We start from the raw sequence: 55074 nt of genomic DNA on the forward strand, positions 1-55074 counted from the left end.
GCCAGCGGCAAGGCGTTCGTGAAGGCGGGCGAGGACAACACCGCCGTCTCGCGGCTCCAGCAGGGCTACTACGTCATGAAGACGAAGATGTCCGGTGCCAGCGCGGTCGAGAAGATGATCGCGCCCGCGTCGAAGGTCGGTCAGGTCGAGATCCGGCCGTACACCCAGTTCCACGACATCACCCAGCCGGGCGGCAAGGTGACCCCGGGTGTGTATTCCTTGCTGTCCAAGGCTTCCTGCGCCGATATCAACGGAACGAGCACCTGCGTCCCGGTCGAGGAACTGCGCAAGACGATCGAGACCGCGGATCTGGCGAAGCTGGGCGTCCCGTCGTGGGCCGTCGAGGCCGCCACGAACGCCGAGCACAAGGACCGGCGGCTCGAAGGACTGATCGCCCCGGGCATCTACAACATCAAGCCCGGCTGGACGGCCGAAGAACTGCTCACCTTCGTCGTCAAGACCTCGGCGGAGCGCATCTTGAACGCCGGGCTGAGCGATCAGTCGAAGGGGGAGGGCAAGTCGCCCTACGAGACGCTCGTCATCGCGTCGATCATCGAACGCGAGGCGGTGAAGGCCGACTTCGGGAAGATCTCGCAAGTCATCTACAACCGGCTCGACAAGAAGATGCGGCTCGAGATGGACTCGACGGTCAACTACGTCCTCGACCGGCCGACCCTGCTCACCAAACCCGAAGAACGGGAAAAAGCGGGCGCCTACAACACCTACAAGATGGTCGGCCTGACTCCGACACCGATCGCGGTCGTGAGCGCGGAGGCGATCCAGGCCGCGCTGAAGCCGACGGCCGGAGACTGGCTGTTCTTCGTCAAATGCGAGAAGAACGGGCTCTCCTGCTTCGCGGTGACGTTCGACGACCACAGGAAGAACCGAGATGAGGCGGAGAGGCGAGGTGTCATCTGACCGCAAGGCCGCGGTACTCGGGAAACCGGTCGAACACTCGCTCTCGCCCGTGCTGCACGGCGCCGCCTTCCGCGCGCTGGGGCTGGACGGCTGGACCTACGAGCGGGTCGAGATGGACGGTCCCGGGTTGCCTGCGTTCGTCGACGGCCTCGGCCCGGAGTGGGCCGGCCTTTCGGTGACCATGCCCGGGAAGCGGGCCGCGCTGGAGCACGCCGACGAGGTCACGCCGCGCGCGGCGGCCGTCGGCGCGGCGAACACGCTGGTGCGCCGGGAAACCGGTTGGCTGGCCGACTGCACCGACGTCGACGGGGTCACCGAGGCGCTGCGGATCGCGGGGGAGTACACCCCTGGCGAGAACGACACCGACGATGCCGCCGTCGTTCTCGGCGCGGGCGGGACCGCGGCCGCGGCCGTCGTCGGGCTGGCGTCGCTCGGCGTGCGGACGGTGCGGCTCGTCGTGCGCGATCCCGCGCGGGCGACGGAAACGGTCGAGGTGGCTCAGCGGGCCGGGCTCGACGCCGAGGTCGTCCGCTGGGCGGACGCCGACTTCGGGAAACTCGCGGCCGAGTCGGCGGTGCTGGTGAACACCGTGCCCCCGGACGCCGTCCGGCCGCATCTGGCGGAGCTGGCCCGGATCGCCTGCGTCCTCGACGTCATCTATCACCCTTGGCCGACCGCGCTCGCCGAAGCCGTCGCCGAGCGGGGCGGGCGGCTCGCGACCGGACTGGACATGTTGCTGCATCAGGCTTTCGGGCAGTCCGAGTACTTCACCGGGCAGCCGGCGCCGCGGGCCGAGATGCGGGACGCGCTGCGCGAAGCGACCGGCGGGATCCTTTCTCTGCCGATCGGCTGACCGGACCAAAGGGGCCAGGTCGCACGGCTGGGCGGGTAGTGAAGGAGTCCTTCACGGACCGGTGCCTTCCCTCACGGCTGTGTCCGGAGAGCTCCTTCAGCGGAAAACGCCTGACAAGATCGCTCGGGTTCGATAATCTGGCCGACTGCCTCGAGAGGGGCGTCGCGGCAACCAGGTGACCACCGCGCGCCCCTGGCCGGACGGCCCGCGATCTCGGCGGCAGGGCGCTCTTGACGGGGGACGGGACGTCTTGTTCCTCCTTGCGCCCTGGCGACGTGATCGCGTCGCGCGCAGACTCGCGAGGAGTGCTGAGGAAGGAACAAGGGGTCGATGCCTAAACCCGACCGGGACAACTACACCGAAGAAGACATCAGCAGCGCGTGGGTCGACCAGGCGCCCGTCCTGAATTCCACCGTCACGCTGGCCGAATACGACCCGGAGTGGCCCGAGCTGTTCGACCGGGAAGCGAAGCGCATCAGGGGGATCCTGGGGGAGCGCGCGTTGGTCCTGGAACACGTCGGCTCCACGTCGGTGCCGGGTCTCTGCGCGAAACCGATCATCGACCTCATGCTGATCGTCGCCGATTCGGACGACGAAGACGCCTACGTGCCGCACCTGGAGGCCGAGGGCTACAAGCTCGTCATCCGCGAGCCGGAGTGGGAGAAGCACCGCTGCTTCAAAGGCCCGGACACCAACATCAACCTGCACGTCTACTCACCGGACAACGGCCAGACCGAGCGCTACCGGCTCTTCCGCGAGCGCCTGATCGCACACGAGGACGAACTGAGGCTCTACGAGGCCAAGAAACGTGAACTGGCGTCGCGCACCTGGAAGTACATCCAGCACTACGCCGACGCCAAGACCGAGGTGATCGACGAGATCATCGAACGGGCGCGCGCCGCCCAGTACGACGGTTTCGCCCGGCTCTACGCCGCGCACGCCGAAACCAGCAGCACCAACGCCCACTACGACCGTCCCGCCATCGTGGAGCTGGCCGGGGACGTGGCGGGCAAACGGGTGCTGGACGTCGGCAGCGCGGCGGGTCACCTCAGCGCCCTGCTCGCCGCCAAGGGCGCGGACGTCCTCGGCGTCGACGCCAGCGCAGGCATGGTCGCCGTCGCCAGGGAGAAGTTCGGGGAGGTCGCTCGCTTCGAGGCGGCGGACGTCTCGCGGCCGATGCCGTTCCTCGAGGACGGCTCGATCGACGTCGTCACGGCGTCGCTGGTGCTGCATTACCTGAAGGACTGGGCGCCGGCGCTGGCGGAGTTCCGGCGGGTGCTCAAACCGGGCGGGCTCCTGGTGTTCTCGGTGCACCATCCCGGTGAGGACTGGCGCTGGTTCGACAAGCGGAACTACTTCCAGCTCGAACTGCTGGAGGACGAATTCCCGGCGGGCCAGAAGGTCCGGTTCTACCGGCGGCCGCTGAGCTGGACGTTCGGCGCGGTGCGGGACGCCGGGTTCGCCGTCGACAGGCTGGTCGAGCCGATGCCGCAGGAGACCGCCGCCGAAGCGGACCCGCGGTGGTACGCGAAACTGCGGACCGAGCCGCGGTTCCTGTACTTCCGGACCGTCCGGGAGTCCTGACCGCCCCGCATTCAGTCCTCTGAATGCGGTCGCTTCGTGGGTGTGCGCTCACCCCCACGACCGCCTTGGCGCGGCCCGCACCGCATTCAGAGGACTAAACGCGCGTCAAGCGACGTCGTCCCGCTTCGAGAGATCCCGGATCAGCGAAACGATCTCCCGGCTCACCGGCCGCAGCACCCGCAGCCGCGAGAGCCCCACCAGCCGCGCGATCAGCGGGACCGTCCGTTCCACCAGGATCCGGCTGCGCTTCTGCCCGGAAGACCGGTCGTGAACCCAGAACAGCACGACCCCCATCTGGTACAGCCACAGCAGATCGGGCAGGTCGTCGCGCAGGTCCGGGTCGAGTTTGACGTCGGAGTCGGCGATGACGTCGCGCATCAGGCCGACGGAGGCGTCCCGCGCGGGCGAGGACTCCTCGCTGAACGGGCTCAGCGGTGAGTCCGGGTCGGCGGCGTTGACGAAGAGCTGTTTGCCGAAGCGGTGGTACGGCTCGGCGACGTCGAGCCAGGTGAGCAGGACGGTCTTGAGCCGCGCGCTGAAGTCCCGCTCACCCGCGATCGTCTCGCGCGCCTTCGTCAGGTGCGCGTTGGCGATCTCGTCGTAGAAACCCTGGATCAGCTGATCCTTCGAGGCGAAGTAGTAGTAGGCGTTTCCGACCGACACACCCGCTTCGGCGGCGATGGCCCGCATGGTCGTGCGGTCGTAGCCGTTCTCGGCGAACAACCGCAACGCCGTCGCCACGATCAGTGACTTGGTTTCCTCACTCTTCGCCACCACTGCACGGTATCCGGTCAGGGCGCGGGGTGTGGAGCGGGCGCCGGGTAGCCGGGGTACGGCGGCGGCACCGGCACGGCCCGCTCGGCCGCGTGGTTGAGGTGTTTGCGCCGGATCCCGTTGAACACCAGCACGTTCCCGATGTGCATCACGCCGAGCACGAGCGCCACGGTGCCGACCTTGACCGACAGCATCTCGAAGACGTCGCGCGCGTCGAGGACGGTGGCGTCGCTGGTCAGGAACAGGGTCACGAAACCCAGGCTGACCAGGTAGAACCCGACGACGAGCAGTTGGTTGACCGAATGCGCCAAGGCTTGTTCGTCCTGGAAGACGTCTTCCAGGAACGTCTTGCCGTGTCTGCTCAGCGTGCGGGCGACCAGCACGGTCAGGGGGACGGTGATGGCCAGGTAGAGCGCGTAGGCCACGACTACGGGTTGCATGGGGACCTCCTTTTGAACGTGTTCAAGAAGCACCGTAGCCCAGATTTTGAACGCGTTCAAGAGGTGCTGTTCACCTGAACCTCACCCCAGCGGCCACGACGGGTGCGTAAGGTCGCCTCGACTGTCGCCCTCGAAATGGGAGTTCAAGACCGTGAAACGCATCGCCGCCGTGCTCACATCGGGCGCCTTGCTGGCCGGGACGCTGCTGGCCGCCACACCGGCGGAAGCCACCGTCGGGCAGAACATCCGCTTCGCGACGTACAACGCTTCGCTCAACCGCGGAGCCGCCGGTCAGCTGGTGACCGATCTGTCGCAGCCGGGCAACGCGCAGGCGAACGAGGTCGCCGAGGTGATCCAGCGCAACCGGCCGGACGTGCTGCTGATCAACGAGTTCGACTACGTGCCCGGCAACCGCGCCGCGGACCTGTTCCGCGAGAACTACCTCGCCCGCGGCCAGAACGGCGCGGCGCCGATCGACTACCCGTACGCCTTCACCGCGCCGTCGAACACCGGTGTCGCGACCGGGTTCGACCTCGACCGCAACGGCCAGGTCGGCGGCGGCAACGACGCGCACGGCTTCGGCCTCTTCGAGGGCCAGTACGGCATGCTCGTGCTTTCGAAGTACCCGATCGACACCCAGAACGCGCGGACGTTCCAGAAGTTCCTCTGGAAGGACATGCCGGGCGCGCTGCTCCCGGACGACCCGGCCACCGTGGCGCCGGACGACTGGTACTCGCGGCAGGCGCTCGACGTGCTGCGCCTGTCGTCGAAGTCCCATTGGGACGTTCCGATCCGGGTCGGCCGCTCGACCGTGCACTTCCTGGCCTCGCACCCGACGCCGCCCACCTTCGACGGCCCCGAAGACCGCAACGGCACCCGCAACCACGACGAGATCCGCTTCTGGGCGGACTACGTGACCCCGGGCAAGGGCCGCTACATCCACGACGACAACGGCCGCCGCGCCGGGCTGGGCGCGCGCGAGAAGTTCGTCATCGCCGGCGACCAGAATTCCGACCCGCTCGACGGCGACAGCGTCCCCGGCGCCATCTCGCGACTGCTGAACGCCCCGCGCGTCATCGAAACCCGGCCGGGCAGCGAAGGCGGTGTACGGGCCGCGCAGGACCAGGCCGGCGCCAACATCGGCCAGAAGGGCGACCCGTACTTCGACACCGGTGACTTCAACGACAACGCGCCGGGGAACCTGCGGATCGACTACGTCCTGCCGTCGAAGGGCCTGTTCCCCTGGCGCGCCGAGGTCTTCTGGCCGCTGCCCGAGTCACCGCTGGCCCGGCTCAACGACGCTTCGGACCACCATCTGGTGCGCGTGGACGTGTTCGTCCCGCGCTGGTGACGGTCAGCCGGCGCCGAGCCGGGCGGTGCCCGGGCCGGTGAGCGTGGCGAGGCCGATGCTTCGCCCGCTCACCGACAGGAGCAGGTCGACGAGCGGGCCCCGGACCTCTTCGGTGCCCGCTCCGCCGGACCAATCGGCGTCGGTGGCGACCAGCTTGAGGTCCTTGCAGCGTTTCTTGGCGCCCCAGAACGGGCTGACGAGAAGATGCTCCAGTGCCGCGATCGCCGGCTTCTCCGGCATGGGCCGGTCGATGCCGAGCGGCCGGGCGACGTCCTGGCCGTGGATGAGGACATCGGCGAGCTCGTCGACCGGTTTGGCGCCGAGCGGGCGGCGCGCCGAGCCGGCGTCCTCGCGGATCTGGGCGACGAGTTCGGCCGGGGTGAACCGCGCGGCGTAGGCGACGGCCTGGTCGACGTTCATCCGGTCCCAGTTCCCCTTGGCCTTCACGATGCCGACGAGGGTGTCCTTGAGCCGGTTCCTGGTGGTCTGCGCGAGATGGCCCGCCATCGCGTGGACCGTCCACTCCGTACACAGGGTCTTCACCGGCCAGTCCTGCTCGGCGAGGCTCTCCAGCAGATCCGCGAAGCTCAGCCGTTCGGTCTCGGTCCAGGCCAGGATTTCGCCCTCGTGCATCCCCACTCCTCGTTTCCCGGTCATCGTCGTTCGAGCGCCTTGACCGCCTCTTCGGAGGTCTCGATGGCGATCGTGTGGTAGCTCTCGATCCGCGAGACGATCGCCTCGCGCGGGCCCGTCAGCCACGCCTCGCTGCCATAGAACTCGCGTTCCTGCCGTTCGTGCTCCTCGAGCGAGCCGAACGCGCGGATCAGATACGCCTCTTCGTGTCCGTCCTCGGCGACCAGCGAGCGTCCGAAGTCGACGACCCGCAGCTCCGCGCGCTCCAGCAGGGGGATGGACTCTTCGGTCATCACGCGGAGGAATTCTTCGCTGGTCCCCGGCTTCAGCCGGTAGGTGCGGAACTCCAGGATCACGGTGGCCTCCCCAGGCGTGGCTTCGGCGCCGACTCTAGCCTGGGGAGCATGAAGATCGCGATTCTCGACGACTACCAGGAAGTGGCGCTCGGGTTCGGGGACTGGGATTCCCTCGGCGCCGACATCGAGGTGTTCACGAAACCGTTCGCGGATCCCGCCGACGTGGTCGCGCGCCTCCGTGCTTTCGAGGTCGTGGTCGCGATGCGCGAGCGCACCCGCTTCCCCGCCGAAGTCCTCGACCGGCTGCCCGCGCTCAAGCTGCTGGTGAGCACCGGCCACCGCAACGCCGCGATCGACGTGGCCGCCGCCCGGCGCAACGGCGTGGTCGTCTGCTCCACCGGCTACATCGCGGCCCCGGCGGCCGAGCACACCTGGGCGCTGATCCTCGCCGCCGCGCGGAACGTGCCGGTCGAGGCGCGGAACATGCGTGAGGGCGGCTGGCAGACCACCGTCGGCACGATCCTGTCCGGCAAGACCCTCGGGCTGCTCGGGCTCGGCAGGCTCGGCGCCGGTGCGGCCAAGATCGGCCAGGCGTTCGGCATGGAGACCATCGCCTGGAGCCAGAACCTGACCCAGGAGAAGGCCGATCCCCACGGTGTGACGGCGGTTTCGAAGGACGAACTGTTCGCCCGCGCGGACGTGCTGTCGATCCACCTGGTGCTCAGCCGCCGCAGCCGCGGGCTGGTCGGCGCGCCCGAACTCGCCGCGATGAAACCGACGGCGATGCTCGTCAACACCTCTCGCGGACCGATCGTGGACGAGGCCGCGCTGGTGGACGCCTTGCGTCGCAAGGAGATCGCGGTCGCCGCGCTGGACGTGTACGACGTCGAGCCGCTGCCTTCGGCGCATCCGTTGCGGACGCTGGACAACGTCGTGCTCACGCCGCACATCGGCTACGTCACCCGGGAGACCTACGAGATCTTCTACCGCGACGCGGTCGAGGATATCGCGGCCTTCCAGGCGGGTTCACCGATCCGGGTCATGGAGTGAGTTCGGCCAGTACGGCGTCGGTGTAGGGCGGCCACACCTCGGCCGCCCACGGGCCGAAGGCCCGGTCGGTGAGCGCGACGCAGGCGGCACCGGCGTCGGGATCGACCCAGAGGAACGTGCCGGACTGCCCGAAGTGGCCGAAGGTCCGCGGCGAGCTCGACGATCCGGTCCAATGTGGACTCTTGTGGTCGCGGATCTCGAATCCGAGCCCCCAGTCGTTCGGCTTCTGGTGGCCGAAGCCCGGCAGGACGCCGGAAAGCCCGGGGAAGACCACGGAAGTCGCCTCGCGCACCGTCTCGGCGGCGATGAGCTTCGGTGCCTGCAGTTCGGCGGCGAACGCGACCAGATCGTCCACAGTGGACTCGGCGCCCGAAGCGGGGGAACCGGTCAGCTTGGTCGCCTTCATGCCCAGCGGCTGGAAAAGCGCCTCCGCCTGATAGTCGGCGAAGGGGATGCCCGAATGCTCGGTGAGCGCGTCGGCGAGCTGCTCGAATCCGGCGTTGGAGTACAGGCGCCGGTTGCCCGGCGCGGCCATCGGCTTGTGCTCGTTGAAGGCAAGGCCCGAGGTGTGCGCGAGCAGATGCCGGATCGTGGAGCCCTCCGGCCCGGCGGGGGTGTCCAGTTCGACGACGCCCTCTTCGATGGCGATCAGCGCGGCGTAGGCGGTGAGCGGCTTGGTCACCGACGCCAGCTTGTACACCTTCGTCGTGTCGCCGTGCGTGCCCAGCACGTCACCGGCGGCGGTCACCACGGCCGTGGCGGCGTTGTCCACCGGCCACTGTTCGATCCTGCGCACGCTTTCCATGCCCCACACCCTACGAAGCCCGGGCCGGTCGGGGCGGCCCGGGCTTCGCAGAGGTGGATCGCGGTCGCGGGTTCACCGCGGACGGCAGGGATCGGGATCAGGCGTCGAGGTCGGTCGCCACCAGCTCGGCGATGGCCTCGACGGCCGCCTCGGCCCCCTCACCCTCGGCACTGATGATGACCTCGTCGCCGAAACCGGCGGCGAGCGTCATCAGGTTCAGCACGCTGCCGGCCGCGACCGGGTCACCGCCCGCCTTGGCGATGTGCACCGCGACGGGTTGCGCCGCGGCCGCCTTGGCGACCGTCGCCGCGGGCCTGGCGTGCAGGCCCACCTTGCTGGCCACGGTGACGCGTTTCTCCGGCATGTTCTTTCCCCTTCGTCCCTTCGGTCCTACTGAGCTGAAACTACTTGACGGGCTTCGCCGCGGTGGCTTCGAGATCCGCCTCGATCGCGTCGTCCTCGCGGCCGGGGGTCCGCAGGTTCCACTTCTTGATCACGAAACGGAAGATCACGTAGTAGATGACCGCGTAGGCGAGACCGATCGGGATGAGCAGCCAGACGTTGCCGCTCGCCGCCGGGAGACCGCTGTTGAGCGCGAAGTCGATCGCACCGGCGGAGAAACCGAAGCCGAGGTGGATGTCGAGCGCGTTCACCAGTGCCATCGACGTACCGGTCAGGACCGCGTGGATCAGGTACAGCGGCCACGCGACGAACATGAACGAGAACTCGATCGGCTCGGTGATACCCGTCAGGAACGAGGTCAGCGCGCCGGCGATCATCACGCCACCGACGATCTTCTTCTGGCTGGGCTTCGCGCTCTGCCAGATCGCCAGCGCAGCGGCGGGGATGGCGAACATGAAGATCGGGAAGAACCCGGTCATGAAGGCGCCGCGAGTGGGGTCGCCCTCGAAGAACATGGTGAGGTCACCACCGTCGAAGATGAACCACACCGGCACGTTCAGCAGCTGGTGCAGACCGACCGGGATCAGCAACCGGTTCAGCACACCGTAGATACCGCCACCGACGACCGGTGCGCCGGTGACCGCCTCGCCCGCGGCCTGGATGCCTTCGTTGACCCAGTGGAAGACCAGGCCGAAGGGCACCGCGAGGATCATCAGCGTCAGTGCGGTGATGATCGGCACGAACCGGCGGCCGCCGAAGAAGGCCAGGTACGGCGGCAGCTTGATGCGGTAGAACTTCTGCCACAGCAGGGCGGTGACCAGGCCGACGATCACGCCGGCCAGCACGCTGTAGGACCACTTCATCGGGTTGAGCATCAGGCCGGCGGGCTTCTCGGGGTCCCAGCCCGGCAGCTCGGAGAACGGCGTGAACACCTGGAGGACGCTGGTGAACACGAAGAAGCCGACCACGGCGGCCAGCGCGGTCGCGCCGTCGCTCTTCCGGGCGAAGCCGACGGCGATACCCACCGCGAACAGGAGCGGCAGCCAGTTGAACAGCGAGTTGCCCGCCGCGCCGAGCACTTCGGCGACCTTGTCCCAGCCGAGGCCGTCCTTGCCGAGCAGGTCGGGTTGACCGAACCTGTTCAGGAGCGCGGCGGCGGGCAGAGCGGCGATGGGGAGCATGAGGCTGCGGCCGAAGCGTTGAAGCCCAGCCAGTCCCTTGCCCTTGCCCTTCGCCCCCTCCGCGGTGGTGGAGCTCATCGGGTACCTCCGTAGTGAGGATGATGACCGGAATCCGGGGTGTTCCGGTCCAGCTGCATGGTGACCTGGTAGTGATCGCCCCGGTACCAGGAAGTCATGTCTTCGATCGGTTCCCCGTTGACGCTGGAGACCCGGCGGAAGACAAGAAGCGGACTGCCGGCGCGCATGCCGAGCAGGCGTGCTGTTTCGCGGTCCGCGGATTCGGCCCAGACCGTCTGCCACGCGTGGTCCGGGCGCAGGTCGTACGACTGGGCGAGTTGGACGTACAACGATCGGGTGAGATCGAGGTCGAGCAGACCGGGCATCCGGCCCGCGTGATACCAGCCGCGTTCGACCGCCAGCGGCACCCCGTCGGCTCGGCGGAGCCGGACGATGCGGTGTGCCGGGGTCCCGGCGGCCAGGCCGAGCGCGTGCGCCGAGGGGGCCGGCGGGACCTCGGTGGAGGTCTTGACGACCTCCGTGGTCGGGGTCATCCCGCGACGGCGCATGTCCTCGGTGAAGGACATCAGGTAGAGCTGCAGTTCCATCCGCCTCGCGGCGGTGAACGTCCCCTTGCCGCGCACCCGCGACAAGAGCCCTTCTTCGACCAGCTTGCCGATCGCCGAGCGGACCGTGAGCCTCGACACCTGGTAGGTCTCGGCGAGGTCACGTTCCGAGGGGATCGGTGAGCCGGGGGGTAGCTCACGCTCCACCGTGCGGCGCAGAATCTCCCGCAGCTGGGCGTGCTTGGGCGTCGGTCCGTTGATCACACGGTCGGACGGCGGCAGCTGCGCCGAAGCGCTCATGACGGTCACCGTCCTTTCGGGCCGGTCGGTCGGGGAACCCGTACTCGCATCTGGTCCGGAAGATTGGTACGTTCCGGTCTAGACCAATGATCCGATGGGGCAGGATGCTCCGTCGCACGAGCGGGTGTCAACCACCGTTACGCGTTCGTGGCCAGGGATCACGTGCGAGTCGGCGAACGGCGTAGTACAGCTGGTTCGCATGTGGGAAACCGACAGGGAACAGGGAGACCGCGATGGCGGATGACAGGGCGGAAAAGATCCTCGCGGGGCTCGGCGGTGCCGAGAACGTCATCGAGGTCGAGGGGTGCATCACCCGGCTGCGCTGTGAGCTGGAAGACATGAGCCTGCTCGACGAAGCGGCGCTGAAGGCCGCCGGTGCGATGGGCGTCGTGCGCATGGGTGCCGGTGTCCAGGTGATCGTGGGCCCCGAGGCCGACAACATCGCCAGCGACATCGAGGATCTGTTGTGAGTCTCGAAATCCTCAGCCCGGTGAGCGGCAAGACGACCGCCATGACCGAAGTGCCCGATCCGGTCTTCGCGCAGGCGATGGTCGGCCCCGGCATCGCGGTCCTGCCCTCGGGCGGACGCCAGGACGCGGTCGCCCCGGTGGACGGCACGGTCGTGACCCTGCACCCGCACGCGTTCGTGGTGGCCACCGAAGACGGCCGCGGCGTGCTGGTCCACCTGGGGATCGACACGGTGAAGCAGAAGGGCGAGGGGTTCACCCTCCACGTCGTCAAGGGTGAGGCCGTCCGAGCCGGGCAGCCGGTGGTCGGCTGGGACCCCGACGCGGTCAAAGCCGCGGGCTACTCGCCGATCGTGCCCGTCGTGGCGCTGGACGCGAAGGCGGAAGTCCTTTCCGGACTGCTCACCGGCGGCGACGTCGAGGCCGGCGACCCGATTTTCACCTGGGACAGCTGAAAGCTTGCCGAAAGGGTCCCTTCAGGACGGACTTCCCGTCCTGAAGGGACCCTTTCGTGTGTATCTCTCAGGCCGTGACGACCTGGCCGTTCGTGACCTTGACCGCGATCGAGGGCAGCGGCTGGTCCGCCGGTCCCTTTTTGACCGCGCCGGTCGCGGCGTCGAAGATCGAGTTGTGGCAGGGACATTTCAGCTCCGCGCCCTCGGGCACGACCGCGCACCCCTGATGCGTGCAGATCGCGCTGAACGCGGCCGCCGTGCCTTCGGCGGTCCTGGTGACGATGACGTCCTTGCCGTCCGCGGTCTTGGCGGCCTTCGCCTTGCCGACCTCGATGTCGGAGAGCGCGGTCAGGGTCTCGCCCGGTGCGGCGGCGGGCGGTGCGGCGGTCGAACCGGACGGCGGGTTGCTGTCGCTTCCGCAGGCCGTGAGGGCCACGGCACCGACGGCCGCGCCGGCGACGGCGGCCCCGGTGGTCAGGACGGTGCGGCGGGAGTGGAGTTCGGCAGTCATGCCCCTACACACGGCCCAGGCGGCCATCCGGTTCAATTTCGGCGACCATCGGGTGCCGGATTGAACCAGGAGGCCCGTTTTTCCGTGTTCACAGGCATAGGGGAACCGAACACGCGGAAAGAGATACGGACATGATCCGGTGGTTGTCGCGGGCGATCGTGGCGGCGGGCCTGCTCGGCTCGGCATGGGTGCACTACGTCGTATGGCAGGACTGGGCCTCGGAAACGGCTGTGGTCGGCCCGCTCTTCCTGGTGAACGTGGTGGCGGGCGTGGTCATCGCGGTCGCCGTCCTGGTCTGGCACCACTGGCTGCCCGCGCTCGCGGCGATCGGCTTCGGCTTGGCGACGCTGGGCGCGTACGTGCTCTCGCTGACCACAGGGTTCTTCGGCGTCACGGAGCGCTTCACCACCCAGGCCGAGCTGTGGGGCCTGATCACCGAAGTGGCTTGCGTGGTCTTCGCGCTCCCGCTGCTCCTGAACCGGGAAAGCACGGATCGGTGAAGGAATTCGCGGAGGACCGGCTGATGCGGGCTCTGCACGACGAGCACGCGGCGGCACTCTGGTCCTACGCGCTGCACCTCACCAGCGGCGACCGGGTCCGCGCGGAAGACGTCGTCCAGGAGACGCTGCTGCGGGCCTGGCGCAACGCCAAGGTGCTCGACCAGTCCGAAGGGTCGGCGCGGGGCTGGCTGTTCACCGTGGCGAGACGGATCGCCATCGACGACTGGCGCGCTTCCGAGGCCCACCCCGAGGTGGTGACCGGCCAACCGCCCGAAACGGCGGTCACCGACGGCACCGAACGCGCCGTCCAGGGCTGGCTGGTCGCCGAAGCCCTCGGCGAGCTCTCGCCAAGACATCGGGACGTCCTCGTCCTGTGTTATTTCCAGGGTTACTCCGTCGCCGACGCTGCGAAACGGCTGGGTGTGGCCGAAGGGACGATCAAGTCGCGGACGCACTACGCGTTGCGGGCGCTGCGGCTGATATTGGAGGAAAGAGGGGTGACTCAATGACCGACCCCTTCGCCACCTACGACGCGGCCTACGTGCTCGGGGCGTTGTCCCCGGAAGACCGGTCCGCCTACGAGCAGCACCTTCGCGTCTGTGACCGGTGCGCGGCTTCCGTGCGCGACCTGGCCGGGATTCCCGGGCTGCTCGCCCAAGCCGGTGCCCCTGCGCTGCTGGAGGACCCCTCGCCGGATCTGTTGCCGACCGTGCTCAAACGGGTCCGCCGGGGAAGGCGGATCCAACGGGCCATCACCACGACCGCGGCCGGGGTCGCCGTCGCCGCCGGTGTCGCGCTCGTGGTCGTCCTGACCGGGCCGGTCGCGGCGGTGGGCGACCCGATGACCCCGCTCGGCGACTACCCGGTGACCGCCGAGGTCGCCATGTCCGCCACGGAGACCGGCACGAAGGTCGACATGACCTGCAGCTACGGCGGCAACCGCACCGGGGACTACATCCTGGTCGCCGTCGGCGCCGACGGCGGCACCAGCGAGCTGGCGTCCTGGCGCGCGATGCCCAAGGACACCGCGCATATCGTGGTCGGCACCGCGATGCGCACCGGAGACATCAAGGCGCTGGAGATCCGCACGCCCTCGGGTCTCCCGCTGCTGCGGATGAGCCCCTGATCCCGGTGTCATGACAGGCCTTCGCTACGCCCTTGCCGACCGCTCTGCCCCCTGCCGTCGACGTTGCGAAAGCCACTTTCGCAACCTTCAACGTTGCGAAAGTGGCTTTCGCAACCTGTCATCTTGTCTTGCCTTCAAGAAGGGTGCTGAGCGCCGCTCGCTCCTTCAGCACCGGTCGGCGGGGCTGAAGGACGCTTTCCCCGCATGCCATGCGACGAAAGCTCCCGTCGCCGCATGCCACGCAGTAAAAGGCCCCCTTCAGCCCCGCCCCCGCCTGCCCGCGCATGAATGGTCCATTCACGACTTCCGCACCCACGCCCGACCTGCCGAAAGTGCGTGAAAGTTCCTGTCACGAAAAGAAATCCTTGCCGCACCGAGCGCGACGGGCGCACTCTTGATCTTGTGTTCACGCCGATCGCCTTCGCGGTGGCGGGCGCCGGATCGGCGCTCGCCACGCGCTCCTGCCTGCGCCGGGCCGGAGCGCCGATCACGGCGTGGGCCGCCGCCCTCACGGCGGTGGCGCTCGTCGCGGTCTGCCTCAGGTATCAGTCGGGAGCCTGGCCGTCGTGGTGGCTCGCGGTCCCGGCCGTGCTGACCGTCTTCGCCGTCCCGCTGGCGCTCGCTGACCTGAGGTACCGTCGCCTGCCCGACGTCCTGACCCTGCCCGCGTATCCGGCGCTGGCCGCCGCCCTCGCGCTCGCCGCGCACGGGGGAGGAGCGGCCATCGCGTGGCGGGCCGTGCTCGGCGCGCTGGTCTTCGGCGGGGCGCACGCGCTCGTCCACGCGTGGTCGCCACGCTCGCTCGGTGCCGGGGACGTGAAGCTGGCGGGCAGCCTGGGAGCGGTCCTCGCCGCGACGGGCTGGCCGTCGATCGTGCTCGGCGCCGTCGCCGCCGCGTTGCTGAGCGTGGCGCTCGCGGTGGGCGGGCCCCGGCATCCCACGGTGCCGCACGGGCCCGGTCTCCTGGTCGCGGCGTGGGCGCTCGCCGTCTTCGCCGGACCAGGTCCGGGATAGCCCGGCCTGTACCCGGACAGAGAGGAGGTTGTGACAGGATCTGTCAGGTGTTGCGCTGGATAACCGCAGGGGAATCGCACGGACCCGCCCTCGCCGCCATCCTGGAAGGGATGCCTGCCGGGGTCGAGGTCACCACCGCCGAAGTGGGCGAGCAGCTCGCGCGCCGGAGGCTCGGCTTCGGCCGTAGCCCCCGGATGGGCTTCGAGACCGACCACATCGAGTTCACCGGCGGCGTCCGGCACGGGCTCACCCAGGGCGGTCCCGTCGCGGTCCAGATCGAGAACGCCGAGTGGCCCAAATGGGAGAAGGTCATGTCGGCCGATCCCGTGCCCGCCGAGGAGCTGGAAGGCCTCGCGCGCAACGAGCCGCTGACGCGTCCCCGGCCCGGCCACGCGGATCTGCCGGGGATGCAGAAGTACGGCTTCCCCGAGGCGCGTCCGGTGCTGGAGCGCGCGAGCGCCCGCGAGACGGCGTCCCGCACGGCGCTCGGCACGGTGGCCCGCGCGTACCTCACGCAGCTGCTCGGGGTCGAGATCCTCAGCCACGTCGTGTCCATCGGCGGGGCGTCGGCGCCCGAGGGCCCGTTGCCGGTGCCGTCGGATCTGCCCGCCATCGACGAGAGCCCGGTCCGCGCCTTCGGCCAGGAGGGGACCGACGCGATGGTCGCCGAGGTCGACGCCGTGCGGAAGGCGGGTGACACCGTCGGCGGCGTGATCGAGGTCATCGCCTACGGCCTGCCGCCGGGCCTCGGCTCGCACGTCCACTGGGACCGCAGGCTCGACGCCCGTCTCGCCGGCGCGCTCATGGGCGTCCAGGCGATGAAGGGCGTGGAGGTCGGCGACGGTTTCACCACGGCCAAGCGCTGGGGCAGCCAGGCCCACGACGAGATCGACCGCGGCACCGGCCCGGTCGGGGTGACCCGCCGGTCCAACCGCGCGGGCGGCCTCGAAGGCGGCATCACCAACGGCGAGCCGCTGCGCGTGCGCGTCGCCATGAAGCCGATCTCGACCGTCCCCAAAGCACTGTCCACTGTGGATGTCACCACCGGCGAACCCGCGGTGGCCATCCACCAGCGTTCCGACGTCTGCGCGGTCCCCCGGGCCGGGGTCGTGCTGGAGTCGGTGGTCGCGCTGGTGCTCGCGGACGCCGCGCTGGAGAAGTTCGGCGGCGACTCGCTGGCCGAGGGCAAGCGCAACGCCGAGGCCTACCTGAAGGCGCTCGAGGAGCGCTGGTGACTCCTCGCGCGGTGATCATCGGGCCGCCGGGCTCGGGCAAGAGCACGGTCGGCCCGGCGCTCGCCGCCCGGCTCGGTCTCGCGTTCCGCGACAGCGACGACGACATCGTCGCGAGCGCGGGCAAGCCCATCACCGACATCTTCGCCGAGGAGGGCGAGCCCGTCTTCCGCGCGCTGGAGGAAGAGATGGTCGCGAAGGCGCTGGCCGAGCACGAAGGCGTCCTCTCGCTGGGCGGGGGAGCCCCGATCACGCCGGGCACCCGTGAACGCCTCGCCGGGCACACCGTGATCTTCCTCAACGTCGGGATGGCCGCGGGCGTCCAGCGCGCCGGGCTCTCGACCGCGCGCCCGCTGCTGGCCGGGGTGAACCCCCGCGCCACCTACAAGGCGCTTCTCGACGCGCGCCTGCCGGTGTACCGCGAGGTGGCCACGTTCGAGATCGAGACCGACCGCCTGACCGCCGACGAGGTCGTCGAGGCCGCCCTCATCGGGCTGCACGAGATCAGCAAGGACCGAGCATGAAGCGCACTACCGCCGGCGTACTGCTCGCCGTCGTCGCCTTGACCCTGACCGCGTGCGGCGAGGAGAAGCAGCCCGCGGGAGCCGACGTCGTCCAGGCCGGAGCGGCCACCACCGGCGCGCCCGCGTCGGCCGCTCCGGAAGCGGATGTCGCGGCCGACGTCAAGGTCACCAAATGCGACAGCAACAGCTACACCCCGAAGATCACCATCGAGGTCACCAACAGCACCGCGGAAGACGCGCGGTACGCCGTCACCATCGCGATCAAGGACGCTGACGGCAAGCCCTCCGGTGAGGCACTGTTCGCGAAGAACCGGATGACGCCCGGCCAGACGGTGACCGAAGAGATCCCGGGGGACACCCCGGTCAAGGGCAAGATCACCTGCGAGGTCGCGAGGGCCAAGCGGCTTCCGCCGAAGTGAGGGGAACGATGACCGAGCCGGTCCGCATCACCGTCAACACCGCCAAGCCCTACGACGTCGTCATCGGCCGCGGCCTGCTGAGCGAGCTCACCGAGCAGCTCGCCGACGCCTCCAAGGTCGCGCTGATCCACCCGCCGACGCTGACGACCACCGCGGAGGCCATCCGCGACGAACTGGCCGAGGCCGGGATCGACGCGCACCGGGTCGAGATCCCCGACGCCGAGGACGGCAAGGCGCTCACCGTCGCCAGCTTCTGCTGGGAGGTCCTCGGCCGCATCGGCCTCGACCGCCAGGGCGTGGTCGTCGGGCTCGGCGGCGGCGCCGTGACCGACCTCGCCGGTTTCGTCGCCGCCACCTGGATGCGCGGTGTCCGCCTGGTCAACGTGCCCACCACGCTGCTGGGCATGGTCGACGCCTCCCTCGGCGGGAAGACCGGCATCAACACCGAGGCCGGCAAGAACCTGGTCGGCGTCTTCCACGAGCCGAGCGCGGTCCTCGTCGACCTCGCGACACTGGAAACGTTGCCCCCCAACGAACTCGTCGCCGGAATGGCGGAGGTGGTCAAGGCCGGTTTCATCGCCGACCCCCGCATCGTCGAACTCGTCGAGCAGGATCCCGCCGCGGCGCTGGACACCACCGGCGAGGTCCTCGGCGAGCTGGTCCGCCGCTCGATCCAGGTCAAGGCCGATGTCGTCGCCGCGGATCTGCGCGAGTCGGATCTGCGCGAGATCCTCAACTACGGCCACACGCTCGCCCACGCCATCGAGCGCCGCGAGCGGTACCGGTGGCGCCACGGCGCGGCGGTCAGCGTCGGCCTGGTGTTCGCCGCCGAGCTCGCGCGCCTGGCGGGCCGTCTCGACGACGCCACCGCCGAGCGGCACTCGTCCGTGCTCAAGCTGCTGGGCCTGCCGACCACCTACGACCCGGACGCGCTCCCGCAACTGCTGGAGACGATGAAGGGTGACAAGAAGACCCGGTCCGGTGTGCTGCGTTTCGTCGTCCTCGACGGGCTCGCCAAACCCGGCAGGCTGGAAGGCCCGGACCCGTCGCTGCTCGCCGCCGCGTACTCGGTGGTGGCCGGCGACGCCCCCAAGCCGGGCGGGAGCGTGCTGCTGTGAAGGTGCTCGTCCTCAACGGCCCCAACCTCGGCAGGCTGGGCCTGCGTGAGCCCGGTATCTACGGTTCGGCCACGCACGCGGATCTCGTCTCCACCTGCGTCGAGACCGGCAAGGAACTGGGGATCGACGTCGAGGTCCGGCAGACCGATCACGAGGGCGAGATGGTCGGCTGGCTGCACGAGGCCGCCGACGCGGGATGGCCGGTGGTGCTCAACGCCGCCGCGTGGACGCACTATTCGATCGCGGTCCGCGACGCCGCCGCCCAGCTCAAGGCGCCGCTGATCGAGCTGCACATCTCCAACGTGCACAAGCGTGAGCAGTTCCGGCACCACAGCGTGCTGTCGGATGTCGCCACCGCCGTGATCGCCGGGCTCGGGGTCGACGGGTACCCGCTGGCCCTGCGCTGGATGGCCGCGAACGCGGCATGAACAACCCTCCCACCCTTGAAACCGCGAGACTGCGGTTACGCGCCCTGACGGAGGCGGACACCGACGCGATCGTCGAGTTCTTCGCCGACCCGGAGATGAGCGCGCATTTCGCGATGCCGCTCACCGAGCCGGAACGCGTCCGCGAAATGGTCGGCCGCAGGTTGTCCTACGACGGCCCGGCGGGGATGGGGCACTGGACGATCGAACGCGACGGCGCGGTGATCGGCCTCGCGCATCTGCGGCCGTCGCAGGAGCTGCCCGGCGACGTGCCGGAGATCGGCTATTACCTGGCGCGTGCGCACGGCGGGCAGGGCCTCGCGACCGAGGCCGCGAAGTCGCTGCTGGAGCACGGCCTCGTCGGGCTCGGCCTGTCGTCGGTGTGGGCGCTCGTCGGTGAGTCCAATGTGGGCAGTCAGAACCTGTTGCGGCGGTTGGGTTTCCTCGACGTCGGCGGCGGTGACCACTACGGCAGCGGGCCGCATCGGGTCTTCGTCGCGCTGCCTTCGGACCACGGCCGCGCGCATCACATCGAGCTGTGGGTCCCCGATCTCTGCCGCGCGGAGGAGAGCTGGGGCTGGCTGCTCGGCGAACTCGGCTGGCGGGAGTTCCAGCGCTGGCCGGCCGGGGTCAGCTGGAAACACGGCGCGACCTACCTCGTCGTCGAGCGTTCTCCCGCGCTCAGCGGCGAAAAGCACGAGCGCACCGCGCCGGGTCTGAACCATCTCGCCCTGCACGTCGAGTCCCGCGAACGGGTGAACGAACTGGCCGTGGAGGCCCTCGGACACGGCTGGTCGCCGATGTTCGCGGACAAGTATCCGTATGCGGGCGGTGATCACCACTACGCCGCCTACCTCGAAAACACCGATGGCTTCGAAGTGGAACTGGTCGCCCTCCCGGGTACTGAGGTCACTCGACCGGGTTAAGCCTCGCTACACTCGGCCATCATGCGCCTTTTTCGTGGGGGTCGGCGACCCGCCCGTGCCGTCGTGGCCCTCCTCGCGGCCGGCGCGGTCCTCGCGGCGTGCAGCGACGGCACGGTGCAGTCCCAGGCCGACGGCAAGGGCGGCGGGATCGGCGGGGCCCAGCAGGCGCCCAAGGAAAAGCCGCGCCCGATGGACGTCGAGCTCGCGACAAGCGATCCGCGGGCCAGCGGCGGCGTGGTGGCCGCGGGCGGTCAGGACGCGGTCTACAACTACAGCCCCACCGTGATGCGGGACGGCGGCAAACTCAAGATGTGGTGGTGCAGCCAGTACGGCAGCGCCCAGCCTCCCGGCGACGACGTCCTCTACGCGCAGTCGTCCTCGCTCGACGGCCCCTTCACCGGGCCGTCCGGTGGTGGCCCGGCGGCGGTGTTCTCGGGCGCGCCCGGCGGTTTCGACGGCATGCACACCTGCGATCCGTCGGTGATCAAGGTCGGCTCGACCTACTACATGTATTACACCGGCGCGGCGGGCGATCACGCGCTCGGCAACTCGATCGGCCTCGCGACCAGCCCCGACGGGCTCTCCTGGACGCGCGCGGCCGGCGGGAAGCCGATCATCGGGCCGTCGCACGACGTGCACCGCGACAACGTCTACGGCGCGGGCCAGCCCTCGGCGGTGTACCTCGACGGCTGGTTCTACGTGCTCTTCACCGACACCACGGCGAAGGGCGCCGGATGGAACGGCGCCGGGCAGTTCCTGCTCCGCGCCAAGGACGCGGCGTTCACCCGGAACGTGGAAACGCTGGGGGAGCAGGGCTTCGTCGCCTGGCCCACCACGAACTCGCCGCGCCCCCGTTCGCTGGTCGACGGGTTCAGCACCGACCTGATGTGGGTCGGTTCGCTCGACGCCTTCGTGATCGCGCACGAGACCGAAAAGGGCACCAGCCTCACGTTCTGGACCAGGGACTTCTCCGCGCAGCCGTACCGGCAGGCGCTCATCCCCGGCGTCTGGAAGGAAGGCCCGGGGCTGGTCCGGCGGCCCGACGGGCACGCGCCGCTCTCCTCGGGCGACGTCTGCGACCGGGTGCCGTTCGACGTCGTCCGCGCCACGGTCATCGGGGGCGCGGCGGCGCCGACCGACCTCAAGCACTTCGGCCTGGACGTCCGCGGTTCGCGGGCGTGCGAGAACGAGGCCCGGATCCGGACCGCGTTCGAAGGCGTCGCGATGCCGTCGCCGCAGCGGACCATCGACCTGGTGGCCGACGGCACCCTGGTGCGGGTCGACCGGCGCTCGGTGGCGGCGGTGCTCGCGGGTGAGGTGCTGAACCAGCGCCTGAAGGTCGTCGAGGACCTCCCGCGGACGGCGCGGTTGAGCGCCGGGGCGAGGGTGGTGCACGCACCGGGGCGAGGGTTCGGCATGGTGCTCGACGGCAAGCTCTTCGCGCTACCGGACGGCGGGGCGGCGGTGCTGAACGACTCGGCCGTCGAGACGATCGCCGATCAGGCCTGGGACGGCTTCCCGGCAGGTTTCTCGCTCGCGGGCTGATCGGGTTTGGCGATGCGGCCGCCGACGAACAGGCCGAGCCCGGCCGGGATGAGCACCAGCAGGGCCGAGAAGGCGGCGCCGCCGGTGAGCGCGCCGCCGAGCTCCGAAGCGCCGGTCTGATCGACGAACACCGCGCGGCCGATCACGTACAGCACGCCCGACACCGGACCGGCGATCAGCGCCGCGATGAACCAGTTCCTGCCGCGTTCGGGTTTGCCCTGCCAGGCGTCCACGGCGCCCCAGCCCGCGGCCGCACCGACGAGGACGGCGAGGGTGAGTGCGGTGACGAGGGTCTTGTCGGTGGGGTTGAAGACCTCGTACTTGGCCAGCACGGTGACGGCCGCGCCGTGCAGCAGCGCCATCACGAGTCCACGAGTCAGCCACGGTGCCATTGGGGGAGTTTAACTCGCCAGTAGCGACTGTCACGCCCCGCCGCAGGCAGCGCCACCCAGGCCACAACGCTCACTGGAGTCACATCTGCTTCCCTGGGCACCTGAAGGCCCCTTCCCGCGCAGACGTCGAGGCTGCTGATGCTGTGGTGGTGATCGCCCGAGTCCGTGAAGGCCTCCTTGAGGGACCCAGAGTCCCTCAAGGAGGCCTTCACGGACTCGGGCGGCGCCGAAACGCGTGCCACCGGTAGCCCACCCCCTAAACTCCATCACGTGCGTGAATACTTCTCTCGCCGCCGCGCGGCGCTGCGTTCCCTGCTGGCCGACTCCGGGGTGGACGCGCTGCTGGTCACGGACCTGCTCAACATCAGGTACCTGACCGGCTTCACCGGGTCCAACGCCGCTCTCCTCGTTCACGGGAGCGGCGACGACAAGACGATCTTCTGCACCGACGGCCGCTACACGGTCCAGTCGGCCACGGAGGTGCCCGACCTCGAGCGGGTGCTCGACCGCGCGAGCGCGGCGAAGCTCGCCGATCTGGCGGCCGAGAAGAAGCTCGGCAAGACCGGGTTCGAGAGCCAGCACGTCAGTGTCGAGCAGCACGAAGATCTCAAGGTCCGCTTCGACCGCGTCGAGCTGGTCCGGACGCCGGGGCTCGTCGAGCAGCTGCGGCTGGTCAAGGACGAGCAGGAGATCGAGGCGCTGCGCCAGGCGTGCGCGGCGGCCGACCGGGCGCTGGAGGACCTGGTGTCCGCCGGCGGGCTCCGGCCGGGCCGGACCGAGCTGGACGTCGCCCGTGACCTCGAGAATCGCATGCTCGGCCACGGGTCGACCGGGCCGTCCTTCGACACGATCGTCGCGGCGGGCACCAACTCCGCGATCCCGCATCACCGGCCCACCTCGGCCGTGCTGGCGACCGGCGACTTCGTCAAGATCGACTTCGGGGCCACGGTCGACGGCTACCACTCCGATATGACCCGCACGTTCGTCCTCGGCAAGCCCGCGGCCTGGCAGGAGGAGATCTACGAGCTGGTCCAGCGCGCGCAGGCGGCGGGCTGTGACGCCGTCCTCCCCGGCGCGGAAGTGTCCGAAGTGGACAAAGCGGCCCGTGGTGTGATCGTCGGCGCGGGGCGCGGTGAGGAGTTCGGCCACGGGCTCGGCCACGGCGTCGGGCTGCAGGTGCACGAGGCGCCCAGCCTCGCTGCCACCGGCGTCGGTACACTGTCCGCCGGTATGGCCGTCACCGTCGAGCCTGGTGTGTATCTGCCCGGACGCGGAGGCGTGCGCATCGAGGACACGCTGGTCGTGCGGGAAGGTACGCCCGAACTCCTCACGCTGAGCACCAAGGAACTCGTGGTCGTCTGACGGCGGCCCGGAAGATCGACACAGGAGACTGCACACTCGTGGCCACCACCAACGACCTGAAGAACGGGCTCGTCCTCAACCTCGACGGCCAGCTCTGGACCGTCACCGCGTTCCAGCACGTCAAGCCGGGCAAGGGCGGCGCGTTCGTCCGCACGACCCTCAAGCACGTGCTGACCGGCAAGGTCGTCGACAAGACCTTCAACGCGGGGACGAAGGTCGACACGGCCACCGTCGACCGCCGCAACATGACGTACCTGTACAAGGACGGTGCGGACTTCGTGTTCATGGACGCGGAGACCTACGACCAGATCACCGTCCTGGCCGAGACCGTCGGCGACAACGCGAACTACCTGCTCGAGAACTTCGAGGTCCAGGTCGCGGTGCACGAGGGTGTCCCGCTGTACATCGAGCTGCCGACCTCGGTCGAGCTGATCGTCCAGCACACCGACCCGGGTCTGCAGGGTGACCGCTCCACCGGTGGTACCAAGCCCGCCACCCTGGAGACCGGCGCCGAGATCCAGGTGCCGCTGTTCCTCACCACCGGCGAGAAGATCAAGGTCGACACCCGTGACGGCCGCTACCTGGGCCGCGTCTCCAGCTGATGGCAGGCTCAGGTAAATCCGGCAAGTCCCCGAACCGCGGCGGGCCGATCAGCCGTCGCCAGGCCCGCAAGCGGGCCGTCGAGATGATGTACGAGGCCGCCCAGCGCGGTGCCGACGCGGTGACGCTGCTGGCGGACCGGGTCGGTTCGGTCGAGGTCGACCCGATCGCGGACTACACGATCTCGCTGGTCGAGGGCGTCACCGGCCGCAAGACCCAGATCGACGAGCTGCTCTCGGAGCACGCTCAGGGCTGGACGCTGGACCGGATGCCGCCGGTGGACCTGGCGGTGCTCCGCGTCGGCGTCTACGAACTGCTGTGGGCCGAGGACGTGCCGGACCCGGTCGCCATCGACGAGGCCGTCGGGCTGGCGAAGGAGCTGTCGACCGACGATTCGCCGCGCTTCGTGAACGGCGTGCTCGGCCGGATCGGCACCATCGCGGACCGGCTCCGCGCGGTCCTCTAGCAGACGTACTGCAACGGGCCGTGTCCTCTGCCGAGGGCACGGCCCGTTCTCGTGCTCGGTGGTGTCGGTTGGCGTTTCCGGTCCCCCCGGACCGAAAACGTCGCCATCTCTAGTCCTCTTTGGACGGTCGAGCCTCGGGCGGCAGCACACCCCAGTCGATCAGCTGCTCGGTGAGCTCGCCGGGGGTCATGTCGTAGATGATCGCCAGCGAACGGAGGTCCTCGGTCCGGATCGAGAGCACCTTGCCGTTGTAGTCGCCGCGCTGGCTCTGGATGGTGGCCGCGTAGCGGGCCAGCGGCCCGACCTTCTCCGCCGGGAGCTGCTGGAGACGCTCCAGGTTGATGACGATCTTGGTGGCGGGTTCCGCGCCCGACGGCACCCGGCCCTCCGGCAGCAGCTCGACCACCGGGACCCCGTAGAAGTCGGCCAGCTCGGCGAGCTTCTGCACGGTGACGGCGCGGTCTCCGCGCTCGTACGAACCGACGACGACGGCCTTCCAGCGGCCTCCGGACTTCTGCTCGACCCCGTGCAGGGACAGACCCTGCTGCTGGCGGATCCCGCGGAGCTTGGCCCCGAGCGCCTTGGCGTAATCGCCCATCTGGTGGTTCTCCGTTTCCTCACCCCCGACCGGTCGGGGGTGACCGATCCAGGGGACTCCTAGAGTCGAATACTCAGAGTAATGGTTACGCATAGTTGTCACCAGGTCAAGCGGGTGCTTTCGAGAGGCCTTCGTCACCTGGGGCGCGCCACTCGTAAGAATGAGCGTCCGCTCCTGCTAGTGTCGGTTCGATTTCCTCGCCAAGCAGGAAGTCGACGTCCTTTAAGGACCCGTCCAGAGAGGCGGGGAAGGAGGTCCGCCTTGTCGTCACGCCCGCGTGGCGCGGCGGAACCGGCGGGAGAGCGTGAGCTGCTCTCGTCCGGCGATGTCGCGCGCACGATCGCCCGAATGGCCCACCAGGTCATCGAGAAGACCGCTCTCGGTGCCGGTGGCTCGACTCCGCCCGTGTTGCTGGGCATCCCCACCCGGGGGACCCCGCTCGCCCTGCGGCTCGCGGACAAGATCGCCGAGTTCTCCGGCATCCGTCCGCCGACCGGCGCGCTGGACATCACGCTCTACCGTGATGATCTCCGCCGCCGCCCGCCCCGCGCGCTCGAACATTCGCAGCTGCCGCAGACCGGTATCGACGACGCGGTGGTGATCCTGGTCGACGACGTGCTGTTCTCCGGCCGCACCATCCGCGCCGCCCTCGACGCCCTGCGCGACCACGGCCGCCCGCGCGCGGTCCAGCTGGCCGTGCTGGTCGACCGCGGCCACCGCGAACTGCCGATCCGCGCCGACTACGTGGGCAAGAACGTGCCCACCTCGCGTGCCGAGGGGATCGAGGTCCTACTGTCCGAAGTGGACGGGCGGGACACGGTTCTGCTTCGCGCGCAACCAGAAGGAGATCGATCGTGAAGCACCTGCTCGCCACCGACGGGCTCGACCCGGCGCTCGCGACAGCCGTGCTGGACACCGCCGAAGAGCTCAAGCACACCTTGCTGGGCCGCGAGGTCCGCAAACTGCCGACGTTGCGCGGCCGCACCGTCATCACGCTGTTCTACGAGAACTCGACCCGCACCCGCGTCTCGTTCGAGATCGCGGGGAAGTGGATGAGCGCCGACGTGATCAACGTCTCCGCGTCCAGTTCGTCGGTCAACAAGGGCGAATCGCTGCGGGACACCGCGTTGACGCTGGCCGCGGCCGGAGCGGACTGCGTGATCATCCGGCACCCCGCTTCCGGTGCGGCACAGCGGCTTTCGGGCTGGCTCGCCGAGGCCGGGACGGCGGTCGTCAACGCCGGTGACGGCACCCACGAGCATCCGACGCAGGCGTTGCTCGACGCGGCCACGCTGCGGGAGCGCCTCGGCTCGCTGGAGGGGCGCCGGATCGCGATCGTCGGCGACGTCCTGCACAGCCGGGTCGCGCGGTCGAATATCCACCTGCTGTCGGCGCTGGGCGCGGAAGTGGTGCTCGTCGCGCCGCCGACGTTGCTGCCCGCCGGGGTGGAAAGCCTGCCCGTCACGGTGTCGCACGAACTCGACGCCGAACTGCCCGCGGTCGACGCGGTCATGATGCTGCGAGTGCAGGCGGAGCGGATGACAGCCGGGGGGCCAGGGCAGAGCTTCTTCCCCTCGGCGCGTGAGTACTCGATCGCGTACGGCCTCAACGAACGACGGATGAAGCTCCTGCCCGAGCACGCCGTCGTCCTGCACCCCGGCCCGATGCTGCGCGGGATGGAGATCGCCTCGGCGGTCGCCGACTCCCCGGCCTCGGCCATCACCGAACAGGTCCGCAACGGCGTCCACGTGCGCATGGCGGTCCTCTACCACCTGCTCGCCAGCGAAGGAGCCACCGCGTGACCATCGTCCTGATCAAGGGCGCCCGACCCTACGGCGAGGGGGACCCGGTCGACGTACTCGTCGAGGACGGGGTCATCACCGACATCGGTTCGATCGACACCCCGGACGACGCCGAAGTGATCGAAGCGGGCGGCCAGGTGCTGCTCCCCGGTTTCGTCGACCTCCACACCCACCTGCGCGAACCCGGCCGCGAGGACACCGAGACCATCGCCACCGGTTCGGCCGCGGCCGCGCTCGGCGGCTACACCGCGGTGTTCGCCATGGCCAACACCGACCCGGTGGCCGACAACGCGGTGATAGTCGACCACGTGTGGCGCCGCGGCCAGGAGGCCGGGCTGGTCGACGTGCACCCGGTCGGCGCGGTCACCGTGGGACTCAAGGGCGAGAAACTCGCCGAACTGGGCACCATGGCGAAGTCCGAGGCCAAGGTGAAGGTCTTCTCCGACGACGGTCTCTGCGTCGCGGACCCGCTGCTCATGCGCCGCGCGCTGGAGTACTCGACGGCGCTCGGCGTGGTCATCGCTCAGCACGCCGAGGAGCCTCGGCTGACCGTCGGCGCGCAGGCGCACGAGGGCGAGCAAGCCGCCCGCCTGGGTTACACCGGCTGGCCCGCTTCGGCGGAGGAATCGATCGTCGCCCGTGACTGCCTGCTCGCCGAGCACGCGAACGCGCGGCTGCACGTATGCCATGTTTCGACCGCGGGCACCGCGGACATCCTCAAATGGGCCAAGGACCGCGGCACCAAGGTCTCGGCCGAGGTCACCCCGCACCACCTGCTGCTGACCGACGAGCGGCTCTCGACCTACGACCCGGTCAACAAGGTCAACCCGCCGCTGCGCACCGAATCCGACGCCGAGAAGCTGCGCGCCGCGCTCGCCGAGGGTGTCATCGACTGCGTCGCCACCGACCACGCGCCGCACGCCGTCCAGGACAAGGACTGCGAGTGGAACTCGGCGAGGCCGGGCATGCTCGGTCTGCAAACCGCGCTGTCGATCGTGGTCGAGACCATGGTCCGCACCGGCCTGCTGGACTGGCGGGGCGTCGCGCGCGTGATGAGCGAGCGGCCCGCCGAGATCGGCGACCTGACCGACCACGGCCGTCCGATCGAGGTGGGCGAACCGGCCAACCTGACGCTGGTGGACCCGGACACCGAATGGACCGTGCGGGGGGCCGAGTTCGCGAGTATCGCGGCGAACACCCCGTACGAAGGAATGCGGCTCCCCGGCGTGGTGACGGCGACGTTGCTGCGCGGGCGGATCACCGCACGGGAAGGGAAGATCGCATCATGAGCGACCGGCTTCTGCTGACCCTGGCGGTCTTCGCCTTCTTCCTCTTCTGCGTCTTCCTGATGTGGCGTGGCTGGCGCCGCAAGTCCCGCGCGCAGAGCGTCCAGGTGCCGCCGTTCCCGCAAATCCCCGCCGAGCCTGGCGGCGTTGAACTGGAGTCGACCGGCGTCTACATCAGCACGACGACCGCCGGGCACTGGCAGGAGCGCGTGGTCACCCGCGGCGCCGGCCTGCGCACCGGCGCGGTGTGGCGGCTGCACGAAGACGGCATCGCCATCGAACGCGGCGGTGCCCCGGACTTCTGGATCCCGCGCGCGTCCGTCACCGGCGTCCGCAAGGACAAGGGGATGGCCGGGAAGGTGATGGGCATCGACGGGCTGCTCGTCATCACCTGGCTGGCGGGCGACGTCGAACTGGACACCGGATTCCGCGGCGACGAAGTCGACGACTATCCACAGTGGATCGAAGCTTTGCAAGACATCCGCAACGACATCAAGGGAGGTGCCTGATGAGCACCGCGAACGGTTCCAGGACCCCCGCCGCGTTGGTCCTCGAAGACGGCAGGGTTTTCCGCGGCTCCGCGTACGGCGCCCGCGGCCGCAGCCTGGGTGAGGCGGTGTTCTGCACCGGCATGACCGGCTACCAGGAGACGCTGACCGATCCCTCCTACCACCGCCAGATCGTGGTCCAGACCGCGCCGCAGATCGGCAACACCGGCTGGAACGACGAGGACGACGAGTCCTCGCGCATCTGGGTCTCGGGCTACGTCGTCCGCGACCCCGCGCGCACCCCATCCAACTGGCGCTCGAAGCGCACGCTGGACGAGGAACTGGAGCGCCAGGGCGTCGTCGGGATCTCCGAGGTGGACACCCGCACGCTGACCCGGCACCTGCGCGAGCAGGGCGCCATGCGGTCCGGTGTCTTCTCCGGTGACGCGCTGGGCACCGACGCGGAGATGCTCGCGCAGGTGCGGGCGAGCCCGCAGATGAAGGGCGCCGACCTCGCCGGCGAGGTCACCACGAAGCAGGCGTACGTCGTCGAGGCGCAGGGCGAGCGGAAGTTCCGCGTGGCCGCGCTGGACCTGGGCATCAAGTCCAACACCCCGCGCATGATGGCCGCGCGCGGGATCGAGGTGCACGTGCTGCCCTCGTCGTCCACTGTGGACGAACTGCTCGCCGTCGAGGCGGACGGTGTGTTCCTGTCCAACGGCCCCGGCGACCCGGCGACCACCGCGCATGCCACGGAGTTGACGAAAGCGGTGCTGCAGCGGGAAATCCCGCTGTTCGGCATCTGCTTCGGCAACCAGATCCTCGGCCGCGCGCTGGGACTGGGCACCTACAAGATGCGCTACGGCCACCGCGGGATCAACATCCCGGTGATCGACGTGGCCACCAAACGCGTCGCGATCACCGCGCAGAACCACGGTTTCGCCCTCGAAGGCGAGCCGGGCCAGCGGTTCGAGACGCCGTTCGGCGCCGCGCAGGTCTCGCACTACTGCCCGAACGACGACACCGTCGAAGGTGTCCGCGCGTTCGACGTCCCCGCGTTCTCGGTGCAGTACCACCCCGAGGCCGCCGCCGGCCCGCACGACGCGGCCCCCCTGTTCGATGAGTTCGTCGGCTTGATGGAGAAGGCGAAGTAATGGCTTTGTCCACCGGGATCGAACGGATCCGGGTTCGCAACTACCGGGTGCTGCGGGACGTCGAGCTGGACGGCTTGACACCGATCACGGCGCTGCTCGGCCCCAACGGCAGTGGCAAGTCCGCTTTGCTGGACGCGACCGCCTTCGTGCACGAGGCGCTTTCCGGCGGTCTTCAGGACGCTTGGCGACGTCGCGGAGGGATGGAGGAGGTTCGTAGCCGAGGTGCTACCGGACCGGTCGAGATCGAGCTGACCTGGCGCTCGGATCACGAACTCTTCGAATACCTGCTCGTCGTTGACGAGCGGGACGGTGCGCCGGTGGCTGCCGAAGAGCGCTTGTCCTGGTCTCCCGGAGAGCGTGGTGATCTGGTGAACATCGTCGCGTTCCGCCACGGTACCGGGACCATCCGCCTTCCGGGCATGGACGGAAGAACGGAGCAGCTGACCGATCCGGGGCTGCTCGCCGTCGAGACGTTCGGCCGGTTGAGCGTGAACCGGCATATCGCGGCGTTCCTGCGGATCGCCAGGCGAGTTCAGTTATTCGATCTGGATGTGTCCCGGATGCGCGCGGGAGCGCGGGGGGCTCGCCGCGGAACCGGACTCGACCCGCGTGGCGACAACATTGCCATGCGGGTGGAGCACCTCAAAGAAGAAGAGCCTGGCGTCTGGGCGGAGATCCTCGGCTCGTTGCGGCGGTATGTCCCCAGGCTGGAGGACATCGAGCCGCTTCGGCTCGGTGACGGGACGCAGATCGTCCGGTTGAGGGAACGGGACACCGAGGAGCCGATTCTTCCGGAGAATATTTCGGACGGGACGTTGCTGCTGCTCGGATACTTGCTCGCGTTGCGGAGCCCGCTGTCGGTGATCTTGGTCGAGGAGCCGGAGAATCAGGTCCATCCGCGGCTTCACTACCTTCTGGCGGAGGAATCACGCTCGGCGTCCGAAGCGGGCCAGGTCATCTTGGCGACGCACGCTCCGCAACTCGTCGACGCGCTCAGGCCCGACGAGGTCTGGATGATGTTCCGGGACGATTCGGGTGCTGCCGGTGCTCGCCGAGCGGCCGATATTCCTCAGCTGGTGGCGATGGTCGAGGCCGGTGGGCTGCTCGGCAATCTCTGGACGGAAGGATATTTCGGTCTCGGTGATCCCTTGGTGAGGTCGGGGCGGCCTCGGTGAGTCACTTGGAAATCCTGGTCGAGGAACCCTCCGCCGAGGCGGCGTTACTGGCCTTGGTGCCGAAGATCGTCGGCCCGGATGTTTCGTTCGTCGTTCGACGGTTCCAAGGGAAGCCGGATCTGCTCAAGCGCCTTTCCGGGGTGCTGCGTGGCTACGCCTCCCGGCTTTCCTGGGAAGAGTTCCGGATCGTGGTGGTGCTCGATCGGGATGCCGACGATTGCCTGAAGCTGAAGAACGCGCTGGTCCGTATCGGGGAGGACGCTGGGATAGCGCCCGGCGCGATCCTGCACCGCATCGTGATCGACGAGCTGGAATCGTGGTTCCTCGGTGACGTCGCCGCGTTGTGCGCGGCCTACGCACGCGTCCCGAAGGACCTGGACAGGCAAGCACGCTTTCGGGATCCGGAAGGCACCGGCAAGGTGTCACGAACCCTCGAACATCTCCTGCAGTCCAAGGGGTACCACCGTGACCGGCTGGCGAAGGTTGCAGCGGCCCGTGACATCGCGCCGCACATGGATGTAGAGAACAATCGTTCCCAGAGTTTTCAGGTCTTCCGCGACGGTCTGCGGCGCCTGGTGAGTGAGGAAAACTAATGCCGAAGAGGACAGACATCCAGCACGTGCTGGTGATCGGCTCCGGGCCGATCGTGATCGGCCAGGCGGCGGAGTTCGACTACTCCGGCACCCAGGCCTGCCGCGTACTCCGCGAAGAGGGACTGCGCGTCTCGCTGGTGAACTCGAACCCGGCGACCATCATGACCGACCCCGAGTTCGCCGACGCCACCTACATCGAGCCGGTCACGCCGGAATTCGTCGAGAAGGTCATCGCCGCTGAACAAGCACAGGGGCGCCCCGTCGATACTCTTCTCGCGACCCTCGGCGGGCAGACGGCGCTCAACTGCGCGGTCGCCCTGCACGACCGCGGTGTCCTGGAGAAGTACGGCGTCGAGCTGATCGGCGCCGACGTCGAAGCCATCCAGCGCGGTGAGGACCGGCAGAAGTTCAAGGACATCGTCCGCACGATCGGCGCCGAGGTGCCGCGGTCGCGGGTCTGCCACGACATGGACGAGGTCCGCGCGACCGTCGCCGAGGTCGGCCTCCCGGTGGTCATCCGGCCGTCGTTCACCATGGGCGGGCTCGGCTCGGGCATGGCGCACACCGACGCGGAGCTGGAGCGGCTCGCCTCCACCGGCCTCACCGAGTCCCCGGTCACCGAAGTGCTCATCGAGGAGAGCGTCCTCGGCTGGAAGGAGTTCGAACTCGAGCTCATGCGCGACCGGCACGACAACGTGGTGGTCGTCTGCTCGATCGAGAACATCGACGCGATGGGCGTGCACACCGGCGACTCGGTCACCGTCGCGCCCGCGATGACCCTGACCGACCGCGAGTACCAGCACATGCGCGACGTCGGCATCGCCGTGCTGCGCGAGGTCGGCGTCGACACCGGCGGCTGCAACATCCAGTTCGCGATCAATCCCGAGGACGGCCGCATGGTCGTCATCGAGATGAACCCCCGCGTGTCGCGGTCGAGCGCGCTGGCGTCGAAGGCGACCGGTTTCCCGATCGCCAAGATCGCCGCGAAGCTCGCCATCGGCTACACCCTCGACGAGATCCGCAACGACATCACCGGCGAGACCCCGGCGGCCTTCGAGCCGACGCTGGACTACGTCGTGGTGAAGGTGCCGCGGTTCGCCTTCGAGAAGTTCCCCGGCGCGGACCCGACGCTGACCACGACGATGAAGAGCGTCGGCGAGGCGATGTCGTTCGGCCGCAGCTTCCCCGAGGCGCTCGGCAAGGCACTACGGTCCATCGACACCAAGGCCACCGGCTTCTGGACGCGCCCCGACCCCGAGGGGGTGACCAAGGGATCCATCCTGGACGCCTTGCGCACGCCGCACGACGGGCGCCTCTACGAGGTCGAGCGGGCGCTGCGGTTCGGCGCCACGGTCCAGCAGGTGCACGAGGCGTCGGGGATCGACCCGTGGTTCATCGACCAGATCGCCCTCATCGGCGAGGTCGGCGCCGAGGTCCGCGACGCGCAGGTCCTCGACGAGCCGCTGCTGCGGCGCGCCAAGCGGATCGGCCTCTCCGACCGCCAGATCGCCTCGCTGCGGCCGGAACTGGCCGGGGAGGACGGCGTCCGCGCGCTGCGCCGCCGTCTCGGCGTACGGCCGGTGTACAAGACCGTCGACACCTGTGCGGCCGAGTTCGCGGCCAAGACGCCCTACCACTACTCGGCCTACGAGACCGATCCCGCGGCGCAGTCGGAGATCACCGCGCAGACCGACAAGCCGAAGGTCCTGATCCTCGGCTCCGGGCCGAACCGCATCGGGCAGGGCATCGAGTTCGACTACTCGTGCGTGCACGCCGCGATCGCCCTGCGCGAGGCCGGTTTCGAGGCCGTCATGGTCAACTGCAATCCCGAGACCGTCTCCACCGACTACGACACCTCGGACCGGCTGTACTTCGAGCCGCTGTCGTTCGAGGACGTCCTCGAAGTCGTCAACGCCGAGCAGGAGTCGGGCACCGTCGCCGGGGTGATCGTGCAGCTGGGCGGCCAGACCCCGCTCTCGCTCGCGAAGCGCCTCGCCGACGCCGGTGTCCCCGTGATCGGCACCTCCCCGGACGCGATCCACCTCGCCGAGGACCGCGGCGCGTTCGGCGAGGTCCTCACCGACGCCGGGCTGCCCGCGCCGAAGTACGGCACGGCGACCTCGTTCGAGGGCGCGAAGCGGATCGCCGACAAGATCGGCTACCCGGTCTTGGTCCGGCCGTCCTACGTGCTCGGCGGGCGCGGTATGGAGATCGTGTACGACGAGGAGTCCCTCGCCGGCTACATCCACCGCGCCACCGAGGTCACCCCCGAGCACCCGGTGCTGGTCGACAGGTTCCTCGACGACGCCATCGAGATCGACGTCGACGCGCTGTTCGACGGCGACGAGCTGTTCCTGGGCGGCGTCATGGAGCACATCGAGGAGGCCGGGATCCACTCCGGCGACTCCTCGTGCGCGCTGCCGCCGATCACGCTGGGCCGGACCGACATCGAGACCGTGCGCCGTTCGACCGAGGCCATCGCGCGCGGCGTCGGCGTGCGCGGGCTCCTGAACGTCCAGTACGCGCTCAAGGACGACGTCCTGTACGTCCTGGAGGCCAACCCGCGCGCCTCGCGGACGGTGCCGTTCGTGTCGAAGGCGACCGCGGTGCCGCTGGCCAAGGCCGCGGCGCTGATCATGACCGGCTCGTCGATCAAGGATCTGCGCGAGTCCGGTGTCCTGCCCGCCGAGGGTGACGGCGGCCATATGCCCGCCGATTCGCCGGTCGCGGTCAAGGAGGCGGTCCTGCCGTTCCACCGCTTCCGCACGCCCGAAGGCCACGGCGTCGATTCGCTGCTCGGCCCGGAGATGAAGTCCACCGGTGAGGTCATGGGCGTGGACGTCTCCTTCGGCAAGGCGTTCGCCAAATCGCAGGCCGGCGCCTACGGTTCGCTGCCGACGTCGGGCAAGGTGTTCGTCTCCGTCGCCAACCGCGACAAGCGTTCGCTGGTGTTCCCGGTGAAGCGGCTGGCGGACCTCGGATTCGAGATCCTCGCCACGTCCGGCACCGCGGAAGTGTTGCGGCGCAACGGGATCGCCTGCACCGTCGTGCGCAAGCACTACGAGGGGTCCGCCGAAGGGGAGCAGAACGTCGTGGACGTCATCCTCAGCGGTGAGGTGCAGATGGTGATCAACACCCCGTACGGCAACAGCGGTCCCCGCATCGACGGTTACGAGATCCGCACCGCCGCGGTGTCGCGGGACATCCCCTGCATCACCACGGTGCAGGGCGCGGCGGCGGCCGTGCACGGGATCGAGGCCGTCATCAAGGGCGACATCGGCGTGCGGTCGCTGCAGAGCCTCCAGGCGGCGCTGAAGGCCAAGGCATGAGCGAGCGGTTCGGGGCGAGGCTGGCGCGGGCGGTCGCCGAGAAGGGACCGCTCTGCGCCGGTATCGACCCCCATCCAGGGCTGCTCCGGGCGTGGGGTCTCCCGGCGGACGCGGGCGGACTGGAGAAGTTCGCCCTCACGGCCGCTGAGACGATCGCTCCCGAGGTCGCGGTGATCAAGCCCCAGTCGGCCTTTTTCGAGGCCTACGGGCCTCCTGGGGTCGCTGTTCTGGCCAAGACGATGAAGGTGTGCCGGGACGCGGGCGCGCTCGTCCTGCTGGACGTCAAACGCGGCGACATCGGTTCGACGATGGCGGCGTACACGGCGGCGTTCCTGCCCGCCGGCGCGGAACTCGAAGCGGACGCCATCACGGTGTCGCCGTACCTCGGGTTCGGTTCGCTGGCCCCCGCGATCGACGTCGCGCAGGCACAGGGCAAGGGGCTGATCGTGCTCGCGCGTACCTCGAACCCGGAGGCGCAGGGACTGCAGAACGCCTTGCTGCCCAACGGAAAGACCGTCGCGCAGGACATCGTCGACACGGCCGCCGCGTACAACGCGGGCGTCGGGCCGCTGGGTGACATCGGCGTCGTCGTCGGCGCCACCATCGCGCCGGGAGAGCTCGATCTGAGCAAGCTGAACGGTCCCGTCCTGGCACCCGGTTTCGGGGCACAGGGGGCCACTCCGGCCGATCTGCGGGCCCTTTTCGGGCCGGGACTGCCGGGTGTGCTGCCCGCGTCGTCCCGCGACATCCTCCGGCACGGGCCGGACCCCGAAGCGCTGCGTGCGGCCGTTCGGCGGACCCGGGATTCCCTCGGTCCCCTGGAAAAAGGCCAATAGCAGGCCCGGGAATCCGTCATGACCAGCCACCCCCGCATTGTGGGCCGAGGTAACGGGTGGGTACCGTCGCCACACCCACCCAGATTTGAGAACTACCGGAGGAAAACGTGGCACTTCCCCAGCTGACAGAGGAACAGCGCGCTGCGGCGCTGGAGAAGGCCGCCGCCGCCCGCCGCATCCGTGCTGAGCTGAAGGAGCGGCTGAAGCGGGGCGGTACCACTCTGGTCGACGTGTTGAAGCAGGCCGAGGAGAACGAAGTCCTCGGCAAGATGAAGGTCTCGGCTCTGCTCGAGGCTCTTCCGGGCGTCGGCAAGGTCCGTGCCCAGCAGACCATGGAACGACTGGAGATCGCACCCAGCCGTCGTCTTCGCGGCCTCGGCGACCGGCAGCGCAAGGCGCTGCTGGCCGAATTCAGCGGCGAGTGAGCGGCACCGGTCAGGACCACCCGGCGAACCCGGGCGCTGACCGCGGCGGTGAGCCGGTGGCGGGAGTTGCATCCCGGCACCGGCTCACGGTCGTATCGGGGCCTTCGGGGGTCGGGAAGTCGAGCGTGGCGGGACAGCTGCGCAACCTGGATCCGGAGATCTACTTCAGCGTCTCGGTGACCACCAGGAAGCCGAGGCCGGGTGAGGTGGACGGCGAGCACTACCACTTCATCGACCGGGCCGAGTTCGACCGCATGGTCGCCGACGGCGAACTGCTGGAACACGCCGAGTTCGCGGGCAACTGCTACGGCACCCCGCGCGGGCCCGTCGAGCGGGCGCTCGCCGAAGGCCGCAACGCGATCCTGGAGATCGAACTCCAGGGTGCCCGGCAGGTCCGCAAGGCGATGCCGGAGGCCCGGCTGGTGATGCTGATGCCGCCGTCGTGGGAAGAACTGGTCGGCAGGCTGACCGGCCGCGGCACCGAGAACGAAGCCGCGGTGAAGGCCAGGCTGGCCGAGGCCGAGCGGGAACTCGCCGCCGCCGGGGAGTTCGACGAGCGCGTCGTCAACGCCGACGTGCGAGAGGCCGCCGAGCAGTTGCTAAACTTGATAACCGGCGACATCTCTACCGAAGATTCGGAGCACCACGAGTGACGACTCAGGCCACGCTGCACGAAGAGCTCGAAGGCATCACCAACCCGCCCATCGACGACCTCCTCGAGAAGGTCAGCTCGAAGTACGCGCTGGTGATCTACTCGGCCAAGCGCGCTCGCCAGATCAACGACTACTACGCCCAGCTGGGCGAGGGCCTGCTGGAGTACGTCGGCCCGCTGGTCGAGCCGGGCCCGCGCGAGAAGCCGCTCTCCATCGCCCTGCGCGAGATCCACGGCGGCCTGCTCGAGCACACCGAGGGTGAATAAGCCCCGCGTCGTACTGGGCGTGGGTGGCGGGATCGCCGCCTACAAGGCCTGTGAGGTCCTGCGCGGACTGACCGAATCCGGTCACGACGTCCGCGTGGTCCCCACCGAAGCCGCGCTGAACTTCGTCGGCGCGGCCACCTTCGAGGCACTGTCCGGGAACCCGGTGCACACCGGCGTGTTCACCGAGGTGCCCGAGGTGCAGCACGTCCGCGTCGGCAAGGAAGCCGATCTGGTGATCGTCGTGCCCGCCACGGCGAACCTGCTCGCCAAGGCCGCGCACGGCATCGCGGACGACCTGCTGACCAACACCCTGCTCACCGCCCGGTGCCCGGTCGCCTTCTTCCCGGCGATGCACACCGAGATGTGGGAGCACCCGGCCACCCGCGACAACGTGGCGCTGCTGCGTTCGCGCGGTCTGGTCGTCGCCGAACCCGCCGCCGGCAGGCTCACCGGCAAGGACACCGGCAAGGGGCGGCTCGCCGACCCGGCCGAGATCGTCGACCTCGCCCGGCTCCTGCTCGCCGTGCCGAAGGCCCTCCCGCGCGACCTCGAAGGCGTGCGCGTGGCCATTTCGGCAGGCGGCACCCGCGAGCCGCTGGACCCCGTCCGGTACCTGGGCAACCGTTCGTCGGGCAAACAGGGCTACGCGCTGGCCCGGGTCGCCGCCCAGCGCGGCGCCGAGGTCACGCTGGTCGCCGCGCACACCATCGCGCTGCCGGAGCCCGCGGGCGCGAAGGTCGTCCACGTGTCGACCGCGGAGGAACTGCGCCAGGCGATGCACGCCGAGGCCGCCACCGCCGACGTCGTGGTGATGGCCGCCGCCGTCGCCGATTTCCGGCCATCGAACCGGGCGGACCACAAGATCAAGAAGTCCGACGACGCGCCGGACCCCGTGGTCGAGCTCGCGCGCAACGCGGACATCCTGGCCGAGCTGGTGCGAAACCGGGCGAACGGCCAGGTGGTCGTCGGTTTCGCCGCCGAAACCGGGGACGACAAGGGTGGCGTCCTCGATCACGCCAGGGTCAAACTGAAGCGCAAGGGTGCGGACCTGCTGGTGGTGAACGCCGTCGGCGAGGGGAAGGCCTTCGGGACCGAGGACAACTCGGGCTGGCTGCTCGGGGCCGACGGCACCGAAATCCCGATCCCGCTCGGCGCCAAGGCAGAACTCGCGTCCACATTGTGGGATGCTGTTGTGACCTTGATGAAGCGTCGAGAGTCCCCCAAGCGATAGTCAGTAGGCTTGATTGCAAGCTGAGGGGTGCCTAACTTACTGGGCATCAGACGTCTAGGTGAGGGAGTGACGGCCACCGTGAGCGCGTCCACGAGCAGACTGTTCACGTCGGAATCGGTGACCGAAGGTCATCCCGACAAAATTTGCGATGCCATCAGCGATTCGATCCTGGACGGTCTGCTGGCTAAAGACCCGCGCAGCCGGGTCGCGGTCGAAACCCTCATCACCACCGGGCAGGTGCACGTCGCCGGCGAGGTGACCACCGAGGCCTACGCGGACATCCCGACCATCGTCCGCGACGTGATCCTGAAGATCGGCTACGACTCTTCGGCCAAGGGCTTCGACGGCAACTCCTGCGGCGTCAACGTCGCGATCGGCTCCCAGTCGCCGGACATCGCGCAGGGCGTCGACACCGCGTACGAGTCCCGCGTCGAATCCGACGAGGACGAGATCAACCGCCAGGGCGCCGGCGACCAGGGCCTGATGTTCGGCTACGCCTGCTCGGACACCCCCGAGCTGATGCCGCTGCCGATCGCGCTGGCGCACCGCCTCTCGCAGCGGCTGACCAGGGTCCGCAAGGACGGCGTGCTGCCGTACCTGCGCCCGGACGGGAAGACCCAGGTCACCATCGAGTACGCCGGCGACCAGCCGGTGCGGCTCGACACGGTGGTCGTGTCCACCCAGCACGCCGACGGCATCGACCTCGAGCAGATGCTCGGCGTCGACGTCCGCGAGCACGTGGTCGCCCCGGAGATCGCCGAGCTCGGGCTCGACACCTCCAACGTGCGGCTGCTGGTCAACCCGACCGGCCGCTTCGTCATCGGCGGCCCGATGGGCGACGCCGGCCTGACCGGCCGCAAGATCATCGTCGACACCTATGGCGGCATGGCCCGGCACGGTGGCGGCGCGTTCTCCGGCAAGGACCCCTCCAAGGTGGACCGCTCGGCCGCGTACGCGATGCGCTGGGTGGCGAAGAACGTCATCGCCGCCGGTCTCGCCTCGCGGGCCGAGGTCCAGGTCGCGTACGCGATCGGCAAGGCGGCCCCGGTGGGCCTCTTCGTCGAGACCTTCGGCACCGAGACGGTCGACCCGTCGAAGATCCAGGCCGCCATCCAGGAGGTCTTCGACCTGCGTCCGGCCGCGATCATCCGCGACCTCGACCTGCTTCGCCCGATCTACGCGCCGACGGCCGCGTACGGCCACTTCGGCCGTCCCGAGCTGGAGCTTCCGTGGGAGAGCACGGCGCGGGCCGCGGACCTGAAGTCGGCCGCGGGCGCCTGATCCGTCCGTCCGTGAAGGCCTCCTTGCCTACCCTGAGGGTAGGGAAGGAGGCCTTCACTACGTCCGGGCTGTGTGCTCCAGGGCGTGATTCGCGTGCTTGGAGACGTAACTCGCGTGATCAGGGCCGTAACTCACGTGTGTCGCCTCCGATCAGCGAGTTACGGCTTCAAGCACGCGAGTTCCGGATTCGGTCACCCCGGCCACGCGGTACGGCCGGTGACGACGGAGTCTGGTAGAGATCACCGGGTGAGCAGCAGTCCCGAACCGACCCCGCTGTGGGACCTTCCGGAGCCGAAAGCCGAGCCGGCGCGGAAGGCCAAGCCGGCGCGCGCGAAGACGGCCAGCCGGCGTGGCGCGCAGAACCCCGCGCCCGAGAAGCCGGTCGCGCGGATCGTCGTGGACATCCCGCTCACGCACCTCGACCGGACCTTCGACTACCGGATCCCGGAGAAGCTGCACGAAGCCGCCGTGCCCGGCTGCCGGGTGCGCGTCCGGTTCGCGGGCCAGCTCGTCGACGGGTACCTCGTCGAACGTGCCGACACCACCGAGTTCACCGGGAAGCTCGCGTACATCGACCGGGTGACCTCCAGCGAACCAGTGCTGCCTCCTGCGTTGCACACGCTCTGCCGGTCCGTCGCGGACCGGTACGGCGGCACGCTCAGCGACGTCCTGCGGCTCGCGATCCCGTCCAGGCACGCGAAGGTCGAGGCCGAACCTCCCGCCGAACCCGCGCCGACCCCGGAGTCACCCGAAACCACCGCCTGGGAGAAGTACCAAAGCGGCCCCGCTTTCCTGGAGGCCGTCGCGGAACGGCGTCCCGCCAACGCCGTCTGGCAGGCGCTACCGGGCGAGGACTGGCCTCGCCGTCTCGCCGAAGCCGCCGCCGTCGCGGCCGCCGCGGGCCGGGGTGTCGTGATGGTCGTCCCCGACCATCGCGACCTGACGCGGCTGCACGACGCGTGTGTTTCCTTGCTGGGCGCCGATTCCGTGGTCGCGCTGATCGCCGGGCTGGGGCCGGCCGAGCGCTATCGCCGCTGGCTCGCGGTGCTGCGCGGAGCGGTGCGGGTCGTCGTCGGCACGCGCGCGGCGATGTTCGCGCCGGTCGCCGATCCGGGCCTGTTCGTGGTGTGGGACGACGGCGACGACGTCCACCTCGACCAGCACGCGCCGTACCCCCATGTGCGCGACGTGCTGATGGACCGCGCGCACGCCGCGAAGGGGTCCATGCTCGTCGCCGGGTTCGCGCGGACCGCCGAGGCGCAGTACCTGGTGGAATCGGGCTGGGCGCAGCCCCTCGTGGCGGCCCGTCCCGAACTGCGGGCGGCCGCGCCGCGGGTCACGCCGGTCGGTGAGGACTTCGACGTCGCCCGGGACGAGGCTGCCAAGGCCGCGCGGCTCCCGTCGGTCGCCTTCGAGGCGGCGCGACAGTCGCTGGCCGGTGGATTCCCCGTGCTGGTCCAGGTTCCGCGTCGCGGCTACGTCCCGGGGCTCGCTTGCGGCAACTGCCGGACGTCGGCGCACTGCCGCCGGTGCGCCGGCCCGTTGTCCTTGCCCGGCGGGCTGATCGACGGCTCGCCGAGGCCGCCCGCCTGCCGGTGGTGCGGCGTCCCCGAGACGAACTTCCATTGCGCCGCTTGCGGTTCGGTGCGGCTGCGGGCGGTCATCGTCGGCTCCAAGCGCACCGCGGAGGAACTGGGCCGCGCGTTCTCCGGATTCCCCGTGCGGACCTCGGGCGCGTCGGAGGTTTTGGCTTCGGTACCCGGAAAACCGGCGTTGGTGGTGTGCACGCCGGGAGCCGAGCCGGTCGCGGAAGGCGGCTACGGCGCGGCGTTGCTGCTCGACGGCTGGGCACTGCTCGGACGGCAGGACCTGCGCGCGGGGGAGGAGACCCTGCGCCGCTGGATGGCGGCCGCGGCCCTGGTGCGGCCGGGGACCGAGGGCGGTCGCGTGTTCGTCGGCGCGGAAGCGGGTCTTTCGGTCGTGCAGGCGCTGGTGCGCTGGGATCCGGGCTGGCACGCGAGCCTGGAACTGGCCGAGCGGCGCGAACTCGGGTTCCCGCCCGCGATGCGGATGGCGAGTATCGAGGGCACGCCGGACGCGGTCGCCGGACTGCTCGACGACCTCGCCCTCCCCGAGACCGGCGAGGTGCTGGGCCCGGTGCCGCTCGGAGAGGTCGACGAGGACGGCAACGCCGAACGTGAGCGGGCCCTGGTGCGCGTCGCGCGGCCGGACGGAAAGGCGCTCGCCGCCGCCGTCCACGCCGCGGCCGCGCGCCGGGACGCGCGCAAGGCTTCCGAACCCATCCGGATCCAGCTGGACCCTCTGGAGCTCATCTAACCCCCGCATTTCGTCCTCCGAATGCGGTAGTTGCGTGTGCAAGGACCGCATTCAGAGGACGAAATGCATGGGGTCAGAGGGTCGTGCCGGGGGTCGCGAGGACGTCGGCGCGGGCCGAAGAGCCCGGAGCGGGTGAAGCGGGTTTGGTGGCCGTGCCGCCGAGAGCGGCGGTGAGCAGGGTGACGATCTGCGAGGAGATCGCAGCCCGCCGCGCTTCGAAGTCGGCGTCCGTCAGCGCGGAAGGATCGGCGGGCGTGCCGAGGACGGGCGTGTGCAGATGCCCGCCCGCGATCCCGGCCAGGCCGAGCCCTGTCCGCAACCGGTTGCTCCTGAACATCGACTCATTGCTCAAATAGTTGCCGCCGCCACCGGAAGCGGCGATCTCGCCGGGCTTCGGCGCGTCCGTCCGGCAGACCGCCGTTCCCGTCCCTGGGTTGCCGCTGTCCGGCCAGACACAGAACGCCTGGTTGTACAGCACCTGGTACGCCTCGGCGGGTGCGGCGAGCATTTTTTCGTACGGCAGCGTGGTTTCGATGAACTGGACGTCCGGCTGCGGCCAGTCGTCGGCCGGCGGGACCGGGCCGCGGACGGGCTCGTCGAGGTTGTCCGGCGAACCACCGCGCCAGGCGCCGGCCCAGCGTTCGATGTCGAACCGGCCGGGGCGGCCCTGACTGATCGTCATGATCAGCTCCGGGCGGCGGAAGCGATCCCTGAACGCCCGGCCGTAGGCGGCCTCGACGATGCCGGCGTCGAAGTAGCTCCACACCACCGGGAACGAGACGGCCTGCACCTGCGCGGGTCCGGTCGGGGTCTGGATCACCTTGCCGTCGAGGTGCAGCGCGGCCGCGCCCGACGGGTTCGCGATGCGGACGCCCGCACCGTTGAGGGTGAACGGGTCGAAACCGCTCACCAGCACGCGCCGCAGCTTCGGGCCGGAGGAGAAACGGGAGTCGTCGAGTCCGCGCGCGCCGAAGTCGAACGTCTTCAGCAGCTCCGCGCGGGCGGTCACGGACAACGGGAAGCGTGGCGTCCACTGCCGCAGCGCCTTGCTCATCCGCAGGCGCGCCCAGTAGAGCGGGCGGTCGTCGGCCTTGTCGATGCTGCCGAGATCCGGACGGCGGCCCTGCGCGCGGTCGACCGCGGTCCGCCAGAGCCCCTCACCGGCGGTCTCGGCGACCTTCCCGGCGCGCAAAGCGGTCTTCGTCGCGCAAAGGCGGGTGGTGAAGTCGGAGACGAGCTTGTCGAACCCGGCGAGCCGGACCAGCTCCGGGCCGACCGCCGGGCCACCGGAAGGCAGCGTCGCGGTGAGCCGTTTTTCTTCGACGGTGACCGCCGCGGACTCGTCGAAGCAGGAGCGGGCGCCTTCGGCTTGTGCGACGCCGGGGACAGCAAGGACAGGTAGGGCCATGGGGAGGACGATGAGCAGCGAGAGGAGCGCGCTCCACCGCCTGCCGGGTGTCTTCATGAGCCGCATTCTGCTCATCGAGGCCAGACCGCACTACCGACGTTCGCAGGTCTGGCCGGGTCTTGTCCGGGGTGGACAGGCGGGGCAGACTCGCGCCATGGCCGCGCACAGAAGCACTCTGGGACGCATCACCGCAGTCACCGCGATCGCCGCACTGGTCGGCACAGCCGCACCGGGAACCGCGGCCGCGGCACCACCGACACCCAAGTCGCCGACCGCCGTCGGCTATCTGGGCGCGGTGTCGAGTATCGACGCGGACGCGACCGCGATCGGCACGAAGATCCTGCGTGAGGGCGGCAACGCCGTCGACGCCGCCGTCGCGACGGCCGCCGCGCTGGGCGTCACCGACCCGTTCTCCGCCGGCTTCGGCGGTGGCGGCTTCTTCGTCTACTACGACGCGCGCACCGGCAAGGTGCACACCCTCGACGGCCGCGAGACCGCGCCGTCGACGGCGAACGAGAACCTCCTCGTCGAGAACGGCAAGGCGATCCCGTTCCCCGAAGCGGTGACCAGCGGGTTGAGCGTCGGCGTGCCAGGCACACCCGCCACCTGGGACGAAGCCCTGCGCAAGTGGGGGACCAGGTCGCTGGCGAAGGCGGTCAAGCCCGCCGAAGAGCTCGCCCGCAAGGGCTTCACCGTCGACCAGACCTTCGCCACCCAGATCGCGAACAACGCCGCCCGCTTCTCGGCGTTCCCCTCGACCAGGTCGCTGTACCTGCCCGGCGGCGCGCCGCCCGCGGTCGGCACGACGTTCAAGAACCCGGACCTCGCGGGCACGTACGCGCAGCTCGCCGCGAAGGGCACCGACGTGCTCTACCGCGGCCCGATCGGCGCGGACGTCGTCGACACCGTCCGGAAACCGCCGGTGGACCCCGCGTCGACGCTCAACGTCCGGCCCGGTGACATGACGGCGGCCGACCTCGCGAAGTACCGCGTCGTCGAGCGGAAGCCGACCAAGACCCACTACCGCGGCTTCGAGGTCTACGGCATGCCCGCGCCGTCGTCCGGCGGGCTGACCGTCGGCGAGGCGCTGAACATCCTCGAGAACACGAAGCTCTCCAAGCTGGAGAAGGCCGACTACCTGCACTACTTCCTGGAGTCGACGCGGTACGCCTTCGCCGACCGCAACCGGTGGATCGGCGACCCGGCCTTCGTCGACGTCCCGGCGAAGGAACTGATCAGCCAGAAGTTCGCCGACAGCCGCGCGTGCCTGATCGACCCCGCGAAGGCCGGAACGAGCCCGGTCGCGCCGGCCGACCCGCGCAAGCCCACGCCGTGCGTGGCGGGGACGAACCCCGCGCCGACGCCGTACGAAGGTGAGAACACCACGCACCTCACGGTCGCCGACCGGTGGGGCAACGTCGTCGCGTACACGCTGACCATCGAGCAGGAGGGCGGCAGCGGCATCGTCGTGCCGGGCCGCGGGTTCCTGCTCAACAACGAACTGACCGACTTCTCCTTCACCCCGGTGACGCCGGGCGTGCCCGACCCGAACCTGCCGGGCCCGGCCAAGCGGCCGCGTTCGTCGATGGCGCCGACCATCGTGCTCGACCACGGCAAGCCGTTCCTGGCCGTCGGCTCGCCCGGTGGCGCGTCGATCATCACCACGGTGCTGCAGATCATCACCGGCCGGATCGATCGCGGGCTGAAGCTCGTCGACGCGATCGCCGAACCGCGCGCTTCGCAGCGGAACTCGGCGGCCGCGCAGGTCGAGCAGGCGTTCCTCGATCAGACCAAGGTGCTCGCCGCGCTGAAGGCCAAGCAGCAGGGCTTCTCGACGACGCCCGCGGAGATCGGGGCGGCGACCGGCGTCGAACGGCTGCGGGACGGCCGGTGGCTCGCCGCGGCCGAACCCACGCGCCGGGGTGGCGGCTCGGCGGCCGTCGTGCTGCCCTGGCCGCCCCGGTAGGTCTTCGCCCACGTGCAATGAAGGGGCCTTTCATCGCAAAATTTGCGATGAAAGGCCCCTTCATCGCAGCCCCCGGAGCGCACGGGGAGAGCGAGCGCGCCGGGGCGGCGGGGCCCTTCTAGACTGAGCGGCGATGTTCGCCCAGTCAGAGGTACCCGTCCGCCCGGCGGAGGTGCGTTGATGCGCCTCGTCTTCGCCGGCACCCCCGAACCCGCCGTCCCGTCGCTGCGCGCCCTCCTCGCGTCCGAGCAGCACGAGGTCGTCGCCGTCGTGACCCGCCCGGACGCGCAGGCGGGCCGTGGCCGCCGCCTCGTCCGGTCCCCGATCGGCGCGCTGGCCGACGAGCACGGGATCGAGGTGCTGACCCCGCCGAAGGCGAGCGATCCGGCGTTCCTCGCCCGGCTCGCGGAGATCGCGCCCGACGCGTGCCCGGTGGTCGCGTACGGGGCGTTGCTGCCCCAGGCCGCGCTGGACATCCCGGTGCACGGCTGGGTCAACCTGCACTTCTCGCTGCTGCCCGCGTGGCGTGGCGCCGCGCCGGTCCAGGCCGCGATCCGCGCCGGGGACGAGATCACCGGCGCCTCGACCTTCCGCATCGTCAAGGAACTCGACGCGGGGCCGGTCTTCGGCGTGGTCACCGAGCAGATCGGTGACACCGACACCGCGGGTGAGACCTTAGCCAGGCTGGCGGAGTCCGGGGCGAAGCTGCTCGTGTCCACGATGGACGGAATCGCCGACGGAACACTGCGTGCGGTGGAACAGACCGGTGACGGAGTGACCTACGCGCCCAAGGTGACCGTCGAGGACGCACGGGTCTCGTTCGCCGACCCGGCCACGGCCGTCGACCGGCAGATCCGCGCGGTCACGCCGGAACCGGGCGCGTGGGCGGAGTTCCGCGGCGAGCGGCTGAAGCTCGGCCCGGTGACGGTCGTCGACGAGCCGGGGCCCCCGCCCGGCGAACTGGTCGTGGAGCGCAAGCGGGTCCTGGTCGGCACGGCGTCGAAGCCGGTGCGGCTGGGCGAGGTGCAGGCGCAGGGGAAGAAGCGGATGGCGGCCACCGACTGGGCGCGCGGTACGAGGATCGAACAAGGAGAGCGCCTGCAGTGAACGAGCGTAGGGAACGCCGGCCGTCGAGGCCGGATCGCGGCCGTCCGGGCCAGCGTAAAGAGGGGCCGAGCCGCCCGCCGCAAATCGATCCGGCTCGTCAGGTCGCCTTCGACGTCCTGCGCGCGGTGCGCGAGGATGACGCGTACGCGAACTTGGTGCTGCCGCAGCTGCTGCGCAACCGCCGGATCTCCGGCCGCGACGCGGCGCTGGCCACCGAACTGACCTACGGCACCTGCCGCGCGGTCGGCATGCTGGACGCGGTCATCGAGGCCTGCCTCGACCGGCCGCTGGCCAAGGTGGACGCCATCGTGCTGGACGGGCTGCGGCTCGGCGCGTACCAGCTGCTGCGCACCCGCATCCCCCAGCACGCCGCCGTCGGGTCCACTGTGGACCTCGTCCGCGCCGAAGTCGGCTCCTGGATCGCGGGTTTCGTGAACGCCGTGCTGCGTTCGGTGTCCGAAAAGGACGAAGAGAGCTGGCTGAACGAACTGGCGCCCGACGAGGCCGCCGACCCGATCGGGGCCTACGCCCTGCGGACAGCACATCCGCGCTGGGTCGCGCGGTCGTTCGCGGAAGCCTTGGGGGACAAGGGGCCCGAACTGAAGGCGGCCCTGGAGGCCGACGACGACCGCCCCGACGTCCATCTAGTCGCCCGGCCAGGTGAGATCAGCGCCGACGAACTGGCCGCGATCACCGGCGGCGACGTCGCGCCGTACTCGCCCTACGGCGTCCGGATGCCCGCCGGCTCCGGCGACCCCGGCGACATCGAGCCGATCAAGGAAAAGCTGGCCGCGGTGCAGGACGAGGGCAGCCAGCTGTGCGCCGTCGCCGTCACGAAGGTCCCGCTCACCGGCTCCGACGAGCGCTGGCTGGACCTGTGCGCCGGCCCGGGTGGCAAGGCCGCGCTGCTCGGCGCGCTGGCGGCGATCAGCGGCGCGACCGTCGACGCCGTCGAGAAGGCGCCGCACCGCGCGAAGCTGATCGAGAACGCCGTCCAGGGCTTGCCGGTGACGGTCCACGTCGCCGACGGCCGCGAGACCGGCCTCGAACCGGGCTACGACCGCGTCCTCGTCGACGCACCGTGCAGTGGTCTCGGCTCGCTGCGGCGCCGCCCCGAGGCGCGCTGGCGCCGTCAGCCCAGCGACATCTCGGACCTGACGAAACTGCAGGGCCAGCTGATCACCGCGGCGCTGGACCTGGTCCGGCCCGGTGGCGTCGTCACCTACGTCGTCTGCTCGCCGCATCTGGCCGAGACCGAAGGCGTCGTGGGGGAGACCGCACGCCGCGCCGGTGCCCAGATCGTCGACGCGCGGGAGTTCTTCCCGGATGTCCCGCAGCTCGGCGACGGCCCGTACGTCCAGTTGTGGCCGCACCGCCACGGCACGGACGCGATGTTCTGCGCCGTTCTTCGGAAGCCGGACTCCGCCGGGTGAGCAGGGTCCTCGGCCTGGTCGCGAGCTCGTGCGGCGGACTGGACACCCGGTTCGCCGCGCAGCTCGCGAAACCGGCCGCGGACCGCGGCTGGGAGCTCGCGATCACGCTGACCCCCACCGCGGCCCGCTGGATCGAGGAGACCGGTGGGCTCGGTGACCTGGAGAAATGCACCGAGCTGCCGGTCCGTAGCACCTCCAGGCTGCCGGGCGAACCCCGGCCGCATCCGGATCCCGAGGTGTTCCTCTTCGCGCCCGCGTCCGCGAACTCGGTGGCGAAACTGGCGCTGGGCATCGCCGACAACCAGGCGCTGACCCTGCTCGGTGACGTCCTCGGCACGCCGGGGATCACGATCGTGCTGGGCTACCAGATCCAGGACACGCGGATCCACCATCCGGCGTGGCAGCGCCATCTCGACACGCTCGCCTCGGCCGGGGTCACCACCGCGAGGCTCAGCCCGGCGGCCTCGTGGACCTCCGTGCTGGACCTGCTGCCGTCGGTTTAGCGGGCGCAGAACCCGGTGTCCAGCGCCTTGGCGAGGTCGTCCGAAACCTTGGGCGGCGCGGGATTCAGGTTCACCACGACGTTCACCCGCCTGCCGTGCGGGACGGCACCGGACAGGTTCGCGTAGCCGACGATGTTCCCGCCGTGCCCCCAGAACCTGCCACCGCACGACAGCGGGACGGACGCGATGCCGAGCCCGTACTCCGCGCCCGGAAGCCCGATGCGTGCCGGAACGGTCCGTTGCATTTCCGCCATTTGCACGCGCGGCAAGAGGCGGCCGTCGACGAGCGCGCCGTAGAACCGGTTCAGGTCCGCGCCGGTCGAGATGAGCCCGCCGGAGGCACCGGCCGCGGACGGATCGAATTCGGTGTAGTCGGTCTTGCCTGCGGGACCCGGGCCGTAACCCCTGGCGTGCGGATACGGCAGGCCCTCGTCGCCGCGCGAGGGCAGGTACGTGCCGCGCAGGCCGAGCGGCTCGGCGATCCGGCTCCGGATTTCGGTGGCGACGGAACGACCGGTGAGCTTCTCGATCAGCATTCCGGCGATGATGTAGTTCGTATTGGAGTACGACCAGTTCGTGCCGGGCGCGAACAGCGGCGGATGCGCGAGGCCGATCGCCACCAGCTCCTCGGGCTCGGCGCCGCGGTGGCGCCACTCCTCGAGATCGAGGTCGAGGAGGTAGTTGTAGATCCCGCTGGTGTGCTGGAGCAGCTGCCGCACGGTGATCTTCGTGCCGTCGTTGCCGTTCCCCTTGACGAGCCCGGGCAGATACCGCTCGATCGGCGTGTCCAGCCGGACCTTTCCTTCGGCGACCAGCTGCAGTACCACGACGGCGACGAACGTCTTGGTGATACTGGCCGCCCGGAACTTCGAGCCGTGCGGGAACGGCGTCCCGGTCTCGATGTTCCCGACGCCTTCGCGCTCCGACCACGTCCGCCCGGACGGGTTCGTCACCGTCGCCTGCGCGCCGGGGACACCGTCCTGTACCAGCGTCTTCAGCGCTTTGTCGACCTCGTCGTGGGGTTTGCCCACGGCGAGCGCCGGGGTGGCGGTCGTCGCGGCGAGCAGCGCGACCAGCGAACCGACGGCGATGATCTTCTTGCCTGGCAAGGATTTTCGCATGGATGCCACGCTAGGGACCCGTGAGTGCGGTGGCCATGGGGTGCGCCCCCGCGTCATACTGAGGTTTACCCCACTCTCGGGTGCCCGTCGCGTGGCGCGTGTTGCGAAAGCCACTTTCGCAACCTTCACCGTTGCGAAAGTGGCTTTCGCAACACGGCCGGGCGTGGGGCCGCGCGTCGAGAGGTCAGCGCAGGCTGTGCCCCGGTGCGACGATGCCGGTCTCGTAGGCGAACACCACCGCCTGGCTCCGGTTGGCCGCCCCCAGTTTCCCGAAGATGTTGCCCACATGGGTCTTGACGGTTTCGAGGCTGATCACCAGCTCGCCCGCTATGTCCACATTGGACTTACCGGTGGCGATGAGCCGCAGCACCTCGGTCTCCCGTTTCGTCAGCGAGGACGGCCGGGGAGCGAGGCCGGACGGCGCCGGGCGCGCGGTGACCATCCGGCGGATCGCGTCGGGGAACAGCAGGGTCTCCCCGGCGGCGATGGTCCGGATGGCGTGCGCGAACTCCTCCTTGCGCGCCCGCTTCAGCAGGAACCCGCTCGCCCCGGCCAGCAGCGCGTCGTAGACGTAATCGTCGTTGTCGAACGTCGTGATCACGAGGACCTTGGGCGGTTCCGGGATCTCGGCCAGTACCCGCCGGGTCGCCTCGATTCCGTCGACCCCTGGCATGCGCACGTCCATCAGGACCACGTCGGGATGTGCCCGCCGCACCAGATCGACCACTTCGCCGCCGTCACCGGCCTCCCCGACCACGGTCAGATCGGGCTGGTTGTCCAGCAGTGAGCGCAAACCGGCGCGCAGCAAGGGTTCGTCGTCGACGAGCAGGACCCGCAGTGTCATGAACGCGACCGTAGCGGGATCGTGGTGACCAGCCGCCACAGCGGTTCCCCGTCCACGGCGGGCCCCGCGACGAGTTCGCCGCGCAGCGCTTCGACCCGCTCCGTGAGCCCCGGCAGCCCGTTGCCGCCGCGGCCGGAAGCGATGGCGTGCTCCACGAGCGGGTTCACGATCTCGATCCGCAACGCGTCGGCGAGCACCGCGACCCGCACGCTCACCGGGCCGGGATGGGCGTGCCGCAGCGCGTTCGTCAGTCCTTCTTGGACGATCCGGTACGCCTCCCGCGAAAGGGTCGCGGGAAGTTCCGCGGCGGGCCCGGTCAGCTCGTAGTCGATCACCGCGCCGCCCGCGCGAGCCCGTTCGGCCAGCGTGGCGGCCTCGATCAGCCGTCGTTCGGGTTCACGGGAGGTCCGGTCGTCCCGCAGCAGGCCCAGTACGTGGTCGAGGTCTTCGAGCGCCGCGCGGGACGACTCTTCGATGGTGCCCAGCGCCCGGCGCACCAGCTGCGGTTCGGAATCGACCAGTTCGGCGGCCGCGGCCGCCTGGATGGTCGACGTCGTCAGCGTGTGGCCGATGGAGTCGTGCAGTTCGCGGGCGAGCCGGTTGCGCTGCTCGAAGTGGTTCGCCCGGACTTCGGCGGCGGTGACGCGTTCGGCGGCCGACGGGCCCAGCAGCGCGACCGCGCTGTACTGGAACAGTTTGGTGAAACCGGCGAGGACGTACGCGATCACCACGAGTGTGAAGAGCCCGATCGGCAGCGTCCACGCTCCGGCGACGCCGGGTTCGATCGTCACCTGTTCACCGAAGATCGCGATGGGACTGCCACCACCTCCCGCCCACACCAGGGTCAGGACGAACCCCAGGAACAGGAAGCAGCCGAGGCCGAACAGCACCCAGCCGAGCGCGGTGTGGACGAGCAGCCAGGCCGCCGAACGCCAGCGCTCCGGCCAGGCGACCTTCGTATTCGGCACGGGCTGCGCGATCCGCGTGCCCAGCATCTGGTTGGAGAACCAGATCCCGACCCGCCGCATCGGCCCGGGCAAACCGGCCAGCGCGACCAGTACGCCCATGGCGAGCACGCCGTAGACCGCCTTCGCCCGCACGTCGCCCGGGGTGAGGACGGCGGGGAGGAGCGCGATCGGGAACGGGATCGCGGTGATCGCCATGCCGAGGAAACCGAACGGCAGGCTGCGGTAACTGCCGATCCGGACCAGGGGTTTGAGTGGGTTGACCATGACCGGAACGCTATTCGGCGGCGGGTGCGCGCACCTCCCACTGCGGTGCCATTTCGCGTCATACTCCAGACCGGGCCGCCGGTCACAGCCGGTTAGCGGGCGTTAGCGGCGCCCTCTTACACTCGGGCGCGTGGCTCACCGACCTTTGATCGCACCCAGCATCCTCTCCGCGGACTTCGCCCGGCTCGGCGACGAGATCCGCGCCGTCGCGGGGGAGGGGAAGGGTGGGGGCGATACTTCAGTTCGCGCGGACTGGGTCCACGTCGACGTCATGGACGCGCATTTCGTGCCGAACCTGACCCTGGGCCTGCCCGTGGTGCAGTCGCTGCTCAAGGCCACCGACGTGCCGATCGACTGCCACCTGATGATCGAGAACCCCGACAAGTGGGCCATCGGGTACGCCGAAGCGGGCGCCTACAACGTCACCGTGCACGTCGAGGCCGCGCACGACCCGATCGCGCTGGCGAAGAACCTGCGCGCCGCCGGGGCGAAGGCCGGGCTGTCGATCAAGCCGAACACGCCGATCGAGGACCACCTCGAGACCCTCAAGCACTACGACACGCTGCTGGTGATGTCGGTCGAGCCCGGTTTCGGCGGCCAGTCGTTCATCGAGGGCGTCCTGGACAAGGTGCGCACCGCGCGGCGCCTGGTCGACACCGGCCACCTCAAGCTCGTCGTCGAGATCGACGGCGGGATCAACGCCGACACCATCGAGCAGGCCGCCGAAGCCGGTGTGGACTGCTTCGTCGCCGGTTCCGCCGTCTACGGCGCCGAAGACCCTGGTAAGGCCGTCGCGGCGCTGCGCGAGCAGGCCGCCCGCGCCCGCGGCTGATCCCGCTTCTTGATCCGCCGTCGGGTCAGGAGAAGGAATCGGTTCCGATGGGTGTTGGATGAGGGGAGCACCGTTTCCAGCGACGGTGCGAGCCAGGAGGAGGGCAGCAGGAGTGTTCACCGGCATTGTCGAGGAACTCGGCGAGGTCACCGCGGTCGAGCAGGTCCCGAACGCCGCGAGACTGACCGTGCGAGGGCCGCTGGTGACCAGCGACGCCGGGCACGGCGACTCCATCGCGGTGAGTGGCGTGTGCCTCACCGTGGTCGCGGTGGCGGGCGGTGAGTTTACCGTCGATGTCGTGCACGAGACCCTGCAACGTTCCAGCCTCGCGAAGGTGCACGTCGGCGACGTGGTCAACCTCGAACGCGCGACGCCGGCGGGCGGCAGGCTCGGCGGGCACATCATGCAGGGCCATGTCGACGGCACCGGCGTCTTCCTCAAACGCGACGAGCAGGGACTCACCACGTTCGCGCTGCCGAAGAAGCTTTCCCGGTACGTGGTCGAGAAGGGGTCGATCGCGGTCGACGGCGTCTCCCTCACGGTCGCTTCGGTGACCGACGAGGAGTTCTCCGTCGCCCTGATCCCGACCACCCTCGAACTCACCACCCTCGGCCGGAACACCCCGGGCGACCTGGTGAACCTCGAGGTCGACGTGGTCGCCAAATACGTCGAGAAGCTGGCCATGCCGCACCTGCGCGCGCAGGGGGACAATGGCGGTACGGAGGAGCGGGCGTGAGCGAGACGAGTGCGATTCCGGGGTCGGTGGAGCTGACCCCCTGTGGAGGCGGGGTGGCCGTGAACGCCGATGCCATCGAGGCGGCCATCGCCGACATCAAGGCGGGCCGTCCGGTCGTCGTGGTGGACGACGAGGACCGCGAGAACGAGGGCGACCTGATCTTCGCGGCGGAGAAGGCCACGCCGGAACTGATGGCCTTCATGGTGCGCTACACCTCGGGGTACGTCTGCGTGGCACTGACCGAGGCCGAGGCGGACAGGCTCGACCTGCCGCCGATGTACCACACGAACCAGGACCAGCGCGGCACCGCGTACAGCGTCACGGTCGACGCCGCCGAGGGCATCACCACCGGTATCTCCGCGGCCGACCGGTCGCACACCGTCCGGCTGCTCGCCGACCCGGCGTCCAAGGCGTCGGACTTCCGGCGGCCCGGCCACGTGGTCCCGCTGCGCGCCAAGCAGGGCGGCGTCCTGCGGCGCCCGGGGCACACCGAAGCCGCGGTCGACCTGGCCCGGCTCGCCGGGCTCTCGCCGTCCGGCGTGCTCTGCGAGATCGTTTCGCAGAAGGACGAGGGCGACATGGCCCGCCGCGACGAACTCGAGGTCTTCGCCGCGGACCACGACCTCAAGATGATCACCATCGCCGACCTGATCGCGTACCGGCGGCGCACCGAAAAGCAGGTCGAGCGGGTCGCCGAGGCGCGTATCCCGCTGACCGCGGGCACGTTCCGGGCGGTCGGGTACGACAGCCTGCTCGACGGGATCGAGCACATCGCGTTCGTCTACGGCGAGATCGGCGACGGCGAGGACATCCTGGTCCGCGTGCACTCCGAATGCCTGACCGGTGACGTCTTCGGCTCGCTGCGCTGCGACTGCGGCCCGCAGCTGGAGGCCGCGCTGGAAGCGGTCGCCAAGGAGGGGCGCGGGATCGTGCTCTACATCCGCGGCCACGAGGGCCGCGGCATCGGGCTGCTGCACAAACTGCAGGCCTACCAGCTGCAGGACGCCGGCGCGGACACCGTCGACGCGAACCTGCAGCTCGGCGTCCCCGCCGACGCGCGGGACTACGGCACCGGCGCGCAGATCCTGTGCGATCTCGGCGTCCGCTCGATGCGGCTGCTGACGAACAACCCGGCCAAGCGGGTCGGGCTGGAGGGCTACGGCCTGCGGGTGAGCGGGCGGGTGTCGCTGCCGATCTCGCCGAACCCGGAGAACCTGCGCTACCTCAAGACCAAACGGGACCGGATGGGGCACGACCTGTCCCAGCTGGAGCATTTCGACCAGGTCGGCGCCGAGGTCGACCAGGGCAACGGAGGTGGCACGCGGTGAGCGGCGAGGGCCGTCCGGACGTCGAACTCGACCTGTCCGACTGTAAGAACATCCGGCTCGGGATCGTGGCCACGCGCTGGCACACGCAGATCACGAGCGCGCTGCTGGAACGCGCCCTCGAGGCGGCCAAGGCGGCCGACCTGGAGGAGGAGCCGACGGTCGTGCGCGTCGCGGGTGCCGTCGAGCTGCCCGTCGCCGCGCAAGCGCTGGCCCGCACGCACGACGCGGTCGTCGCGCTGGGTGTGGTCATCCGGGGCGGGACGCCGCATTTCGAGTACGTCTGCGACGCGGTCACCGCGGGCCTGACCAGGGTCGCGCTCGACGAGAGCACCCCGGTCGGCAACGGCGTCCTCACCTGCGACACCGAGCAGCAGGCCCTCGACCGGTCGGGGCTGCCCGGCTCCGTCGAGGACAAAGGCTACGAAGCGACGGTCGCCGCGCTGGACGCCGCGCACGCGCTGCGGAACCTGCGCCAGCCGTGGACCGAGCGGGGTTTCGTGTGAGCGTCGAGGCGGATGTGATGACGGAGTCCGAGGTCGTGGTGGTGCGGCCCCGCCGTGCCCTGGTGATGTGCTCGGTGCTGGCGGTGATCATGCTGGCGACGTTCGTGGTCGTCGCGGTCCTGCTGCGCGGTTCGGACACCGGCGTGATCTTCCAGCCGTCCGACCAGGCGGCGATGATCGGCATCGGCGTCCTGCTCGCCGCGGGCACGATGCTGTTCGCGACCGCGCGCGTGAAGGCCGACGCCGACGGCATCGAGGTCCGGAACGTGCTGATGACCAAGAAGTTCGCGTGGAGCGAGGTGCTCTCGGTGAGTTTCCCGGACGGGGCCTCGTGGGCGCGGCTGGAGCTGCCGGATGACGAGTACTACTCGGTCA

At 69.8% G+C, this 55074-nt stretch carries 59 protein-coding genes and 1 pseudogene (2 of these 60 running past the window's edge); 45 read left to right on the plus strand and 15 right to left on the minus strand.

Annotated features, from left to right (window positions below; translation table 11 throughout):
• From mltG to ACLJQ7_RS18285, 3 genes are all read left to right on the plus strand, one after another.
• Positions 1–918, plus strand: the 3' portion of a protein-coding gene (gene mltG, locus ACLJQ7_RS18275) for an endolytic transglycosylase MltG (RefSeq protein ID WP_410649400.1). It extends 522 nt beyond the left edge of the window; 918 of the gene's 1440 nt are visible here — the last part of the coding sequence; its start codon lies off the left edge, out of view; the stop codon is at positions 916–918.
• Positions 890–1771: a shikimate dehydrogenase gene (locus ACLJQ7_RS18280; RefSeq protein ID WP_410649401.1), complete on the plus strand. Its 882-nt coding sequence runs from the start codon at positions 890–892 to the stop codon at positions 1769–1771. Before mltG ends, ACLJQ7_RS18280 begins: the two co-directional genes overlap by 29 nt.
• A 330-nt stretch (positions 1772–2101) precedes the next feature.
• Positions 2102–3355 carry a GrpB family protein gene (locus ACLJQ7_RS18285; protein ID WP_410649402.1) on the plus strand — a complete coding sequence of 418 codons (1254 nt, stop codon included), beginning with the start codon at positions 2102–2104 and terminating at the stop codon, positions 3353–3355.
• Positions 3356–3460: 105 nt separating this feature from the next.
• On the opposite strand, the gene ACLJQ7_RS18290 is transcribed toward ACLJQ7_RS18285, so the two are convergent.
• Positions 3461–4129 carry a TetR family transcriptional regulator gene (locus ACLJQ7_RS18290; protein ID WP_410649403.1) on the minus strand — a complete coding sequence of 223 codons (669 nt, stop codon included), beginning with the start codon at positions 4127–4129 and terminating at the stop codon, positions 3461–3463.
• Between the two features lie 17 nt (positions 4130–4146).
• Positions 4147–4569, minus strand: a complete 423-nt coding sequence (locus ACLJQ7_RS18295; RefSeq protein WP_410649404.1) for a hypothetical protein — start codon at positions 4567–4569, stop codon at positions 4147–4149.
• Positions 4570–4720: 151 nt separating this feature from the next.
• Here ACLJQ7_RS18295 and ACLJQ7_RS18300 point away from each other — a divergent pair, with 151 nt between their 5' ends.
• Positions 4721–5920: an endonuclease/exonuclease/phosphatase family protein gene (locus tag ACLJQ7_RS18300; protein ID WP_410649405.1), complete on the plus strand. Its 1200-nt coding sequence runs from the start codon at positions 4721–4723 to the stop codon at positions 5918–5920.
• Between the two features lie 3 nt (positions 5921–5923).
• Here the strand turns inward: ACLJQ7_RS18300 and ACLJQ7_RS18305 are convergent, their stop codons facing one another.
• Positions 5924–6553, minus strand: coding sequence for a maleylpyruvate isomerase family mycothiol-dependent enzyme (locus ACLJQ7_RS18305; RefSeq protein ID WP_410649406.1), 630 nt, complete (start codon positions 6551–6553; stop codon positions 5924–5926).
• A gap of 20 nt (positions 6554–6573) precedes the next feature.
• Positions 6574–6909 carry an NIPSNAP family protein gene (locus tag ACLJQ7_RS18310; RefSeq protein WP_410649407.1) on the minus strand — a complete coding sequence of 112 codons (336 nt, stop codon included), beginning with the start codon at positions 6907–6909 and terminating at the stop codon, positions 6574–6576.
• Between the two features lie 48 nt (positions 6910–6957).
• Here ACLJQ7_RS18310 and ACLJQ7_RS18315 point away from each other — a divergent pair, with 48 nt between their 5' ends.
• On the plus strand, positions 6958–7899 hold the full coding sequence (locus ACLJQ7_RS18315) for a D-2-hydroxyacid dehydrogenase family protein (RefSeq protein ID WP_410649408.1): 942 nt from the start codon (positions 6958–6960) through the stop codon (positions 7897–7899).
• Here the strand turns inward: ACLJQ7_RS18315 and ACLJQ7_RS18320 are convergent.
• The 4 genes from ACLJQ7_RS18320 to ACLJQ7_RS18335 all read right to left on the minus strand — a co-directional run bounded on the left by ACLJQ7_RS18320 (position 7889) and on the right by ACLJQ7_RS18335 (position 11150).
• Positions 7889–8704, minus strand: coding sequence for a serine hydrolase domain-containing protein (locus tag ACLJQ7_RS18320; RefSeq protein ID WP_410649409.1), 816 nt, complete (start codon positions 8702–8704; stop codon positions 7889–7891). The genes ACLJQ7_RS18315 and ACLJQ7_RS18320 overlap by 11 nt on opposite strands.
• 97 nt (positions 8705–8801) lie before the next feature.
• Positions 8802–9068, minus strand: coding sequence for an HPr family phosphocarrier protein (locus ACLJQ7_RS18325; RefSeq protein ID WP_410649410.1), 267 nt, complete (start codon positions 9066–9068; stop codon positions 8802–8804).
• A gap of 40 nt (positions 9069–9108) precedes the next feature.
• A complete protein-coding gene (locus ACLJQ7_RS18330; RefSeq protein ID WP_410649411.1) occupies positions 9109–10365 on the minus strand; it encodes a PTS transporter subunit EIIC in 1257 nt (418 codons plus the stop codon).
• Positions 10362–11150 carry a GntR family transcriptional regulator gene (locus ACLJQ7_RS18335; protein ID WP_034318372.1) on the minus strand — a complete coding sequence of 263 codons (789 nt, stop codon included), beginning with the start codon at positions 11148–11150 and terminating at the stop codon, positions 10362–10364. Before ACLJQ7_RS18335 ends, ACLJQ7_RS18330 begins: the two co-directional genes overlap by 4 nt.
• Positions 11151–11374: 224 nt before the next feature.
• Between ACLJQ7_RS18335 and ACLJQ7_RS18340 the strand changes: the two are divergent.
• Positions 11375–11620, plus strand: a pseudogene (locus ACLJQ7_RS18340) (glucose PTS transporter subunit EIIB); the annotation flags it as partial.
• Positions 11617–12072, plus strand: coding sequence for a PTS glucose transporter subunit IIA (locus tag ACLJQ7_RS18345; RefSeq protein ID WP_016333082.1), 456 nt, complete (start codon positions 11617–11619; stop codon positions 12070–12072). The pseudogene ACLJQ7_RS18340 and the gene ACLJQ7_RS18345, both read left to right, overlap by 4 nt.
• 67 nt (positions 12073–12139) lie before the next feature.
• Here ACLJQ7_RS18345 and ACLJQ7_RS18350 read toward each other — a convergent pair whose 3' ends face one another.
• Positions 12140–12583 carry a Rieske (2Fe-2S) protein gene (locus ACLJQ7_RS18350; protein ID WP_340683153.1) on the minus strand — a complete coding sequence of 148 codons (444 nt, stop codon included), beginning with the start codon at positions 12581–12583 and terminating at the stop codon, positions 12140–12142.
• Between the two features lie 131 nt (positions 12584–12714).
• On the opposite strand from ACLJQ7_RS18350, the gene ACLJQ7_RS18355 reads away from it, so the two are divergent.
• The 11 genes from ACLJQ7_RS18355 (at position 12715) to ACLJQ7_RS18405 (ending at position 21412) form a co-directional block, all read left to right on the plus strand.
• Complete coding sequence (locus ACLJQ7_RS18355) at positions 12715–13083, plus strand: hypothetical protein (RefSeq protein ID WP_410649412.1); 369 nt, start codon at positions 12715–12717, stop codon at positions 13081–13083.
• Entirely contained in the window at positions 13080–13592 is a 513-nt protein-coding gene (locus tag ACLJQ7_RS18360) for a sigma-70 family RNA polymerase sigma factor (protein WP_125675061.1), read from the plus strand. The genes ACLJQ7_RS18355 and ACLJQ7_RS18360 overlap by 4 nt, the downstream gene beginning before the upstream one ends.
• Positions 13589–14209 (plus strand): anti-sigma factor family protein, encoded by a 621-nt coding sequence (locus tag ACLJQ7_RS18365; RefSeq protein ID WP_410649413.1) that lies wholly within the window; start codon positions 13589–13591, stop codon positions 14207–14209. Before ACLJQ7_RS18360 ends, ACLJQ7_RS18365 begins: the two co-directional genes overlap by 4 nt.
• Positions 14210–14611: 402 nt before the next feature.
• Entirely contained in the window at positions 14612–15223 is a 612-nt protein-coding gene (locus ACLJQ7_RS18370; RefSeq protein WP_410649414.1) for a prepilin peptidase, read from the plus strand.
• A gap of 47 nt (positions 15224–15270) precedes the next feature.
• Complete coding sequence (aroC, locus tag ACLJQ7_RS18375) at positions 15271–16458, plus strand: chorismate synthase (protein WP_410649415.1); 1188 nt, start codon at positions 15271–15273, stop codon at positions 16456–16458.
• Positions 16455–16979: a shikimate kinase gene (locus tag ACLJQ7_RS18380; RefSeq protein ID WP_410649416.1), complete on the plus strand. Its 525-nt coding sequence runs from the start codon at positions 16455–16457 to the stop codon at positions 16977–16979. The genes aroC and ACLJQ7_RS18380 overlap by 4 nt, the downstream gene beginning before the upstream one ends.
• Positions 16976–17398, plus strand: a complete 423-nt coding sequence (locus tag ACLJQ7_RS18385) for a hypothetical protein (protein WP_410649417.1) — start codon at positions 16976–16978, stop codon at positions 17396–17398. The genes ACLJQ7_RS18380 and ACLJQ7_RS18385 overlap by 4 nt, the downstream gene beginning before the upstream one ends.
• An 8-nt stretch (positions 17399–17406) precedes the next feature.
• Positions 17407–18516 carry a 3-dehydroquinate synthase gene (gene aroB / locus ACLJQ7_RS18390; protein ID WP_410649418.1) on the plus strand — a complete coding sequence of 370 codons (1110 nt, stop codon included), beginning with the start codon at positions 17407–17409 and terminating at the stop codon, positions 18514–18516.
• Entirely contained in the window at positions 18513–18944 is a 432-nt protein-coding gene (aroQ, locus tag ACLJQ7_RS18395) for a type II 3-dehydroquinate dehydratase (RefSeq protein WP_034311649.1), read from the plus strand. Before aroB ends, aroQ begins: the two co-directional genes overlap by 4 nt.
• A complete protein-coding gene (locus ACLJQ7_RS18400) occupies positions 18941–19867 on the plus strand; it encodes a GNAT family N-acetyltransferase (protein WP_410649419.1) in 927 nt (308 codons plus the stop codon). The genes aroQ and ACLJQ7_RS18400 overlap by 4 nt, the downstream gene beginning before the upstream one ends.
• Positions 19868–19888: 21 nt before the next feature.
• The gene (locus ACLJQ7_RS18405; protein ID WP_410649420.1) at positions 19889–21412 is read left to right on the plus strand and encodes a beta-xylosidase; all 1524 of its coding nucleotides are present in this window, start codon (positions 19889–19891) and stop codon (positions 21410–21412) included.
• Here ACLJQ7_RS18405 and ACLJQ7_RS18410 read toward each other — a convergent pair.
• Entirely contained in the window at positions 21367–21804 is a 438-nt protein-coding gene (locus ACLJQ7_RS18410; RefSeq protein ID WP_410649421.1) for a B-4DMT family transporter, read from the minus strand. The genes ACLJQ7_RS18405 and ACLJQ7_RS18410 overlap by 46 nt on opposite strands.
• 270 nt (positions 21805–22074) lie before the next feature.
• On the opposite strand from ACLJQ7_RS18410, the gene ACLJQ7_RS18415 reads away from it, so the two are divergent.
• From ACLJQ7_RS18415 to nusB, 3 genes are read left to right on the plus strand one after another with little or no spacing between them, the layout of a single operon-like run.
• A complete protein-coding gene (locus tag ACLJQ7_RS18415) occupies positions 22075–23166 on the plus strand; it encodes a M24 family metallopeptidase (protein WP_410649422.1) in 1092 nt (363 codons plus the stop codon).
• Positions 23167–23204: 38 nt separating this feature from the next.
• Positions 23205–23768 carry an elongation factor P gene (efp, locus tag ACLJQ7_RS18420; RefSeq protein WP_005152384.1) on the plus strand — a complete coding sequence of 188 codons (564 nt, stop codon included), beginning with the start codon at positions 23205–23207 and terminating at the stop codon, positions 23766–23768.
• Complete coding sequence (gene nusB, locus ACLJQ7_RS18425; protein WP_219153080.1) at positions 23768–24232, plus strand: transcription antitermination factor NusB; 465 nt, start codon at positions 23768–23770, stop codon at positions 24230–24232. Before efp ends, nusB begins: the two co-directional genes overlap by 1 nt.
• Positions 24233–24341: 109 nt before the next feature.
• Here nusB and ACLJQ7_RS18430 read toward each other — a convergent pair whose 3' ends face one another.
• Complete coding sequence (locus tag ACLJQ7_RS18430) at positions 24342–24830, minus strand: transcriptional regulator (RefSeq protein ID WP_003096372.1); 489 nt, start codon at positions 24828–24830, stop codon at positions 24342–24344.
• A 261-nt stretch (positions 24831–25091) separates the two neighbouring features.
• Here ACLJQ7_RS18430 and pyrR point away from each other — a divergent pair, with 261 nt between their 5' ends.
• The 15 genes from pyrR (at position 25092) to ACLJQ7_RS18505 (ending at position 41686) form a co-directional block, all read left to right on the plus strand.
• Positions 25092–25688, plus strand: coding sequence for a bifunctional pyr operon transcriptional regulator/uracil phosphoribosyltransferase PyrR (pyrR, locus tag ACLJQ7_RS18435; protein ID WP_410649423.1), 597 nt, complete (start codon positions 25092–25094; stop codon positions 25686–25688).
• Positions 25685–26632, plus strand: a complete 948-nt coding sequence (locus ACLJQ7_RS18440; protein ID WP_410649424.1) for an aspartate carbamoyltransferase catalytic subunit — start codon at positions 25685–25687, stop codon at positions 26630–26632. The genes pyrR and ACLJQ7_RS18440 overlap by 4 nt, the downstream gene beginning before the upstream one ends.
• Positions 26629–27921, plus strand: a complete 1293-nt coding sequence (locus tag ACLJQ7_RS18445; protein WP_410649425.1) for a dihydroorotase — start codon at positions 26629–26631, stop codon at positions 27919–27921. Before ACLJQ7_RS18440 ends, ACLJQ7_RS18445 begins: the two co-directional genes overlap by 4 nt.
• On the plus strand, positions 27918–28427 hold the full coding sequence (locus ACLJQ7_RS18450) for a transporter (RefSeq protein ID WP_410649426.1): 510 nt from the start codon (positions 27918–27920) through the stop codon (positions 28425–28427). Before ACLJQ7_RS18445 ends, ACLJQ7_RS18450 begins: the two co-directional genes overlap by 4 nt.
• Positions 28427–29560, plus strand: a complete 1134-nt coding sequence (gene carA / locus ACLJQ7_RS18455; protein WP_410649427.1) for a glutamine-hydrolyzing carbamoyl-phosphate synthase small subunit — start codon at positions 28427–28429, stop codon at positions 29558–29560. The genes ACLJQ7_RS18450 and carA overlap by 1 nt, the downstream gene beginning before the upstream one ends.
• A complete protein-coding gene (locus tag ACLJQ7_RS18460) occupies positions 29560–30735 on the plus strand; it encodes an AAA family ATPase (protein WP_410649428.1) in 1176 nt (391 codons plus the stop codon). The genes carA and ACLJQ7_RS18460 overlap by 1 nt, the downstream gene beginning before the upstream one ends.
• On the plus strand, positions 30732–31328 hold the full coding sequence (locus tag ACLJQ7_RS18465) for a DUF4276 family protein (protein WP_410649429.1): 597 nt from the start codon (positions 30732–30734) through the stop codon (positions 31326–31328). Before ACLJQ7_RS18460 ends, ACLJQ7_RS18465 begins: the two co-directional genes overlap by 4 nt.
• Complete coding sequence (gene carB, locus ACLJQ7_RS18470; RefSeq protein ID WP_410649430.1) at positions 31328–34657, plus strand: carbamoyl-phosphate synthase large subunit; 3330 nt, start codon at positions 31328–31330, stop codon at positions 34655–34657. Before ACLJQ7_RS18465 ends, carB begins: the two co-directional genes overlap by 1 nt.
• Positions 34654–35493 (plus strand): orotidine-5'-phosphate decarboxylase, encoded by an 840-nt coding sequence (pyrF, locus tag ACLJQ7_RS18475; RefSeq protein ID WP_410649431.1) that lies wholly within the window; start codon positions 34654–34656, stop codon positions 35491–35493. Before carB ends, pyrF begins: the two co-directional genes overlap by 4 nt.
• A gap of 107 nt (positions 35494–35600) precedes the next feature.
• Positions 35601–35918 carry an integration host factor, actinobacterial type gene (mihF, locus tag ACLJQ7_RS18480; RefSeq protein WP_003096398.1) on the plus strand — a complete coding sequence of 106 codons (318 nt, stop codon included), beginning with the start codon at positions 35601–35603 and terminating at the stop codon, positions 35916–35918.
• Positions 35915–36571 (plus strand): guanylate kinase, encoded by a 657-nt coding sequence (gene gmk / locus ACLJQ7_RS18485; protein ID WP_410649432.1) that lies wholly within the window; start codon positions 35915–35917, stop codon positions 36569–36571. Before mihF ends, gmk begins: the two co-directional genes overlap by 4 nt.
• Positions 36568–36837 carry a DNA-directed RNA polymerase subunit omega gene (rpoZ, locus tag ACLJQ7_RS18490; RefSeq protein WP_005152353.1) on the plus strand — a complete coding sequence of 90 codons (270 nt, stop codon included), beginning with the start codon at positions 36568–36570 and terminating at the stop codon, positions 36835–36837. The genes gmk and rpoZ overlap by 4 nt, the downstream gene beginning before the upstream one ends.
• On the plus strand, positions 36830–38068 hold the full coding sequence (gene coaBC / locus ACLJQ7_RS18495; RefSeq protein ID WP_410649433.1) for a bifunctional phosphopantothenoylcysteine decarboxylase/phosphopantothenate--cysteine ligase CoaBC: 1239 nt from the start codon (positions 36830–36832) through the stop codon (positions 38066–38068). Before rpoZ ends, coaBC begins: the two co-directional genes overlap by 8 nt.
• A 78-nt stretch (positions 38069–38146) precedes the next feature.
• Positions 38147–39349 carry a methionine adenosyltransferase gene (gene metK, locus ACLJQ7_RS18500; RefSeq protein ID WP_199745477.1) on the plus strand — a complete coding sequence of 401 codons (1203 nt, stop codon included), beginning with the start codon at positions 38147–38149 and terminating at the stop codon, positions 39347–39349.
• A gap of 246 nt (positions 39350–39595) precedes the next feature.
• A complete protein-coding gene (locus tag ACLJQ7_RS18505; RefSeq protein WP_410649434.1) occupies positions 39596–41686 on the plus strand; it encodes a primosomal protein N' in 2091 nt (696 codons plus the stop codon).
• A 73-nt stretch (positions 41687–41759) separates the two neighbouring features.
• Here ACLJQ7_RS18505 and ACLJQ7_RS18510 read toward each other — a convergent pair whose 3' ends face one another.
• A complete protein-coding gene (locus ACLJQ7_RS18510) occupies positions 41760–43151 on the minus strand; it encodes a hypothetical protein (protein ID WP_410649435.1) in 1392 nt (463 codons plus the stop codon).
• 97 nt (positions 43152–43248) lie between these two features.
• Here ACLJQ7_RS18510 and ggt point away from each other — a divergent pair, with 97 nt between their 5' ends.
• From ggt to ACLJQ7_RS18530, 4 genes are all read left to right on the plus strand, one after another.
• Positions 43249–45060 carry a gamma-glutamyltransferase gene (ggt, locus tag ACLJQ7_RS18515; RefSeq protein WP_410649805.1) on the plus strand — a complete coding sequence of 604 codons (1812 nt, stop codon included), beginning with the start codon at positions 43249–43251 and terminating at the stop codon, positions 45058–45060.
• 180 nt (positions 45061–45240) lie between these two features.
• The gene (gene fmt / locus ACLJQ7_RS18520; RefSeq protein ID WP_410649436.1) at positions 45241–46167 is read left to right on the plus strand and encodes a methionyl-tRNA formyltransferase; all 927 of its coding nucleotides are present in this window, start codon (positions 45241–45243) and stop codon (positions 46165–46167) included.
• A complete protein-coding gene (locus ACLJQ7_RS18525; protein ID WP_410649437.1) occupies positions 46164–47600 on the plus strand; it encodes an RsmB/NOP family class I SAM-dependent RNA methyltransferase in 1437 nt (478 codons plus the stop codon). The genes fmt and ACLJQ7_RS18525 overlap by 4 nt, the downstream gene beginning before the upstream one ends.
• Positions 47597–48103 carry a flavoprotein gene (locus ACLJQ7_RS18530; RefSeq protein WP_410649438.1) on the plus strand — a complete coding sequence of 169 codons (507 nt, stop codon included), beginning with the start codon at positions 47597–47599 and terminating at the stop codon, positions 48101–48103. Before ACLJQ7_RS18525 ends, ACLJQ7_RS18530 begins: the two co-directional genes overlap by 4 nt.
• Here the strand turns inward: ACLJQ7_RS18530 and ACLJQ7_RS18535 are convergent.
• The 3 genes from ACLJQ7_RS18535 to ACLJQ7_RS18545 form a co-directional block, all read right to left on the minus strand.
• Positions 48100–49224, minus strand: coding sequence for a serine hydrolase domain-containing protein (locus ACLJQ7_RS18535; protein ID WP_410649439.1), 1125 nt, complete (start codon positions 49222–49224; stop codon positions 48100–48102). The two genes, ACLJQ7_RS18530 and ACLJQ7_RS18535, sit on opposite strands and share 4 nt — an antisense overlap.
• Positions 49225–49408: 184 nt before the next feature.
• Positions 49409–50068 (minus strand): response regulator, encoded by a 660-nt coding sequence (locus ACLJQ7_RS18540; RefSeq protein ID WP_410649440.1) that lies wholly within the window; start codon positions 50066–50068, stop codon positions 49409–49411.
• On the minus strand, positions 50065–51300 hold the full coding sequence (locus ACLJQ7_RS18545) for a sensor histidine kinase (RefSeq protein ID WP_410649441.1): 1236 nt from the start codon (positions 51298–51300) through the stop codon (positions 50065–50067). The genes ACLJQ7_RS18540 and ACLJQ7_RS18545 overlap by 4 nt, the downstream gene beginning before the upstream one ends.
• Before the next feature lie 145 nt (positions 51301–51445).
• Between ACLJQ7_RS18545 and rpe the strand changes: the two genes are divergently transcribed.
• The 5 genes from rpe to ACLJQ7_RS18570 form a co-directional block, all read left to right on the plus strand.
• A complete protein-coding gene (gene rpe / locus ACLJQ7_RS18550; RefSeq protein ID WP_410649806.1) occupies positions 51446–52132 on the plus strand; it encodes a ribulose-phosphate 3-epimerase in 687 nt (228 codons plus the stop codon).
• 112 nt (positions 52133–52244) lie between these two features.
• On the plus strand, positions 52245–52868 hold the full coding sequence (locus ACLJQ7_RS18555; protein WP_007029651.1) for a riboflavin synthase: 624 nt from the start codon (positions 52245–52247) through the stop codon (positions 52866–52868).
• 53 nt (positions 52869–52921) lie between these two features.
• On the plus strand, positions 52922–54196 hold the full coding sequence (locus tag ACLJQ7_RS18560) for a bifunctional 3,4-dihydroxy-2-butanone-4-phosphate synthase/GTP cyclohydrolase II (RefSeq protein WP_410649807.1): 1275 nt from the start codon (positions 52922–52924) through the stop codon (positions 54194–54196).
• Entirely contained in the window at positions 54193–54699 is a 507-nt protein-coding gene (gene ribH / locus ACLJQ7_RS18565) for a 6,7-dimethyl-8-ribityllumazine synthase (protein ID WP_410649442.1), read from the plus strand. The genes ACLJQ7_RS18560 and ribH overlap by 4 nt, the downstream gene beginning before the upstream one ends.
• 17 nt (positions 54700–54716) lie before the next feature.
• Positions 54717–55074, plus strand: the 5' portion of a protein-coding gene (locus ACLJQ7_RS18570; RefSeq protein ID WP_126731744.1) for a PH domain-containing protein. It continues 86 nt past the right edge of the window; only the first 358 of its 444 coding nucleotides appear in the window; the start codon lies at positions 54717–54719; its stop codon lies off the right edge, out of view.

It is taken from the genome of Amycolatopsis sp. cmx-4-54, assembly GCF_046548895.1.
GTDB lineage: Bacteria > Actinomycetota > Actinomycetes > Mycobacteriales > Pseudonocardiaceae > Amycolatopsis.

What these genes read in the sequence shown, in the direction of transcription:
- ACLJQ7_RS18280 (WP_410649401.1), top strand. Translation starts at nt 890, where the DNA reads ATGAGGCGGAGAGGCGAGGTGTCATCTGACCGCAAGGCCGCGGTACTC.
- ACLJQ7_RS18285 (WP_410649402.1), top strand. Translation starts at nt 2,102, where the DNA reads ATGCCTAAACCCGACCGGGACAACTACACCGAAGAAGACATCAGCAGC.
- ACLJQ7_RS18295 (WP_410649404.1), bottom strand. Translation starts at nt 4,569, where the DNA reads ATGCAACCCGTAGTCGTGGCCTACGCGCTCTACCTGGCCATCACCGTC.
- ACLJQ7_RS18305 (WP_410649406.1), bottom strand. Translation starts at nt 6,553, where the DNA reads ATGCACGAGGGCGAAATCCTGGCCTGGACCGAGACCGAACGGCTGAGC.
- ACLJQ7_RS18315 (WP_410649408.1), top strand. Translation starts at nt 6,958, where the DNA reads ATGAAGATCGCGATTCTCGACGACTACCAGGAAGTGGCGCTCGGGTTC.
- ACLJQ7_RS18320 (WP_410649409.1), bottom strand. Translation starts at nt 8,704, where the DNA reads ATGGAAAGCGTGCGCAGGATCGAACAGTGGCCGGTGGACAACGCCGCC.
- ACLJQ7_RS18325 (WP_410649410.1), bottom strand. Translation starts at nt 9,068, where the DNA reads ATGCCGGAGAAACGCGTCACCGTGGCCAGCAAGGTGGGCCTGCACGCC.
- ACLJQ7_RS18330 (WP_410649411.1), bottom strand. Translation starts at nt 10,365, where the DNA reads ATGAGCTCCACCACCGCGGAGGGGGCGAAGGGCAAGGGCAAGGGACTG.
- ACLJQ7_RS18335 (WP_034318372.1), bottom strand. Translation starts at nt 11,150, where the DNA reads ATGAGCGCTTCGGCGCAGCTGCCGCCGTCCGACCGTGTGATCAACGGA.
- ACLJQ7_RS18350 (WP_340683153.1), bottom strand. Translation starts at nt 12,583, where the DNA reads ATGACTGCCGAACTCCACTCCCGCCGCACCGTCCTGACCACCGGGGCC.
- ACLJQ7_RS18355 (WP_410649412.1), top strand. Translation starts at nt 12,715, where the DNA reads ATGATCCGGTGGTTGTCGCGGGCGATCGTGGCGGCGGGCCTGCTCGGC.
- ACLJQ7_RS18365 (WP_410649413.1), top strand. Translation starts at nt 13,589, where the DNA reads ATGACCGACCCCTTCGCCACCTACGACGCGGCCTACGTGCTCGGGGCG.
- ACLJQ7_RS18385 (WP_410649417.1), top strand. Translation starts at nt 16,976, where the DNA reads ATGAAGCGCACTACCGCCGGCGTACTGCTCGCCGTCGTCGCCTTGACC.
- aroB (WP_410649418.1), top strand. Translation starts at nt 17,407, where the DNA reads ATGACCGAGCCGGTCCGCATCACCGTCAACACCGCCAAGCCCTACGAC.
- ACLJQ7_RS18400 (WP_410649419.1), top strand. Translation starts at nt 18,941, where the DNA reads ATGAACAACCCTCCCACCCTTGAAACCGCGAGACTGCGGTTACGCGCC.
- ACLJQ7_RS18405 (WP_410649420.1), top strand. Translation starts at nt 19,889, where the DNA reads ATGCGCCTTTTTCGTGGGGGTCGGCGACCCGCCCGTGCCGTCGTGGCC.
- ACLJQ7_RS18410 (WP_410649421.1), bottom strand. Translation starts at nt 21,804, where the DNA reads ATGGCACCGTGGCTGACTCGTGGACTCGTGATGGCGCTGCTGCACGGC.
- nusB (WP_219153080.1), top strand. Translation starts at nt 23,768, where the DNA reads ATGGCAGGCTCAGGTAAATCCGGCAAGTCCCCGAACCGCGGCGGGCCG.
- ACLJQ7_RS18430 (WP_003096372.1), bottom strand. Translation starts at nt 24,830, where the DNA reads ATGGGCGATTACGCCAAGGCGCTCGGGGCCAAGCTCCGCGGGATCCGC.
- ACLJQ7_RS18450 (WP_410649426.1), top strand. Translation starts at nt 27,918, where the DNA reads ATGAGCGACCGGCTTCTGCTGACCCTGGCGGTCTTCGCCTTCTTCCTC.
- carA (WP_410649427.1), top strand. Translation starts at nt 28,427, where the DNA reads ATGAGCACCGCGAACGGTTCCAGGACCCCCGCCGCGTTGGTCCTCGAA.
- ACLJQ7_RS18460 (WP_410649428.1), top strand. Translation starts at nt 29,560, where the DNA reads ATGGCTTTGTCCACCGGGATCGAACGGATCCGGGTTCGCAACTACCGG.
- carB (WP_410649430.1), top strand. Translation starts at nt 31,328, where the DNA reads ATGCCGAAGAGGACAGACATCCAGCACGTGCTGGTGATCGGCTCCGGG.
- pyrF (WP_410649431.1), top strand. Translation starts at nt 34,654, where the DNA reads ATGAGCGAGCGGTTCGGGGCGAGGCTGGCGCGGGCGGTCGCCGAGAAG.
- ACLJQ7_RS18510 (WP_410649435.1), bottom strand. Translation starts at nt 43,151, where the DNA reads ATGAAGACACCCGGCAGGCGGTGGAGCGCGCTCCTCTCGCTGCTCATC.
- ggt (WP_410649805.1), top strand. Translation starts at nt 43,249, where the DNA reads ATGGCCGCGCACAGAAGCACTCTGGGACGCATCACCGCAGTCACCGCG.
- fmt (WP_410649436.1), top strand. Translation starts at nt 45,241, where the DNA reads ATGCGCCTCGTCTTCGCCGGCACCCCCGAACCCGCCGTCCCGTCGCTG.
- ACLJQ7_RS18535 (WP_410649439.1), bottom strand. Translation starts at nt 49,224, where the DNA reads ATGCGAAAATCCTTGCCAGGCAAGAAGATCATCGCCGTCGGTTCGCTG.
- ACLJQ7_RS18540 (WP_410649440.1), bottom strand. Translation starts at nt 50,068, where the DNA reads ATGACACTGCGGGTCCTGCTCGTCGACGACGAACCCTTGCTGCGCGCC.
- ACLJQ7_RS18545 (WP_410649441.1), bottom strand. Translation starts at nt 51,300, where the DNA reads ATGGTCAACCCACTCAAACCCCTGGTCCGGATCGGCAGTTACCGCAGC.